General features: G+C 69.1%; 39 protein-coding genes and 1 pseudogene (1 of these 40 running past the window's edge). 22 read left to right on the plus strand and 18 right to left on the minus strand.

Annotation, left to right across the window (positions count from 1 at the left end; translation table 11 throughout):
- The 3 genes from OHA11_RS24200 to OHA11_RS24210 form a co-directional block, all read right to left on the minus strand.
- Nucleotides 1-1,286 carry the 5' portion of a DEAD/DEAH box helicase gene (locus tag OHA11_RS24200; protein ID WP_266499615.1) on the minus strand. 229 nt of this gene lie to the left of the window's left edge, so the window shows 1,286 of its 1,515 coding nt (coding positions 1-1,286); the start codon lies at nt 1,284-1,286; the stop codon falls past the left edge of the window.
- Between the two features lie 332 nt (nt 1,287-1,618).
- A complete protein-coding gene (locus OHA11_RS24205; RefSeq protein WP_055611897.1) occupies nt 1,619-1,822 on the minus strand; it encodes a cold-shock protein in 204 nt (67 codons plus the stop codon).
- 289 nt (nt 1,823-2,111) lie between these two features.
- Nucleotides 2,112-3,698, minus strand: a complete 1,587-nt coding sequence (locus OHA11_RS24210) for an alpha/beta hydrolase (RefSeq protein ID WP_266507410.1) — start codon at nt 3,696-3,698, stop codon at nt 2,112-2,114.
- Between the two features lie 371 nt (nt 3,699-4,069).
- Here OHA11_RS24210 and OHA11_RS24215 point away from each other — a divergent pair, with 371 nt between their 5' ends.
- Nucleotides 4,070-4,684, plus strand: a complete 615-nt coding sequence (locus OHA11_RS24215; RefSeq protein ID WP_266499617.1) for a phosphoribosylanthranilate isomerase — start codon at nt 4,070-4,072, stop codon at nt 4,682-4,684.
- Nucleotides 4,685-4,766: 82 nt separating this feature from the next.
- Here OHA11_RS24215 and OHA11_RS24220 read toward each other — a convergent pair whose 3' ends face one another.
- Nucleotides 4,767-5,078: an antibiotic biosynthesis monooxygenase gene (locus OHA11_RS24220; RefSeq protein ID WP_266499619.1), complete on the minus strand. Its 312-nt coding sequence runs from the start codon at nt 5,076-5,078 to the stop codon at nt 4,767-4,769.
- 55 nt (nt 5,079-5,133) lie between these two features.
- Nucleotides 5,134-6,522 (minus strand): helix-turn-helix transcriptional regulator, encoded by a 1,389-nt coding sequence (locus OHA11_RS24225; protein WP_266499620.1) that lies wholly within the window; start codon nt 6,520-6,522, stop codon nt 5,134-5,136.
- A gap of 218 nt (nt 6,523-6,740) precedes the next feature.
- On the opposite strand from OHA11_RS24225, the gene OHA11_RS24230 reads away from it, so the two are divergent.
- Nucleotides 6,741-7,496 (plus strand): DUF4232 domain-containing protein, encoded by a 756-nt coding sequence (locus tag OHA11_RS24230; RefSeq protein ID WP_266499621.1) that lies wholly within the window; start codon nt 6,741-6,743, stop codon nt 7,494-7,496.
- 135 nt (nt 7,497-7,631) lie between these two features.
- Here OHA11_RS24230 and OHA11_RS24235 read toward each other — a convergent pair whose 3' ends face one another.
- Both OHA11_RS24235 and OHA11_RS24240 read right to left on the minus strand, forming a co-directional pair.
- Nucleotides 7,632-8,336, minus strand: coding sequence for a hypothetical protein (locus tag OHA11_RS24235; protein ID WP_266499623.1), 705 nt, complete (start codon nt 8,334-8,336; stop codon nt 7,632-7,634).
- Between the two features lie 646 nt (nt 8,337-8,982).
- The gene (locus OHA11_RS24240) at nt 8,983-12,312 is read right to left on the minus strand and encodes a S8 family serine peptidase (protein ID WP_266499625.1); all 3,330 of its coding nucleotides are present in this window, start codon (nt 12,310-12,312) and stop codon (nt 8,983-8,985) included.
- Between the two features lie 673 nt (nt 12,313-12,985).
- On the opposite strand from OHA11_RS24240, the gene OHA11_RS24245 reads away from it, so the two are divergent.
- Nucleotides 12,986-13,471 carry a VanZ family protein gene (locus OHA11_RS24245; RefSeq protein ID WP_323186624.1) on the plus strand — a complete coding sequence of 162 codons (486 nt, stop codon included), beginning with the start codon at nt 12,986-12,988 and terminating at the stop codon, nt 13,469-13,471.
- Between the two features lie 637 nt (nt 13,472-14,108).
- Nucleotides 14,109-14,579 (plus strand): VOC family protein, encoded by a 471-nt coding sequence (locus tag OHA11_RS24250; RefSeq protein WP_266499627.1) that lies wholly within the window; start codon nt 14,109-14,111, stop codon nt 14,577-14,579.
- Between the two features lie 467 nt (nt 14,580-15,046).
- Here the strand turns inward: OHA11_RS24250 and OHA11_RS24255 are convergent, their stop codons facing one another.
- Complete coding sequence (locus OHA11_RS24255; RefSeq protein WP_266507412.1) at nt 15,047-16,366, minus strand: UDP-glucose/GDP-mannose dehydrogenase family protein; 1,320 nt, start codon at nt 16,364-16,366, stop codon at nt 15,047-15,049.
- A 539-nt stretch (nt 16,367-16,905) separates the two neighbouring features.
- Between OHA11_RS24255 and OHA11_RS24260 the strand changes: the two genes are divergently transcribed.
- Nucleotides 16,906-18,303, plus strand: coding sequence for a sporulation protein (locus OHA11_RS24260; RefSeq protein ID WP_266499630.1), 1,398 nt, complete (start codon nt 16,906-16,908; stop codon nt 18,301-18,303).
- A 219-nt stretch (nt 18,304-18,522) separates the two neighbouring features.
- On the opposite strand, the gene OHA11_RS24265 is transcribed toward OHA11_RS24260, so the two are convergent.
- From OHA11_RS24265 to OHA11_RS24275, 3 genes are all read right to left on the minus strand, one after another.
- Nucleotides 18,523-19,680, minus strand: a complete 1,158-nt coding sequence (locus OHA11_RS24265) for a sugar ABC transporter permease (protein WP_266507414.1) — start codon at nt 19,678-19,680, stop codon at nt 18,523-18,525.
- Between the two features lie 116 nt (nt 19,681-19,796).
- Nucleotides 19,797-20,576, minus strand: a complete 780-nt coding sequence (locus OHA11_RS24270; RefSeq protein WP_266499633.1) for an ATP-binding cassette domain-containing protein — start codon at nt 20,574-20,576, stop codon at nt 19,797-19,799.
- A 99-nt stretch (nt 20,577-20,675) separates the two neighbouring features.
- Nucleotides 20,676-21,806 (minus strand): sugar ABC transporter substrate-binding protein, encoded by a 1,131-nt coding sequence (locus tag OHA11_RS24275; RefSeq protein WP_266499635.1) that lies wholly within the window; start codon nt 21,804-21,806, stop codon nt 20,676-20,678.
- A 934-nt stretch (nt 21,807-22,740) separates the two neighbouring features.
- On the opposite strand from OHA11_RS24275, the gene OHA11_RS24280 reads away from it, so the two are divergent.
- The 12 genes from OHA11_RS24280 to OHA11_RS24335 all read left to right on the plus strand — a co-directional run bounded on the left by OHA11_RS24280 (nt 22,741) and on the right by OHA11_RS24335 (nt 45,420).
- On the plus strand, nt 22,741-23,463 hold the full coding sequence (locus OHA11_RS24280; protein WP_266499638.1) for a Crp/Fnr family transcriptional regulator: 723 nt from the start codon (nt 22,741-22,743) through the stop codon (nt 23,461-23,463).
- Between the two features lie 216 nt (nt 23,464-23,679).
- A complete protein-coding gene (locus OHA11_RS24285) occupies nt 23,680-24,636 on the plus strand; it encodes a hypothetical protein (RefSeq protein ID WP_266499640.1) in 957 nt (318 codons plus the stop codon).
- Nucleotides 24,633-27,329: a hypothetical protein gene (locus tag OHA11_RS24290; protein ID WP_266499641.1), complete on the plus strand. Its 2,697-nt coding sequence runs from the start codon at nt 24,633-24,635 to the stop codon at nt 27,327-27,329. The genes OHA11_RS24285 and OHA11_RS24290 overlap by 4 nt, the downstream gene beginning before the upstream one ends.
- Nucleotides 27,322-29,154, plus strand: coding sequence for a hypothetical protein (locus tag OHA11_RS24295; RefSeq protein ID WP_266499643.1), 1,833 nt, complete (start codon nt 27,322-27,324; stop codon nt 29,152-29,154). Before OHA11_RS24290 ends, OHA11_RS24295 begins: the two co-directional genes overlap by 8 nt.
- Entirely contained in the window at nt 29,151-29,708 is a 558-nt protein-coding gene (locus OHA11_RS24300; RefSeq protein WP_266499646.1) for a Pycsar system effector family protein, read from the plus strand. The genes OHA11_RS24295 and OHA11_RS24300 overlap by 4 nt, the downstream gene beginning before the upstream one ends.
- A gap of 134 nt (nt 29,709-29,842) precedes the next feature.
- The gene (locus OHA11_RS24305; protein WP_266499647.1) at nt 29,843-32,119 is read left to right on the plus strand and encodes a VWA domain-containing protein; all 2,277 of its coding nucleotides are present in this window, start codon (nt 29,843-29,845) and stop codon (nt 32,117-32,119) included.
- Nucleotides 32,120-32,353: 234 nt separating this feature from the next.
- On the plus strand, nt 32,354-36,172 hold the full coding sequence (locus tag OHA11_RS24310; protein ID WP_266499649.1) for a tubulin-like doman-containing protein: 3,819 nt from the start codon (nt 32,354-32,356) through the stop codon (nt 36,170-36,172).
- The gene (locus tag OHA11_RS24315; RefSeq protein ID WP_266499652.1) at nt 36,169-38,988 is read left to right on the plus strand and encodes a hypothetical protein; all 2,820 of its coding nucleotides are present in this window, start codon (nt 36,169-36,171) and stop codon (nt 38,986-38,988) included. The genes OHA11_RS24310 and OHA11_RS24315 overlap by 4 nt, the downstream gene beginning before the upstream one ends.
- A 70-nt stretch (nt 38,989-39,058) precedes the next feature.
- Nucleotides 39,059-41,236: a hypothetical protein gene (locus OHA11_RS24320; RefSeq protein WP_266499654.1), complete on the plus strand. Its 2,178-nt coding sequence runs from the start codon at nt 39,059-39,061 to the stop codon at nt 41,234-41,236.
- Nucleotides 41,233-43,563: a hypothetical protein gene (locus tag OHA11_RS24325; protein WP_266499655.1), complete on the plus strand. Its 2,331-nt coding sequence runs from the start codon at nt 41,233-41,235 to the stop codon at nt 43,561-43,563. Before OHA11_RS24320 ends, OHA11_RS24325 begins: the two co-directional genes overlap by 4 nt.
- A 265-nt stretch (nt 43,564-43,828) precedes the next feature.
- A complete protein-coding gene (locus OHA11_RS24330; protein ID WP_266499656.1) occupies nt 43,829-44,419 on the plus strand; it encodes a hypothetical protein in 591 nt (196 codons plus the stop codon).
- Between the two features lie 5 nt (nt 44,420-44,424).
- The gene (locus tag OHA11_RS24335) at nt 44,425-45,420 is read left to right on the plus strand and encodes an SgcJ/EcaC family oxidoreductase (RefSeq protein ID WP_266499659.1); all 996 of its coding nucleotides are present in this window, start codon (nt 44,425-44,427) and stop codon (nt 45,418-45,420) included.
- 153 nt (nt 45,421-45,573) lie between these two features.
- Here the strand turns inward: OHA11_RS24335 and OHA11_RS24340 are convergent, their stop codons facing one another.
- The gene (locus tag OHA11_RS24340; RefSeq protein WP_266499661.1) at nt 45,574-46,491 is read right to left on the minus strand and encodes a peptidoglycan-binding protein; all 918 of its coding nucleotides are present in this window, start codon (nt 46,489-46,491) and stop codon (nt 45,574-45,576) included.
- Between the two features lie 709 nt (nt 46,492-47,200).
- On the opposite strand from OHA11_RS24340, the pseudogene OHA11_RS24345 reads away from it, so the two are divergent.
- Nucleotides 47,201-47,353 (plus strand): annotated as a pseudogene (locus OHA11_RS24345) (site-specific integrase); the annotation flags it as partial.
- A 245-nt stretch (nt 47,354-47,598) separates the two neighbouring features.
- On the opposite strand, the gene OHA11_RS24350 reads toward OHA11_RS24345, so the two are convergent.
- Nucleotides 47,599-47,925 carry a hypothetical protein gene (locus OHA11_RS24350; protein WP_266499667.1) on the minus strand — a complete coding sequence of 109 codons (327 nt, stop codon included), beginning with the start codon at nt 47,923-47,925 and terminating at the stop codon, nt 47,599-47,601.
- Between the two features lie 262 nt (nt 47,926-48,187).
- Here OHA11_RS24350 and OHA11_RS24355 point away from each other — a divergent pair, with 262 nt between their 5' ends.
- A complete protein-coding gene (locus OHA11_RS24355; RefSeq protein WP_266499671.1) occupies nt 48,188-48,520 on the plus strand; it encodes a hypothetical protein in 333 nt (110 codons plus the stop codon).
- Nucleotides 48,521-48,714: 194 nt separating this feature from the next.
- The gene (locus tag OHA11_RS24360; RefSeq protein ID WP_266499673.1) at nt 48,715-48,933 is read left to right on the plus strand and encodes a hypothetical protein; all 219 of its coding nucleotides are present in this window, start codon (nt 48,715-48,717) and stop codon (nt 48,931-48,933) included.
- A 69-nt stretch (nt 48,934-49,002) separates the two neighbouring features.
- Here the strand turns inward: OHA11_RS24360 and OHA11_RS24365 are convergent, their stop codons facing one another.
- A complete protein-coding gene (locus OHA11_RS24365; protein WP_266493617.1) occupies nt 49,003-50,121 on the minus strand; it encodes an IS630 family transposase in 1,119 nt (372 codons plus the stop codon).
- Nucleotides 50,122-51,082: 961 nt separating this feature from the next.
- On the opposite strand from OHA11_RS24365, the gene OHA11_RS24370 reads away from it, so the two are divergent.
- Entirely contained in the window at nt 51,083-53,257 is a 2,175-nt protein-coding gene (locus OHA11_RS24370) for an NB-ARC domain-containing protein (protein ID WP_266499675.1), read from the plus strand.
- Between the two features lie 713 nt (nt 53,258-53,970).
- Nucleotides 53,971-54,957 carry a hypothetical protein gene (locus OHA11_RS24375; protein ID WP_266499677.1) on the plus strand — a complete coding sequence of 329 codons (987 nt, stop codon included), beginning with the start codon at nt 53,971-53,973 and terminating at the stop codon, nt 54,955-54,957.
- Between the two features lie 356 nt (nt 54,958-55,313).
- Here OHA11_RS24375 and OHA11_RS24380 read toward each other — a convergent pair whose 3' ends face one another.
- From OHA11_RS24380 to OHA11_RS24395, 4 genes are all read right to left on the minus strand, one after another.
- On the minus strand, nt 55,314-55,703 hold the full coding sequence (locus tag OHA11_RS24380) for a hypothetical protein (RefSeq protein WP_266499678.1): 390 nt from the start codon (nt 55,701-55,703) through the stop codon (nt 55,314-55,316).
- A 97-nt stretch (nt 55,704-55,800) separates the two neighbouring features.
- Entirely contained in the window at nt 55,801-56,646 is an 846-nt protein-coding gene (locus tag OHA11_RS24385; RefSeq protein ID WP_266499682.1) for a helix-turn-helix transcriptional regulator, read from the minus strand.
- A gap of 27 nt (nt 56,647-56,673) precedes the next feature.
- Nucleotides 56,674-57,186, minus strand: a complete 513-nt coding sequence (locus tag OHA11_RS24390) for a DUF6879 family protein (RefSeq protein WP_266507416.1) — start codon at nt 57,184-57,186, stop codon at nt 56,674-56,676.
- Nucleotides 57,164-57,394 (minus strand): hypothetical protein, encoded by a 231-nt coding sequence (locus OHA11_RS24395; protein WP_266499683.1) that lies wholly within the window; start codon nt 57,392-57,394, stop codon nt 57,164-57,166. Before OHA11_RS24395 ends, OHA11_RS24390 begins: the two co-directional genes overlap by 23 nt.
- Nucleotides 57,395-57,671: the final 277 nt, after the last annotated feature.

Raw genomic sequence — 57,671 nt, forward strand, 5'->3', positions numbered from 1 at the left:
GGAGTGATACCGGCGGCGGCCATCAGTCGGCTCATCTCGCGGCGCTGGTTGGGGGTCACCAACGTGACGACGCTGCCGGACTCGCCCGCGCGGGCCGTACGGCCGCCGCGGTGCAGGTAGTCCTTGTGGTCGCTGGGCGGATCGACGTTCACGACCAGGTCGAGGTTGTCGACGTGGATGCCACGGGCCGCGACGTTGGTCGCCACCAGCACTGTGACGTGCCCGGTCTTGAACTGGGTCAGGGTCCGCGTGCGCTGCGGCTGGGACTTGCCGCCGTGCAGGGCCGCGGCCCGGACTCCGCTGTTCAGCAGGTGCTCGGTCAGCCGGTCCACCGCGTGCTTGGTGTCCAGGAACATGAGGACCCGGCCGTCGCGCGCCGCGATCTCGGTGGTCGTCCGGTGCTTGTCCGCGCCGTGCACGTGGAGGACGTGGTGCTCCATCGTGGTGACTGCGCCCTGGGACGGGTCGACGGAGTGGACGACCGGGTCGGAGAGGTAGCGGCGGACCAGCAGGTCGACGTTGCGGTCGAGCGTGGCCGAGAACAGCATCCGCTGTCCCTCGGGCCGCACCTGGTTGAGCAGTTCGGTGACCTGGGGCATGAAGCCCATGTCGGCCATCTGGTCGGCCTCGTCGAGGACGGTGATGGCGACCTGGCCGAGGCGGCAGTCGCCGCGCTCGATGAGATCCTTGAGCCGGCCCGGCGTCGCGACGACGACCTCGGCACCGGCACGCAGCGCGCCGGCCTGCCGGCCGATCGGCATCCCGCCGACCACGGTGGCAAGCCGCAGCGACAGGGAGCGGGCGTACGGGGTGAGCGCGTCGGTGACCTGCTGGGCCAGCTCGCGGGTGGGTACGAGGACGAGGGCCAGCGGCTGCCTCGGCTCGGCGCGCAGGCCCGCCGTACGGGCGAGGAGCGCGAGACCGAAGGCGAGGGTCTTGCCCGATCCGGTGCGGCCACGGCCGAGTACGTCACGGCCCGCGAGAGAGTTCGGCAGGGTCGCCGCCTGGATCGGGAACGGCACGGTCACGCCCTCCCGGCCGAGCGCGGCCAGCAGCTGCGCCGGCATGTCGAGCTCGGCGAACGCCTCGACGGCGGGCAGCGCGGGGGTGGTCGTCACCGGCAGTGCGAACTCGCCCTGCGGCGCGGACCGTTGACGGCTGTAGCCCTCGGAGCGGCGCGAGCCACCGGAGTAGCCGCCGCCCCTTCCGGCGCCCGAACCGCCCATGCGGGTGGATCCTCCCGAACGGGTGCGGGAGAAGCGGTCGTTCGTGCGTGTGCGGTTCATGCGGAACCTTCCTTGATGAGGCGCGTATCAAGGAATTCCCGCAGCAAATGAGCAGCGCAGAGAATTGCAAGAACGAGCCGAAGAGAATGGGGGCCGAATCGGATCGGCGGGGAATGCTCGCGGGATACGTCGCTGAATTGCGAGGCGATATTCCGGCGGTGCGGCCGGGTATTCCGTGTGGGAGGGTCCGGCAGTACGTCAACCGGAGCGTCGGTCCGAGCATTCCCGAGGAGTGGGCGGGAGCGGGTGTTCTGGAATGCAGCGAGCTGGGGCCCGCACCCCAAGGTGCGGGCCCCAGCTGCGACGTCTGTGTTCAGCGTCAGGATTCAGCGTCAGGCGGGAACGATGTTCTCGGCCGTCGGGCCCTTCTGGCCCTGCGCGATGTCGAAGGTGACCTTCTGGCCCTCCTGCAGCTCGCGGAAGCCCTGGGCCGCGATGTTCGAGTAGTGGGCGAAGACGTCAGCGCCGCCGCCGTCCTGCTCGATGAAGCCGAAACCCTTTTCCGCGTTGAACCACTTTACGGTGCCTGCAGCCATGTCAATCTCCTTCAGGGGTGCGACGGAGTCCAACGGTGTGCGGACTCCGAGTCGCTGTGATGATTACCCCGGTCCAGAAGATTTCGGGAACCACAACTGCAACTGACGTCGAGAGTAGCACGGTGCGATCGACCGTGTTCGGTGGACAATTCTGCTGGGCCTGTCGAGCAAGGAATATTCATCGCGCGTCGTGCCCATTTCTTACTTCGCGGGCACAGATTTGGCCCGGATCGGAGCAGCGAACCGGATCACCGCGCTGATCCGGATCAGCGCGGGGAAGCGATCCGGATCAGCGCAGGGAACCGATCCGGCCGATCCGGTCGATGCGCTCGTCGACGCCGTTGCGGAGTTCACCGAGCGTCGTGCCGGGCGGGGCCACCTTGGGCGTGGAGGACGGCGGCTGGGTCTCGTCTGCGCAGGTCGTGCCCGACGCCGGGACCTTCAGGTCCACCAGGTAGTTGATGACCGCCTCCGTCGCGCAGGCACTCCGTCCGAAGGCGGTGTGTCCCTCGGCCTTGAACGTGAGCAGCGAGGCGTTGTCGAGCTGCCGGGACAGGGCCACCGCGTCCTGGTAGGGGGTGTCCGGGTCGCCGGTGGTGCCGAGGACGAGGATCGGCGCGGAGCCCTTCGCACGGTAGGAGCCGTCGTAGCGGCTGACCCGCTCGCCGTTCCACTGGGTGCAGGCCGTGGCGTGCTGGTGGTCGTAGGTCGGCGGGCCGTACGCCATGGCCGGGCCGAGCAGCGGTGCCGCCTTGGCGTAGGCCGTGACCTTCCGCTTCAGCAGGGCCTGGTCACGCGGGTAGTCCCTGTCGACGCACTCGACGACCACGTTCGGGACCAGGAAGTCGAAGCTGGCCGGGGACGGCGGCCGCAGCAGGAAGGACGTGTTGTCGCGCTGCTGGGCCTTGCGCAGGGCCTCGCCGAACGCGGGCCAGATGACCTTGCCCTCGTTGATGTTGAACATCAGCCGGTAGACCAGGGTGTAGCCGTTGGCCTGTCCGCCGTTCGCGGTCGGCACCGGGTTGGCGTCGAGGTCGCTCTTGAGCTTCTCGAACGCGGCACGGGGGTCGCCGTCGCCGAATCCGCAGGTGGCCTGGTCGGCCTGGCACCAGTCGAGGAAACGGCTCATCGCGCCGTCCAGCGCGAGGTACTGGGGCCGGTCATAGGCGTACGGCCGGTTGGCGTAGTTCACCGGGTCGTACGCCCCGTCGAGCGTCAGGGCGCGCACGCGCTTCGGGAACAGGGCGGCGTAGACGGTGCCGATGTAGGCGCCGAACGACCGCCCGTAGTAGGTGAGTTTGTCCTCGCCCAGCGCCTGGCGCAGCAGGTCGATGTCACGGGCGACGTACTCGGTGCCCACGAACGGCAGCAGTTCGCTCGACTTGTCCGTACAGGCCTGGTTGAACTCGGCGGCCTCGCGCAGGGCCGGACCGAAGGCGTCGGGGCCGGGGACGCCCTTCGCGTCGGTGACGGCCTTGGTGTACCGCTGGTCGTCCCAGCATTCGAGCGCCGAACTGCGCGCGACGCCGCGTACGTCGTATCCGAAGACGTCGAACGAGTCGCGCAGGGCGGCCGGCAGGTCGGCGTAGTTGTTGCGGACGAAGTCCACGCCCGAGTTGCCCGGTCCGCCGGGCTGCATGAAGAGCGTGCCCTTGCGCTTCGTCTGGTCGGCGGCCTTCTTGCGGGTCACCGCCAGGGTGATCTTCTTGCCCTCCGGTGCGCGGTAGTCCAGGGGCACTTCGGCGCTCGCGCACTCGAAGCCGCCCCCACAGTCGGTCCAGGCGAGCGACGGCACCGCCGGCGCCTTGTACGAGACCGTCGAGGCCGCCGCTGACCTCGCCGACGCCGCTGACGTCGGGTCCGCCTGGGCGGCCATCGCCTGGGCCCCCGAACCGGCGACGACGAGCGCGGTCACCGCGGCTCCGGCGAGTCTGAGCCGGTGCGTCGGGCGGCCTTCTCGGCCGGACGGGACATGATCGTGCGTTGTCACTGGGTGTTCCCCCTCGTGCTGGTGTGCACCAAGAACCCACTGGTCAATGTGAGTTCGGGGAATTTCTAGCTCACCCGGACGGGAAAGGGCCACAGAAACCGATCATGTCGCCGCCGTTCTGAAGGATCTCCACAACCGGCGGTGGTTGTCCCGCTACTGAGCGGCGCCCGGTCCCGGTCCCGGTCCGGTCCCGGTCCGGTCCCGGTCCCGGTCCGGTCTCAGTCCCAGTTCCGGCCCGGATACGGCAGGCTGAGGGGGTGAGCAGCTCCCTCTTCATCAAGATCTGTGGCCTGAAGACCGAACGGGACGTCGACACGGCCGTCGAGGCGGGTGCCGACGCCATCGGCTTCGTCTTCTCGGACAGCCCGCGCCGCATCGACGCGACCACGGCGGCGCGGCTGTGCGGCCGCGTGCCGGAGCACGTCCTGACGGTCGGTGTCTTCCGCGCCGAGCCCCTGCGGGACGTACGGTCCCTGGCCACCGAGGCGGGAATCCGGGCCGTCCAACTGCACGGACCCGAGGACCGCGGCTACTACGAGGACCTCGCGGCGGGCGGCTGGACGCTGATCCGCGCGGCGGCGTTCGGCGACCCGGCGCCGCGCCACGGGGAGATGGGCGAGGACGTCCTCCTCCTCGACGCCCCCGTACCGGGCTCCGGCGTCGCGTGGGACTGGTCGAGGAAACCGCTGGCGGGCCCCGGTGAGAAGTGGCTCCTCGCCGGCGGCCTCACCCCGGACAACGTGCGCGCCGCCGTCGACGCCACCCACCCCTGGGGCGTCGACGTGTCCAGCGGCGTGGAACGGAGCAGGGGAGTCAAGGACCCGGCCCTGATCACGGCGTTCGTCAGAGCGGCCTGCACCGCCCGCCCCTGAGTTCGGGTCAGGCCCGCGTGGTCCCGGATTGCTTGGGTGAGGCCCGCGTGGTCCCGGACTGCTTGGGTGAGGCCTGTTCGGGTCAGGCCTGCTGAATCACCTCGAAGGTCCACAGCGTCGAGTCCGTCGCGGCGGGCTTCGGTCGCTCGCCCTCCGTGGCCCCGCCGCGGTGTGCGCCCTGTCCACGCCCGGACATCCAGTTCTGGAAGTCCTCCTCGGCACGCCAGCGCGTGTAGACGAGGTAGGTGTCGGTGCCCTCCAGCGGACGCAGCAGCTCGAACCCCTCGAAACCGTCCGAGCCCTCCACCGACCCGGCGCGAGCGGCGAACCGCTTCTCCAGCGTCTCGCGCTGCTCTTCGGGAACCGTGAGTACGTTGATCTTGACGATGCTCATGGCCCCATTCTGCCTTCTCCGGCAGACACCACGGCGATGCATGAGGGGGCCGCGCCTAGCCCGTCGGAGCGCCCGGCTTGCCGTCGGCGACTTCCCACTTGTCGTTGTAGCCCAGTGGGTAGTCGTACGCCGGCCGGCCCAGGTTGCCGCTCGTCCGGAACGGCTTCCCGCGGTCGTCGATCCGCAACTTCCCGTGCCGGTTGCCGCTGGTCCAGTCCATTTCCAGGTACCAGCTCACGTCGTGCGTCTGCGTGCGTGCGGCCACGTAGTAGATCTCGGAGTCGGTGTCGCTCACCTTGTACGGGAAGTCCCGCTGCCCGGCCTTGGGCGCGACCGCGGGCCGCCCGGCGTCGAGGTTCGTGCCGAAGTGCTTCGGCTGCCCGCCGCCGTCGCAGCCGTCGACGCCCATGCGGTAGTCGTTCCAGGCGAGCGGCGCGTCCTTCCCCACCACACGCACATGCAGCCCCTCCAGGACGACCGTGTTCTTCCCGGCCCCCCGTACGGTCAGCCGCACCCACTGCTCGCCGGCGGCGACTCCGCCGAGCGCGGTGACCCACCCGCGCGCCTCGTCACCGTACGGCGGCGGGGGCACCTGGGCCGGATCCCGGTCCATCAGGTAGTGCTGCTTGCACGCGCTGTCCCAGTAGTACGGATCGGTGGCCACGAGGGGCGCGCCGGCACTGCCGCCCACTGTGCCGCCGGACTCGCTCGCGCCGGGGCCGCGGGAGGGGGACGCGGAGGTACTGAGACTCGGGGAGGCGGCTCCGCCGACCCGCTGCTTGACCTGACCGTCGTCGCCATCGTCGTCGCCACTGCCGTCGCCGGTTACGAGATTCAGGACCAGGGCGGCTGCCAGGAGGACCGCGACCGCGCCTGCCCCCGCCAGGACGACGGTGCGCCGATGCCGCCCCGTGAGGAGCGAGAGGAGTGAGAGGAGCGAGCCCTTCGGCTGCGGGACGGTCCCGGCTCCCGGCTGCGGGGCGGGGCCAGGGCCCGGCTCCGGGGCGGGGCCAGGGCCCGGGTCCGGGTCCGGCTGAGTGCCTGGCTCAGGAGCTGGCTCGGGCGTCGGCTCAGAGGCCGGCTCAGTGTTGTTGTCGGCGGCCTCCGCCACCCCCTTGGGCGCCACCCCCTTGGGCGCCACCCCCTCGGGCGCCGAAGCCGCGGGCTCCGAAGAGGTGGCGGAAGCGGCCGCCTCCTTCAGGTCCCGTCGGCGCGCGTCGGCCAGCACCCACCTTCGGTGCAGCTCCACCAGTTCCTCGGGCGTCGCCTTGCACGACCTGGCGAACCGCTCGATCGGCGCGTAGTCCGCCGGAACTGCATCTCCGTTGACGTACCGGTGCAACGTCGACGCACTCATGTGCAGCCGCTTCCCGAGCACCCCGTAACTGAGCCCGGACCGCTCCTTCAACTGCCCGAGAAGCTCCGGAAAGCTGTCCCGCGCCATCGTTCCTCCCGCTCTCCACGTTCCAGGTCCGCGTTCCAGGAGGACCGTATGTCACCAGGTCAGAGTAGTTGCGGGCGTTCCGGCGTTCCTAAGGTCCCGGCAACCGTGGCGGCTGGGACGGATCACCCCACAAGCTTCGGTCATCCAAGCACGCCGCTTCCGGCACCCGGTCGAGCGGCCAGCACTGACCACCCGTACCGAAAACTGGGGAACCACTCATGTCCGCACGCACCACCCGCACCCGTCTGCTCGCCGCCACCACGATCACGCTCGCCGCGCTGTCGCTGACGGCCTGCAACAACGGAGACGACCTCCAGGACAAGGGGTCCTCCAAGGGCGCGGCCACGTCCACTCCCAGCGCTTCCGAAAACTCCGCGGGCAAGGCGAAGGAGGAGGCGGCCACGGGCGGCGGCAAGGCCGACTCCGCGGGCTCCTCCAACGGTTCCACCGGATCCAAGGGTTCGAGCGGCGGGACGGGCTCCACCGGCTCGAAGGACTCCGGCTCGAAGGGCTCGGGCACGACGGGCTCGGGCACGACGGGCTCCGGTTCCGACTCCGCCAAGCTCAACCCGTGCGACGCCTCGAACAGCAAGACCACGGCCACCACGGTCTCCCGCCCGTTGAACCACCTCCTCCTCACCGTCACCAACACCGGCTCGAAGAACTGCGACCTCGTCGGCTACCCGATCGTCCGGTTCACCGACGCCCAGTCGGTCCCGCCGGTCTTCGAGGAGTCCAAGCCGCAGGCGGTGGTCACGCTGGCCCCGGGCGAGTCCGGCTACGCGGGCGTACGGCTGTCGGCCGCCGACGACAGCGGCTCGAACGGCTACATGGCCAAGACCCTGAAGGTCCTCTTCAACAACGACGGCATCAACAGCGCCACCCCGCCGCTCCCCGCGAAGGGCGTCTACATCGACGACAAGCTGACGGTCACGTACTGGCAGCAGCGCATGGACGACGCCCTCACCTGGTGACGACGTCCTGACCTGGTAACCCCGGGCGACGAGGAACCCGTATGACGAGGAACCCGTACGACGGAATGTCTACGGGTTCCTCGGCTTTTGGGCTTCAGGCTTTTTCGCGTTCTTGGGTTTTCCTGGTTTTCTTGCTCAGCCGAGACACAGCACGAGCACGCAGATCTGCGAGGGCGAAGTCGCCGCCGGCGAGGGGTTCGCGGGGTTCTCCGGCGGCGTCGTTCCCGGCTGCGTTCCGCCGGCCGCGTCCGCGGGATCGGACGGCTGAGTCGTCGCCGTGTCGGTGCCGCCGGGGGCTGCTTCATCGGACGACGGGGAGGTGTTCCCCGACGGCGGGGCCGTCGTACCCGTCGGACTGAGAGAGACGGCGCCGTCCGGCCGAGAGCCCGCCCGCCCGGTGCGGGGCGGGGAGGCGAAGGACTGCCGGCGCTGAGGCGTGGTCTCGGGCGACTGAGCGGTACGCGTCTGCTGCGTGCGAGGAGTGGTCGGGGACTCGGGAGTGCCGGGCGCGCCGGGTATGTGGGGTGCGCCGGGTGTGTCGGGGCGTGGCGCCAACTGGGGGCGCTCCGCCGCCTGATCCTCCGAGCCCGGGTCCGCCGGTGCCGTCGACGCCTGTGCCCGGTCGTTGGCGTTCCGGTCCATCGAGGTGACGGTCAGGCCGCCTCCGACGATGGCGACAGCGGTCGCGACCACGGCCCGGCGCTTGTTCTTCTTCCAGCGGGCCAGCTGGCGACGCCTCGCCGCCCGGCCCTGCGGCGCGGGCGTCACACCCTCGATGTCGCCGGAGGGGGAGGTGCGCGGGGCCTCGTTCAGGTCGGCCCCGACCGCGGTCTCGTTCATGGTGGCGGTCTCTGCCGCTGCCTCGTCACGAAGACGGCCACTGTGCCACGAGCCCGAGGCGGTGAACTGCCTCGCAGTCCCTGAGCGCGCAGTCCCTGAGCGCGCGACCCCTGAGCGCGCGGCCTCTGGGTTCGCAGTCCTTGAGCGCGCGGCCTCTGGGTTCGCAGTCCTTGAGTTCGCAGCCGCGGGCATGACGGCGGGGGCCGGGACGAAGCGACCGTCGGCGGTGTACGGAGCGACGTTCGGCGCGTAGGCGCCGCACCCGGGACACACCAGGGCGCCGTTGAGATGCCGACGACACGAGGAGCAGTAGTCCATCTGCGGTCTTCCTGAGTTGACTGCGCGGTCGGCCCGCCTGGTCGAGGCCGGCCGCGTTCGCCCGGTGAACCGAGCAGTCAGCAACGCTAACGAGGCATTCGAAAGCCTGTGTGGAGTCTGTGTGACGCTCCTGTACAGATTCCCGGGCCTCACGCATATACCGCTGCCGCACGTGACGGGGGTCGACGGGGGTGCTTCAGGACGGTGCACACAGAGCGGGGGCCCGGGAGCAACGCTCCCGGACCCCCGCTTACGGCTGCTCACGCCCGCCTACGGCCTGGATCATTCGCCGTACGGCGCGCTGCCTGCAACGCGTGCTATTTGCCGCCTACTTGCCGTAGTACGCGTTGTAGATCGACAGCGTCGACTTGTTGCCCTTCTTGTCGGTGACCTCGGCGCGGAACGAGATGGCCTTGCCCTTCGCCGGGTTCTTCACGCTGATCTTCCCGTTCGTGACCTTGACCTTCTTCCAGTTCTTCCCGCCGTCGTAGGAGGTCCACACCGACTGCGACTTGAGGTTGCGGCCCGCGGCGGCGCCTTCCACGACGAGGGGGACCGTCGTCGTCCTGCCGGCCGCGACCGTGCTGTCCAGGGCCGTCTTGGCGTTGAAGCGGACGGTGGAGGCGGGCAGTTGGACCTTGTCGGCGGCCGTCTTGGAGCGGAACGTCCAACTCGCGTCGATCCGGGTGGAGCCCCCCGCGATCTTGCTGCTGCGCTTCGCCGACGTGGTCAGCTTGTACGCGGCATCGCCCGCCGGGACCGCGTAGCGCTCGTCACCCAGCAGCGGGTCCTCCTTGGAGGCGACCTTGGTGCCGTTGCGGTACAGCTTCGTGGTGACCGAGGTGAGGTTGGAGATGCCCACGTTCCTGCTGCTGTCGGCGAACAGCGGCAGGCTGCCGTAGATCTCGTCGCCCTCGCGGAACAGGCCGTAGTCCTTGGTCAGGTGCGGGCCGAAGACCGCGGTGTTGAAGGTCCTCGTGTAGGTCTTGCCGGCCGCGAACCTCTCGGGCCGGTCCGTTGTGTACGTCGCCTCGCGGACCGTCGTCTCGCCCCCCGAGTCGACCCCTCTTTGAGTGAACACCAGGGTCCACTTCGTGTCGCGCAGTGCGGACAGGTACAGCGTGCGGGTGCCCGGGATGGACTGGGGCTCGTTGATGGAGGTCTGGTTGTTGAGCTCGCCGACCTGGCCCTCCGCACGGACCGTGCCCACCTTACCGCCGGGCACCGCGCCCATCCTGGCCTTCACCGTGGCCAGGTCGCGCGCCTTGAAGTGCCTGGTGTAGCCGGTGGCAAGCTGCTTGCCCCGGGCGCCGTCGACGGTGTTGTACTCCGCGGCGGCGCCGCTGATCCAGTGCCCGTCCCACTGCTGGAAGACCGAACCGCGGGTCATCTTCGGGCCGATGCCGGCGCTGCGGAAGTTCTCGTATGAGTCCAGCACCAGGTCGAAGCCGTAGGTACGATCGGGCGTCTTGACTGTGAACCACGGCGAGACGGAGACTGGCTTGGCGCGCGCGTCGGGAACTGTGATGTTCACCGGCTTGGCCTTCCGGGCGTCCAGGACGACCGTCTGCTTCTTGTCGACGGTCAGCTGCGGCTGGACCAGCCAGTCGAGGCCCTTGGCGGCGTCCTCCCGGTCCACCATGATTTCCGAGTCGAGGACGTAGTCGCCCTTGGGCAGCCGCACCACCTGGCCGGCGGCGGGGACGTCGCTCACCGCGCCCTCCTTCTCCAGCGCGAGGCCGCCCACACCCATCAGAAGGGCCTGGTTGTACGGGGCGGGCTTGCCGTCCCGGCCGATGAACTTGAACGTGACGTCGTACGACTCGACTTCGCGCTGCACGGCGGCGGCTGTGCGGACGGTCTGGCCGCCGCCGGTCGCGGTCACGTACGAGGAGTAGGCGCCGTCGACGGTGCCGCCCAGCCTGGTGTCGACGGTGAAGTCGACCGAGGCCTTGCCGCCCGCGGGGACGGTCACCGAGGTCTTGGCGAGTTTGAAGAAGCCTTCCGGGGCCGCTTGGCCCTTGGGGTCCATGGTGGTGGCGGCCAGGCTGAGCGTGACGTCGGCCGTGCCCAGGTTGCGGTAGGTCAGCTGCTTGGTGACCGGTGTGTCGTCGGTGTGCGGCCACAGCTGGGTGCCGAAGCTCACCGACACCGGGTCGGCTATCACGGTCTGCTTGATGGCCTGGTCGACCTGGATTCGGCCCGAACCCTGCTCGAACGGCGTGTAGTTGCCGCCCTTGGCGGAGCCGGTCAGGGCGCCCTTCAGCTCGGCGTAGCCCCAGTTGGGGTGCTGCTGCTTGAGGAGCGCGGCCGCACCGGCGACATGCGGGGTCGCCATCGACGTACCGGAGATGGTCGTGTAGCCCTCGGGCTTCTCCCCCATCTCCTGGGCGATGACGCTGCCCTTGGCCGAGGCGGCGGTGATGTCCACGCCGGGCGCGGTGACGTCCGGCTTGATGCCGACATCGCCGAGGCGCGGGCCGGTGGAGGAGAAGTCGGCCAGCTTGTCGTTGTCGTCGACGGCGCCCACGGCGAGCGCGGCGTCCGCGCTCGCAGGCGAACCGACCGTCTGGGGGCCCGAGTTGCCGGCGGCGACGGCGAAGAGGACGCCCTTCTCGGCGGAGAGCTTGTTGACCTCGGCTTCCACCGGGTCGATCCCGGGGAAGTCTTCGCTGCCCAGGCTCATGTTGACGATGTCGGCGCCCTGTGCCGCCGCCCACTCCATGCCCGCGAGGATGCCGGAGTCCTCGCCTACCCCTTCGTCGTCGAGGATCTTGCCGTCGAGGATCTTCGCGCCGGGCGCGACACCCTTGTACGTGCCGCCCGACTTGGCCCCGGTGCCCGCCGCGGTCGACGCGACGTGCGTGCCGTGGCCGCCCCTGTCCTTGACGTCGGGGGAACTGGAGAAGTTCTTGGACGCGATCACCTTGTCCTTGAGGTCCGGGTGGGTCGCGTCCACGCCCGTGTCCAGGACGGCGATCTTCACGCCCGTGCCGTCATAGCCGGCCGACCACGCCGTGGGGGCGCCGATCTGCGCCACGGACTTGTCGAGGCTGACCTTGCGAACGCCGTCCAGCCAGACGTTCGCGATGCCGGAGGCGGCCTTGCCCCCGTTGGTGAGGGCGGCCCACAGGTCGGGTGTCTCCTGGAGGGGGGTCTGTACGGCGTCCGCGTTGAGGGACTTGAGGCTGCGGCGCAGGGTACCGGTGTCCCGGACGTCCGCCTTGGTGGCCGTGGCGGCGCCCTTGTAGCCCACGATGACCTTCAGGCCCCTCTTCTGGGACGTGCGGGTCGCGGCCTTGTTCAACTGGGTTACGTCGAACAGCCGTTGGTCCACCTTGCCGGAGGCGAGCAGCCCGGCCGCGTCGGAGGGAACGACCAGCGTGTGCCCCTTCGACTTGTGAACCCGGAACATGATGTTCTCGCGTCCCTTGGCCTTCTTCACGCCGACGGCGTTGCCCTTGGCATCGACGGTGACCCGGTCACCGGTGATGAGGGCGACTTCGTGGCTGGGGGTGAGGGGGGAGGAGAGGGTGGAGGTGGAGGTGCCGGCTGAGGTGGCTTGCTGCTCGGGTCTGGCCGACGCCGGGCTGGTCATGCCCGCGGCGAGGACGACGGCCGCGGCGGCGGCAACGGTCGCCGCGGCGGATCCCTTCACGTGTCTGCGCAAAACTTCTTCCTAGGGTCGATGCCGGGTGAATTACCGGGCGTTGAGGCTCCGGTCGAAGCGATCTCGTCCGAACGAGCGTCGGCCCGTCGGCCAGATGCGGTCGGCGGCGGATGATCAGCCAGCAGCCACCAGGAAGGGATTTCGAACTGAGCGTTGCCCATGGAATGGCTCGCTTTTCGTCGGTGGCGGCGGACCGCAGTGGAAGGAGCACGGCGCGGCCCCACTCTCCCGCGCCGCTCAAGGCTGGTGGATCTCCCACAAGACAGAACCCTCGCCCTCCCTCTACAACCTTCGGCCTACAACCTTCGGCAGATCTGGCGGCCGTCCGCCGGGTGCGAAGTGGCCAACGGCGAGCAGGCGGTCGTCGTACAGCCAATGGATCTTCGACAAGAAGACCCACGTCTACCTCGGCGAACGCATCGTCCAGGTGCGCGAGAACGGCGGCGACAACGGACTGATCAAGCCCGGCACGGTGCTCTACACCAGCGCCATCACCAACCGCGCCATCGTCGACGACATGAAGCAGACCCCGTCCTCATAGTCATCAGCCATCGCCCAGTTCACGGCCATGGTCCAGCTCACAGCCATCGTGCCAATTCATCGCCATCGGCCTGATTCGCCGATCATCCGCACTCGCTGATCATCCGTCGGCATACCGCGTATGACCGGCGGGCCGACGCCGACGCCGACTCTCCTTCGTACGAGGTGGCATCGACCGGAACCTCAGGTTCCGCTGTGGAATCAGATCCAGTGGGTCCCCCGGCCCGAGCCCGATCCCAGCATCCTGGCCAACGTGGTCATGCTGGTGCCGTTCGGGATGATGCTTCCCCTCCTGCAGCGGAAGGCGTCCTCGCCGGGCCGGGTCACGCTCTGGTCGGCGCTGCTCAGCCTGTCGGTCGAGATCACACAGGCCCTCCTGTACGTCGCGGCCAGCTACGGCCGGCAGATCGATGCCAACGACCTCGTCGCCAACACGCTGGGCGGCATGATCGGTTACGGCATCCTCCGCCTGGCGTGCCGTTTCCTCGCGGTGGTCGGCATCCTGAGCGCCTATGCCCTGCCGGGTTCCGCGCTCGCCCCGGCCGATGCCCGTGATGCTGCCTCGCCGTCCCCGGCGACGACCTTCAACGGGCAGGGAGCGCAATAGGCGCCGCAGGCAGGCCGTCGGCACGGCCCTGGTGGGGAAGTGTCTACTGCAATTGGGAAGGAGTGGCTGTCAGCGGAATTGTCGCGTGAGGGTGCAGATCCACGGGCTGGCTTCGTTTGGTAATGGCAAGTCAGGTAGATCCGAGCTTGATCGCAAGGCGAGCGGCGAGGGTACGGCGGGCGAGGCACGCAGAGCCGCCTCGAACGGGTCTGCCTCTGCGGCAGGCGCGGGCCCCGGCATAGACGTGGAAGCTGTGAAGCCGACCGGCACAGGGGTCGGGCTTGTCAAGGCCTACGGTACGGGGAACCGCACAACAGGCCAGGAACTGGAAAGCATCAACCGAGCCAGAACCGTCAAGGGTTGACTGAACCTAGGCATCGGTCTGCTGGGTCTGCGTCTGTCTCGGTTGATGCTTTGTGCGGTGGCCTCACCTGACGCTTGACCCAGACAGGATGTCTGGGTCAGCCGGGCCAGTGGCTGAGTGCCTTGCCCTGGGGGCAACTCGACGCGGTGGGCGAAGTCATCCCAGCGAAGGCGTCTGCTGTCCGGGAAGTCGGCGACGAGCCACCGATGAGTTCCGTCGGCCGGGACGGTCTACCACGACGTACGCAATCGAGCCACTGACTGGAGACCCACCATGACCGCTTCCGCACACCCCGGCCGCACGCTGTTCGTGAACATCCCCGTAGCGGACCTGGAGCGCAGCAAGGCGTTCTTCGCCAATCTCGGATTCAGCTTCAACCCGAAGTTCACCGACGAGACCGCCGCCTGCATGCTGGTCGGCGAGCATGCCTTCGTCATGCTGCTCAGCCGCGAGAAGTTCGCGGAGTTCGCGAAACTGCCGATGGCCGATCCCACCACGCACACGCTGGCGCTTTACTGCTTCAGCGTGTCATCCCGCGATGAGGTCGACGCGGTCAGCGCCGCCGCACTCAAGGCGGGCGCCTCCGAGGCGGATGGCGCCGAGGACTACGGCTTCATGTACTCACGCAGCTTCTTCGACCTCGACGGCCACGGCTGGCAGGTCATGTGGATGGACCCGGCGGTGCTGGAGCAGGGCCCCGAGGCGTTCGCGGCCTCGGTGCAGGACGCCGACGCACCGTCCTGACCCACTACCGCGTAAGGCACGTCGTGGGTGGTGTGGTGCAGCGCGGGTCGTACATCCGCGTTGGCGAGCAGATGACTGACCGAGACGGATCCTCAGCTGCGACCCACAGGCAATCCCGCCCGTTGTGTGACTGCCAAAGCGGTCGTCGACGGCAGCCCCACCACCTACTGACCTTGAATGCGTGATGTCGTCTGTCCGGTGTCATCGAAGTTAGTCGGTTGCGGCGCCTTGACCTGCGGCGACTAAATGGCCCATGCCCGTACGGTGGTCACCGGCGTGGTCACCGGCGCCACCCTGCACACCCTGGACCACGACCAGGGTTGTCAAGTCCTGATGCTGTTCAGAGCTCTGTTGCTCACTCAGGGACGTTAGTCATGTTGGTGGAGCATGTTGGTGGATAGCTCGTGAATGGCGGAGGCCCTGGCTGCCTCTTGCTGAAGCTGCCAGGGTCTGCTTCCCGGTGTTCCTCAGGGGCGGCCGAGGGTTCGGCAGGTCCATCCGGCGTTGCGCCAGGTGTCGGGGTTGAGGGTGCCGCGCCCGTCGATGACCTTCGGGGTGGTGACGCGGGTGGCGAGGCGGTGGGGGTCGATGTGGCTGAACTGGGGCCACTCGGTCAGGTGGAGCAGCAGGTCCGCGTCCTGGACTGCGGCGATCGGGTCGTCGGCGTAGTCGAGCTCGGGATGCAGCTTGCGGGCGTTGTCGAGGGCCTTGGGGTCGGTGACGGTGACCGTTGCGCCGAGTTCGTGGAGTCTCTGGGCGACGGCGAGGGCGGGTGAGTCGCGGATGTCGTCGGTGTTCGGCTTGAAGGCGGCGCCCCAGATGGTGATCCGCTTGCCGGTGAGGTCGCCGTCGCACTGTTCGCGGGCGAGGTCGATCATGCGCTCGCGGCGCCGGTTGTTGATGGCGTCGACCTCTCGGAGGATGGTCAGGGCCTGGTCCACGCCGAGTTCGCCGGCGCGGGCCATGAAGCCGCGGAGGTCCTTGGGCAGGCAGCCGCCGCCGAAACCGAGGCCGGGCCGCATCCCGCGCCGTCCGATGCGGACGTCGTGGCCGAGGATGTCGGCGAGTTGGCCGACATCGGCGCCGGAGGCTTCGCAGACCTCTGCCATCGCGTTGATGAAGGAGATCTTCGTGGCGAGGAAGGCGTTCGCGGAGGACTTCGCGAGCTCGGCTGTGGCCCAGTCGGTGACGATCGTCGGGGTCCCTGCTTCGATGATCCTGGCGAAGCACTGCCGCAGGATCGCTTCGGCCCAGGAGTGTCCGGAGTTGAAGCCGAGGACGAGCCGGTCGGGGTGGAGGGTGTCCTCGACGGCGGACGATTCGCGCAGGAACTCAGGGTTCCAGGCGACTTCGACGGCGTCCCCGGCGGGGGCGAACTCGTGGAGGAGGTCGCGGACGCGGGGTGCGGTGCCGACCGGGACGGTGGACTTCACCGCGACCACGGCCGGGTTGTGCAGACGTGGTGCGAGCTGGCGTACCGCGCTGAACAAGTGGGTGAGGTCGTAGCCCGTCTCGCCGGGTCGCTGAGGGGTTCCGACGCCGATGAAGTGCAGGTCGCCGAAGGCGGCGGCTTCCGCATAGGAGGCGGTGAACCGCAGCCGCCCCGAGTTGGTGTGCTTGGTCAGCAAGTCGTCGAGGTCGCGTTCGACGAACGGGGCCTTGCCGGAGTTGAGGACGTGGACCTTGTCCAGGTCGGCGTCCATGCCGAGGACGTCGTGGCCGAGTTCGGCCATGCAGGCCGCGTGGGTGGCGCCGAGGTAGCCGCAGCCGATGACGGTGAGCTTCACGAAGGTGTCCTTCCAGGTGGGGCAGCCGCCCGGCGACCCCGTGGAGGACGCGGTCAGGCGGGCCGGGCGGTCAGACAGCGAGTGATCCCGTCCCGGATGAACGGCGGGATCGTGAGGATGCGACTGCGAGACGCCCATCGCGCCGACCGTGCGCTTGTGCCGGGAGGCGTCGCCTCCGGCCAGTCCTGCGATTCCGCACATCTGGTTCACCCCCGAGGGTGGTTGGGACGCCTTGGCGGCGGTCACCACCGGAAGGAGATCTCTCCGGTTCCGGCGGTGGCCCGGACCTTCATCACAGCGGTCGCGAGGAAGACCGGGCAGGGCTCGCAAGGGGGCTCACAACTCGCATGCGTGGTTCACCGCGGGCCCAGAGGCAATACCCTCGGTGACCCAACACGCGGGATGCGTACGGCTCTTCGTACTCGGCAGACATCGCGTACGGACGGACGTGCTCAGCGGCCGTCGCGTGCCACTTCTGGGCTCGATTCGAGTACGGCCTCGCGTGCGCAATGCTCCAGTACCTGGTCAAGGGGGACGTCGTGGCATCGACCGTCCGCCGGCCCCGCCCGCCCAACGCGGACCTGGCCCGGCTCATCGACGCCTGCGGTGCGAGCCACAAGTCCCTGGCTCACCGCGTCAACCAGCTCGCTCGCGAAGCCGGGACGGAGAAGGACTACTCACATACCTCCGTCGCGAACTGGGTCCGGCGCGGCATGACGCCGAAATGGCCGGTGCCGAAGCTGTTGGCCCAGGCCATCGGCGAGAGACTGGGCCGGCCCGTCCATCTCACCGAGATCGGTATGGGCGAGGCGGAGACACCTGACGCGAACATGGGGTTGGATTTCCCGCGGAATCCCGCCGACGCCATCCGCGTCGCCACTTCGTTCTGGAGCTCCGTGAACCGCCGCGACTTCCTCACCACCGGCACCTCCGGCTTCGCCGTGTCCGCGTTCACCACGCCCGTCACCCGATGGCTGGTCAACCCCGCCGACGACACCGCGGACCACCAGGGCGGCCGGCAGGTCGGCCGCACCGACCTCGACGAACTGCGCGAGGCCGCCGACCACGCCCGCCACTGGGACTCCAAATACGGCGGTGGGAACTGGAAAGCCAACTCCGTCACCGACTGCCTCGAACACCGGGCCTCCCCACTCCTGCAAGGCTCTTTCTCCGATGAGATCGGCCGCGAACTCTTCTCCGTCACCGGTGAGTTGTCCCGGCTCGCGGGCTGGACGGCCTTCGACGTCGGCCAGCACGAAGCCGCGCAGCGGCACTTCATCCAGGCCCTCCGCCTCGCCCGCGCGGGCGGCGACGTCCAGCTCGGCTGCTATGTCCTGACCACCATGGCCATGCAGTCACTCCTGCGCGGCTTCGCGAGCGAGGCCGTCGATATGGCCCAGGGCGCCTTCGAGCGGGCCAAGGGCCAGACGGCACCGAGGGTGCTGGCGTTCACCAAACTCATCGAGGCACGGGCTCACGCCCGCGAGAACGCCCCCCGGGCCGCCTCACGGGCGCTGGCTGCCTCCGAGGACCTCCTGGGCCAGGCGAAGGAGGACAGTGGCGACGAGCCCGCGTGGATCGACTTCTATCACCACGCCCGCCTCTCCGCCGACGCCGCCGAGGTCTTCCGCGACCTGAAGAACCCCAAGGCCGCCCTCGCCTGGAACAAGCGGGCCGCCGCCATGCCGACCGGAGCGTTCACCCGCTCCGTCGGCATGCGCCTCGCCATCGTCGGAACGGCCCACCTTCAGGCCCGCGACCTCGACCACGGCCTCGAACTCGGCAACCGGTCCGTCGACATCCTCGCCCGTGTCCAGTCCACCCGAGCCCTGGACTACGTCCGTGAATTCAACACCGCCCTCGCTCCTTGGCGCCGCGAGCCGGCTGTCCGCCAGTTCATCCACCGGACGAGGAAGGAACTCGGCGTCGCAGCCTGATGAATCCAGGATCAGGTCTCACCGGTCCACGGACCCGAACCCCTTGATCCCGGCCGCCGTTGACGCCGTACGCGAGGCGGCATCGGAGTTCGTCCGCTGGACGACCGAAGCATTCGGCGTACGAGTCGACTCCCCACTTGCGACGCTCCCGGCCCGAGCCGGGGCTCGACTTCATGACCAGCTCGGGCCGGGTGACCCGGCATCCCTATCCCTCACCCCTCAAGCCCGCCCCCGCGACTCCCCCGCCCGCCGTGCCAGTGAGTCGAAGACCACCGCGGTGAGCAGCACTCCGCCCGTGATCATGAACTGGACCGCGGGTTCGACTCCCAGTAGGGCCATGCCCGAGGCGATCGACTGGATGATGAGTACGCCCAGCAGGGCGGACCAGGTCGTGCCGTGGCCGCCGAACAGGCTGGTGCCGCCGATTACGGCCGCGGCGATGGCGTTGATCAGGAGCATGCCGGAGCCCGGGACCTGGGTCGCCGAGGAGAGGCGGGACGCCACGAACAGGCCGCCGACCGCGGCCAGGGTGCCCGACACCAGGAACACCGCGATCCGGACGCGTGCCACATCGACGCCGGACCGCCGGGCCGCCTCCGCGCCGCCGCCCAGTGCGAGGACCTGTCGGCCGTAGGTCGTGCGGCGCAGGAAGAGGTCCGAGACGACGATGACGCCGAGGAAGATCAGGAGTGCCAGCGGCAGGCCCTCGAACCGGCCCAGTACGTACACGACGGCGAACGCGATCACCGCGACGAGCGCCGTGCGTGCCCAGATCTCGCCCACCGGCCGGTACGGCATTCCGGCGGCGCCGCGGCGTCTGCGGTCGTGGTACGAGACGAGGAGGTACGCGGCGGTGCCGAGCGCCGCCAGGCCGTAGGTGACCGCAGCGGCGCTGAAGTAGCGGCTGGTCAGCATGGCGACCAGCCCGTCCTCGCTGAAGTTGATGGACGTCTCAGGGCCCAGCAGGTAGAGCATCAGGCCGTTCCAGGCCAGCAGGCCCGCGAGGGTGACGACGAACGCGGGTACGCCGATTCTCGCGAAGAAGAACCCCTGCGTGGCCCCGGTGGCCGTACCGCAGATCACCGCGATGAGCACGGCGAGCCATTCCGGCATGCCGAGGTTCACGTTGAGCGTCGCGAACACCGCGCCCGCCAGGCCGGCGACCGAGCCCACCGACAGGTCGATCTCGCCGATCAGCAGCACGAAGACGATGCCGACGGCGATCATGCCGGTCCCGACGATGTCCACGCTGAGCACGGACAGGTTGCGTGGCGAGAGGAAGTTGTCGTTGAGGCTCTGGAAGACCGTCCAGGTCACGGCGAGAGCGAGCAGGGCCGGGGCCGGGCCGAGCTCACCTCGGTGAAGTCTGCGGCGCACCCAACCGGTGCCCGCTCCGGTCCCACCGGCCTCCGCCCCGGTCCCACCGGCGTCTGCCCCGGTCCCACCGGCGTCCGCCCCGCTCCCACCGGTGCCCGCCCCGGTCCTCTTCCACCTCACGGCCATGCCTCCTCCGGGCGGGTCGGGCGGTGGCCGGCGGCGTTGTCCGACGCGCCGGTGATGGAGGAGATGATCTGTTCCTGGGAGGTGGTGTTCACGTTGAAGAGGCCGTTGTTGCGGCCCAGACGCAGGACGGCGACCCGGTCGGCGACCGCCTTGATGTCACCCATGTTGTGGCTGATCAGGAGCACTCCGGCGCCCCGGTCGCGCACCTGCTCGATGAGGTCGAGGAGCTGATTGGTCTGCGCGATGCCCAGGGAGGCGGTGGGCTCGTCGAGCAGGAGCAGCCTGGGCGCGCTGACGAACGAGCGGGTGATCGCGACGACCTGCCGCTGGCCGCCGGACAGGGTGGCGAGCGGTGCGCGTACGTCGGGGATACGGATGGACAGGGTCTGTAGGAGCTCGCGGGTGCGGCGCTCCATCTCCACCTCGTCGAGGATGCCGAACCGGTGGATCTCCCGGCCGAGGTAGAGGTTGCCGACGACGTCGAGGTTGCCGCACATCGCGAGGTCCTGGTAGACGGTCGCGATCCCGAGGGCCCGGGCGTCCTGGGGACGCTTGATCTGGACGGCACTGCCCTGCCACTCGATGACGCCCTTGTCGGCGGGAGCGACCCCCGAGATCACCTTTACCAGGGTGGACTTTCCGGCGGCGTTGTCGCCGACCAGGGCGACCACCTCCCCGGCCCTGATCTCCAGCTCCACGTCCACCAGCGCCTGGACGGCGGCGAAGCGCTTGGAGACGCCGCGCAACGCCAGCAGGGGCTGAACCGGCACGGGCCACCTCCTTCCACCTTCGGGGAACGCCTGTCCTTCGGGGAAACTCGTCCTTCGGGGAACGCTCTCTTCGCGGAAAGCTCGTCCTTCAGGGACCGCTCATGGGGTGAGTCCGGCCTTGTCGCAGGCGGACCGGAGCTTCGGCGTACATATCTGGTTGATCGTGTACAGACCATCCTTTACCAGCGTGTTCTTGATGTTGCCGACGGTCACCGACACCGACGGGAGCAGGACCGCGGGGATGTCCTTGGTGGTGGCGCTGTCGACGGTGCCGGTGGCGATGGACTCGACCGTCTCCCCGCGCCCCAGGGCGACGGCCATCTCGACGGCGGCGTCGGCCGCGGGCTTGAAGGGTTTGTAGACGGTCATGTACTGCTCGCCCGCGACGATGCGTCGTACGGCCGGGAGGTCGGCGTCCTGGCCGGTGACCGGGGGCAGCGGCCTGACTCCCGTGGCCTCGAAGGCGGAGATCACGGCTCCGGCGAGGCTGTCATTGGCGGCCAGAACGCCGTCGATGTTGCCCGCGCCCAGGGCGGCGATGGCGCCGGTCATGTTCACGTAGGCGTTCTCCGGCCGCCATCCGACGGTGTCGTACGACTTGCCGATCTTCACCTTGCCGTCGAGGACGGAGAGTGCGCCCCGCTTGAACCAGCCGGCATTGGGATCGATCGTGGCGCCGTTCATCATGACGATCTGGCCGCCGTTCGCCTTCGCGCCCATGGCCTTCAGGAGCCCCTCGCCCTGGAGCCTGCCGACCGTCGCTCCGTCGAAGGTGACGTAACCGGAGATCGGGCCCTGCGCGAGCCGGTCATAGGCGACGACCGGGATACCGGCCCGGTGCGCGGCCTCGATCGACGAGCGCAGCGCCGTGGGGTCGACGACGGCGATGATCAGGACGTCCACACCCCTGGCGATCATGGCGTCGAGCTGCTGTCGCTGGACCGTCGGTTCAAGTGTGGCGGCGACGTTCGCTGCCGGGCAGTCCGGGCACAGCTCCTTCAGCCTCTTCTCGATCAGAGGCCTGTCGAACTGCCCGAAGCGCGAGGCTCCGCCACCCGGGAGCAGCAGGCCGACGGTGAGGCTGTCGTCGCCGCCCCCAGAGCCCCCACCGCCCCCGCTGTCCCCGCCGCAGGCCCCGGTCAGGGCCAGACCGGCGGCCACCGTGACCGCCACGGACACACGGATGAGGGACCTGCACTTCACGGCCCGAAGGCTGACACCGAGACCCATTGTCGGTTCCTTAGGAAAATTTGTCCGAGATTACCCCGTAATAGGCTCTTAGTGCCAAGCGTAACCAAGCTGTCTGTGTCGGCCTGGTCGGGTTCGGCCGCCTGCCCGGCCGACCGCCTGTCCAGCAGTCCGCCCGGCCGCCCGCCGGTCCGTCCGCCCGTCCGGCCTCGGCGGCAAGGTCGGCCATCCGTTCGTGCGTCGAGTGGATGGCCGGGGTCGGTTCCCGTAGTCACGGGAAGGTCTTCTGGTGGCGTGCCGTGCCCGCAGTCGCGCCTCGCGGGGCTGCGGTGGGGTGGTGGAGTGCCTGCTCGTGAGCTCATGGCCCGAGTCGTTTCCGCCGTTGCGTCCGTCCGCCCGTACGGCCCTGGCGATGGCTCGCCGCGTCGTAACTCCGGTTCAACTCCGGTATGCGCTCGCGGAGTTGTGTGCTCGGGAAGCGTCAGCTGTTGTCCGTCCGTGCCGAGGGTGGAATTCGGTGGGCGGCGGCCGGGGTGCCGATTCCGACCGCCGGAGGGGGTGGTCCTGGCGGGCCGGTGAGTCGCGCCGGCTCCTCGTCCCGCGGGCCCCTCCCGGCCTGCCGAGCCCCTCACGTCGCCCCCACCTCCTCCTCACCCCCTTCACAGGGCAAACCCGAGTTTTCGCCAACTCACCCGCCGGTGAGCGATGTCCCGTGCCGAGTCGGCTCCTCGTTCGAGTGCCGGGTTCTGACCTCACGATCGTTCGCCCGGATGGGCGCAGCGGGCGTACGACCTGCGATGGGCGTCGGTGGCGGAGTGTGACGGAGATGTGGGCCGGAGGGCGACCTACCTGGCATTCCGCAATTACCGGTCAGTACACCTGGTGTGGCGCAAATCACTCGGTGCAAAACTTCGCTCTGTCACCATCAACACCCACCAAAAATCCAGGTGTCCGGACTGCAGCGGGGGGACCGGTCATGGGGCTGCTCGGCAATGAGCTGGCGTTCGCGCGTGCTCTGACCGCCCAGGAGCGCGAGAGCGTCATGGCCCTCGGCAATCAAAAGCGCTATGAGGCCGATGCCCATCTCCTGACAGAGGGTGACCGGTCCAGTCACGTCTTGATCATAATTCGGGGGTGGGTGACCGTATCCGTGGCAACGGACCGTGGGGCCACCCGGCTGATACTCGGCCTGCGCGGCCCGGGTGAACTGCTCGGTGAGATGGCCGCGTTGGATCCGCATCCGCGCAGCGCCACCGTGCGCGCGCTGGGTCCCATAGAGGCCCAGGTCATATCCGGGGACGCGTTCCGGCGTTTCCTCGCCCTGAATCCCCGGGTCAGCGGACTGGTGATACGCCAGCTCACCTTCCGGCTCCGCAGCGCCGACCAGGAACGTTCCGCGCTCGCCTCCCTCACGGTGTTGCAGCGCCTGGCCAGCCGGCTCACCGAACTGTCGGGGCCCGAAACCGTCGGCCCCTACACCCCGGCCGCGGCGGGCCCTTCGAGAGGCCCCACGACCGCGGGCCCCATCGTCCAGCTGGCCCAGGACGAGCTGGCCGCCACGATAGGGGCCACCAGGGAAGCCGTCGCCAAGGCCCTGCGCCTCCTGCGCACCCAGCACGTCGTGCGCACCGGCAACCGCATGGTCGAGATCCTCGATCCCGCCCTGCTCGCCCTTCTCGCGGACGGCCATCAGGAGTAAACCCCCGCCCCGCCGTGTGTAAACGGCTACAGACGTCCTCCGCCCAGGGCCCGACGCTGAGGGGGGACGGACCTGGCGGGACGCACCGCCTCTTCGACCGGACGGACCGCCCTTTCGACAGGCGGACCGCCTCTTCGGCAGGACGAACGACCTTTTCGGCAGGACGAACGACCTTTTCGGCAAGCGGACAGAAACAGAGCATGCAGGGGGGCATGGGTGAACCACGACGTTCCGGAACTCACCGAAGCGCACTACGAGTTGGTGATCAGCGTCGACGCCAGACGTTCCGGCGCCTATGACGACGCGGACAAGCCGCGGATGCGCGACCGCATCTACCGGGTGCTGGAGACGGCGTTCACCCACGCCAAGGTGGCGCGGGACGCCGTCCACATGGAGGACCGCGGCGACGGCGTGCTGCTGTCGGTCGCGGGCCGGATCGCGGCGAGCCGGCTGCTCGGGCTGTGGCTGATCGAGGCGCACGAGAAGCTGCGGGACGAGAACCGCGGTCTGGCCGTACCGCTCGGGCTGCGCATCGGCATGAACGTCGGTCCGGTCCGGCACGACGGCCGGGGTATCAGCGGTCGCGCCGTCGACCTCGCCTGCCGGCTGGCCGACTCTCCCGTCGCCCGTGAACTCCTCGACGCCGAGAAGGCCGACCTCGTGCTGGTGACCTCCCAGTCCCTGTACGAGGAGGTGGTCAGCAGCGGCGGCAAGTTCATCGAGCCCGCGCACTACTCCTCGGCCCGGCTGGAGCTCAAGGAGGGCGAGGTCACCGCCTGGTTCCACCTGCCCGGACGGCTCGCTCCGGAGATTCCTCAGGCCGCAGCAGCAGGGGCAGCAGCAGAGGCAGCAGCAGGGGCCTCGGCACCGGCCGTGACACCAGCGACGGCAGTGGCACCCGCTTCGCCTTCGCCGTCACCAGCCGCTGCCGACGAGGCCAGCGAGGCCGACGAAGCCGACGACAGCGATGACTTCGAGGACCTCGGCGACACCATGTCCGGCCACCGGCCCGGCCCCGCCGGCGCCCGCGCCCGCTACACCGTCCACGGCGACATGTCCCAGCACCACGACAACGTCTACCGGGCCCCCGTACACATCGGCCGGACCACCGACAAGGGCACTGACAACGGCACCGACCACGGCACCCAGCAGGAGAAGGGCCGAGCCGAGTGAGCGACGACGAGCAGGCGGGCGGCGCGGCCGACGACGCCCCCGAGAAGCCGGCCGAGGGCCGGTCGCCCGACGCCGACCACAAGAGGTCCGGGGACGACAAGAGGCAGGACCGGGACGGCAGGAAGGCCAAGGACGACGACCGGTCCCGCGACGACGAGGGCAAGGGCGGCGACGGGAAGTCGTCCGAGGCCGACGCTGAGGCCGAATCCGAGGCCGCGGAGAAAGAGCGCGAGCAGGAGAAGGAACGGGAGAGGGAGCGGGAGCGCGCCGCCGGGCGGTTCAAGGAACGTACCCGGGATCCCCTCGACGAGCAGGGGGAGGACGGGCCCACCGATCTCGCCGCCGCCGCGCGGACGCGCCGCGCCACCCGGCAGTTGTTCGACGTCCGCCGGGACCTGATCAGCTTCGCCCACTCGCAGCTCCAGAGCGCCCACATCGGCGACAACATCAACCTGCTGCTGGGCTCCCGCCTGCCCGGTGCGGGCATGCGCAGCGGACCCGTGCCCGACGAGGAACTGCGCAGGCTCCGCCGGGTCCACGTGGAGCCACAGGGGTACGTACGACTGCGCAAAGCGCTCCGCTCCCGGCGGCTGCTGGTGCTCGGGGCCGCGCCGGGCACCGGACGTACGAGTACGGCGCTCTCGCTCCTCGACGAGGTCACCACCGCCGCGGCGGACGGGACGGACGCGGAGCCCGCGGCCGGACCCCGCGTGCTGCGGGTCGATCCGGACGGCGGGGTACGGCAGTTGGCCGCGTCGCTGGACGAGCCGCGGGGCGGGGAGGGCGAGGAGGCCCGGCGCGGTACCGGGTATCTGCTGGAGCTGTCCCTCACCCGGCCCGGTGTGCTGCCCCCGGACGAGATGGACCTCGACGAGCTCGCCGCGGCCCTGGCCCGCCGCGAGGCCTTCGCGGTGATCGTCGTGGCGGTGGGCTCGGCGGCGAATCCGCTGCTCGCCGGGCGGTACGGCATGCTATGCCCGCCCGCGCCCACCGGGGAACTGCTCGCCACCCGGCTGCGGGAGCGGCTGGAGGACCGTGCCGCCGAAGCCGAGGCACGGGCGGACGAGGCCGGGGAGGACGAGGCGGGAGAAGGCGAGACCTCGCTGGACGAGCTGCTGGCCCGCGCGGCCGAGCTCGCGGACCGGGCCGAGGTCAAGGACGCGGTCGGGCTGAAGGATCTGCGCCCCGCCGAGGCCGAGTTGCTCGCGTCGCTGCTCGCCGGGCATGTGCTGGGGGACGGCTCGTACGAGGGTCTGCTCGCCAGCTGCCGCAGCCTCGCCGCCGGGCAGGCGCAGGAGTGGTTCGCCGGAGTGGACCGGACGCTGACGGCGCCCCGGACCGAGACGGAGCGGACGGACGGGAAGGCGGGACGGCCGGACACGGCGACGCTGTTCCACCCGGTGGCGTTCCGGATCGCGCTGGCCGTGCTCGGCGGGGCCTCCTACAGTGCCGTGGCCACCGCCGCGCACCTGCTGACCTGGGAACTGTCCGTCCAGTCCGACCCGGACAACACACCGGCCCGCCCGCTGTTCTGCGACGACCCGGAAGCCGATCGGGCGCTCTCGCGCGCCGAGGTGGTCGACGGCAAGGTCGAGGTGGCCGGGCACGACGTACCGGCCCGGCTGATCTGGTACCGGGGTTCCGCCCTGCCGTCCGCGGTGCTGACCGAGCTGTGGGACCGGCACTTCCCGGTCCGGGCGCCGGTGGTGCGCTGGCTGCGGCTGCTGGCGGACGATCCGCGCTCCCAGGTGTGGATGCGTGCTGCGGTCGCCGCCGGGGAGCTGTGCGTACGGGACTTCGACCACGGCTATACGGAGCTGGTGCGGCCGCTCGCCGAGGCGGCCACGGCCCGTCGGCGGATCTTCGCGGCCACCACCATGGACCAGGCCGCCGGTCATGACTCGCACCGCCGGACGGTGCACAAGCTGGTCGGCGACTGGAGCAGGAACGGCACCAAGTCGCTGCGCTGGACGGCGGCGATGGCGCTGGGCTACGGCAGCGCCGCGGCCACGACCGACGACGCCCTGGACGCGCTGGCCCGGATCGGGGTGCGTGACGACGGGGAGCAGCTGGCGGTCGCCTCCTTCAACGTCGTACGGCTGCTGGCGCTGCTGGACGCCGAGGAGGTGCTGGCGCGGATGGGCGAGTGGACCCACCACAAGCGCGAGCCGTACCAGGACCTGGGCCTGGTGACCACCGTCCGGATGGCGCTGACCACCGTGGAGGAGGTGCTGACGGACGACCCAGACTCCCCGTTGGGCGGCCCCGACTCGCCGTTGGGCGACCGCGGTGACTGGCCGCTGCCGCTCGCCCTCGCCGCCGTCCGGCCCGAACTGGCGGGCCCCATGGCCGACTTGATGTGGACCGCGATGAACACGGCGCGGTCGAAGGACGTGGCGATGGACGCGCTGGAGACGCTCCTGCGGTCGGCCGTGCGCAAGGACGGCACCGAGTGGACCCGGCCGGGACTGGCGGCCCTGCTGCCCGCGCTGGCGACCGACGAGCACGACCGGCGGCGGCTGGACTGGCTGCTGCGCCGAATGATGAACGACCCGGAGAAGCCGTTCCCCGACGCGATGGCACGCGACCTGTGGTGGCTCGCCGTCGCGACGGACGAGCGCGCGCGCCTGGAACGGCCGCGCCAGGGGAGGCCGCGCCGGGATGGGACGCGCGAGGAGGAGAGCTATGTCTGAGGACGAGGACGAGGCGGCGGGCGCGGCGGAGGAGGCGCCCGCGGCCTCGGGGCCCGCGGGTCCGTTCCTGAAGGACTACAACACGCTGACGGACGGCCTTCCGCGGGTGAGCCCCCGGTCGGCGCTGGTGCAGTTCTACCGCAACGGCGGCTACAGCGTCATCAAGGCATCCGGCGTCCAGCACGTCGAGAAGCGGGCGCTGGCGAGGCCGCACAGCATCTGCGAGATCGCGCTCGGCACCTATGTGACGCCGCTGCAGATGGAGTTGCCGGCCGCCGGCGGCACCACCTTCTTCAAGGCCGAGGTGGACATCGAGTGGCGCGTGACCGATCCCCATCTGGCCGCCCTTGAGGTGGTGACCGATGTCGCCAACCGGCTCACCTCCCCGGTGCTGGAGCGGCTGTGCGAGGTCACCACGACCTACCGGGTGAACGAGGCCGAGGCGGCCAACCGCGCCATCACGCGTGAGTGCGTCGGCGGTCGCTGGGCCGACCTGGGCTCCGAACTCGGCCTGCGGGTACGGCTGTACGTCCGGCTGCGGGTGGACGACCGGACCATCGAGCACGCCGACGAGGAGCGGGACGCGCACGCCCAGGCCAAGGTGACCCGGCTGCGGCAGGAGTCGTTCCGGCGCATGCTCCAGGGCGGGGAGCTGGAGCAGCTCAGCTTCATGCTGGCCGCCGATCCGGAGGGGGCCAAGGACTTCCTGGAGAAGATCCGCCAGGAGGGCAGGCAGGACGAGAAGGACCGGGTCGCCCGGCTCTTCGCCATGGCCTCCCGGGGTGAACTCGCCACCGTCGACGTGGAGACCCAGGTCCTGAACCTCCTCAACCAGGGCGTCGGCAGGCCGATGGTGGGGCCCATCGGGACGGTGCCCGCCCGTCGGGAGCCCCGGCAGCTGGAGCCGTCCGCCGACCGCCCGTTCAACCCGGACTGGGCATCGGACGAACCGCCCCGGCGACGGCCCCACCGGGCGGAGCCCTCCAGGGGCGAGCCCGACCGCCAAGAGGCCGGCAGCCAGGGGGCCAGCCGCCGGGGGTCTGACGGCCGGGGGTCCGACGGTCGAGGGTCTGACGGCCGGGGGATCGACGGTCGAGGGTCTGACGGCCGGGGGATCGACCGCCAAGAGTCCGACCGGAGGGGGCCGTACCCGGGAGACGACGCCGGATATGACTCCGAATACGACGCCGGGTACGACGCCGGGTACGACGAACCACGCTCCCGCGCGCGACGGCAGGCCTATCGACCGGAGCCTCACCGGCCGGAGTCCCAGCGTTCGGAGTCCCAGCGTTCGGAGTCCCAGCGTTCGGAGTCCCAGCGGTCCGAGTCCCACCGTTCGGACCGCTATCAGCCGGAGCCCTATCGGGCGGATGCCCCGCGCCCAGGAGACGACGCCGCGTACGACGGACCGCGTTCCCGGGACCGGCAGCAGGCCCGCCGGCCCGAGTCGGACTACGGGTACGACGAGCCGCGTTCCCGTGATCGGCGCCCGCCGCAGCGGCCCGAGCTCTACTCGGGAGCGGACTCCGAGGACGACCGGCCACGGTCCCGCACGCGGCGCGAGACCTACCGGCCGGAGCCGTACGAGCCGCGCGACGACCGGCGCGAAGACCGGCGCGACGACCCGCGCGACGGCGCCGCGTACGACGGGTCGCGCGCCCCCGCCCGGCGCGACACCTATCAGCCCGAGCCTCGCCGACCCGAGGCCTACCAGCCCGAGCCCTACTACCCGGACGACCGCCTCGGACAGGCGGAGGAGCCGCCGCGTCGCCGTAGACGTTCCGAGGACGACGGATGGTCCTGGACGGAAGAAGAGGACCGATGACCGCCGACGGTGCGGCGTCGGCACGGACCTCCCCCGACCTCGTCGTGCCCGCGCCGGACGGGGGTCTGCGCGGGCACGACAGGTCGGGGGAGCGCATGGCCGAACGCCTGTTGAGCACGGCCCGGGAGGACCTCGGCCGGGCCGACTCCAAGGCGGCCGTGCTGCTGTCGGGGACGCTCGCGCTGCCCGCGTTCCTGGTCGGGTGGCACGGCAGCCCCGGCTGGGACGGGCTCCGCGACGTGACGCTGGTCCTCGCCGGTGTGCTCTGGGCCGTCGCGGTGACCGCACTGGTCGGGGCGCTGTTGCCGCGTACCGGCACGAACCGCGGCCGGGACGGGGTGACGTACTTCGGTGATCTGGTGGCGCCCCTCGACCTCGCGGGGCTGTCCGCCCGGATGACCGAGGCCGCGCGCGATCCCGCCGAGTGGCTGCTCGTCCAGGCCGTGGACGCCAGCTCGATCCTGTCCGCCAAGTACCGGGCCATCCGCTGGGGAGTGGGCTCGCTCGCCCCGTCGGCGGCACTGGCCCTGGTCTGGGGTCTGACCGCGCGCTGACACACGGCCGGCCGACCCGCACCACACACGAAAACGCAGAGAACGCGAAAACGAACACGAACACGAACACGAACCGAGAATCGGGGGACGCCGTGGGAAGAGTCACGGACAGACGGCAATCAGGAAGGGGCCGGGTGCGCCGCGCCGCGGTCTCGGTGCTGGGCGGCACCGCGGTGTTCGCGTCCCTGCTGGCACCGGCCGGTCAGGATCCGGTGCCCGCGGCGGACTCCGCACCGGCCTTCCCGGCGGTCAACTACGCGGTGGCCGTGGACGAGTCGGCCAGCCTCGCGCCCGAGGACATGAAGGCCGAGAAGGCCGCCGCCGCGCGCATCGCGCTGGGCGACGTCTCCTCGTCGTCCCATGTCACGGTCTTCGGCTTCGCCGCCGCCGAGTCCAGCGACCAGCGCGCGGTGGACCCGGTGTGCCCGCGCACCGCGCTCGACATCGCGGGCCGCGAGACGATCGGCGACTGTGTCGGAAAGCTGCGCAGCCGCAAGAAGAGCGAGGGCACCGGCACCGACTACCCGAGCGCGATCAGGCAGGGCGTGCACGACCTGACCGACGGCACCGACGAGTCGGAGCCCCGGGTGCTGTTCCTGCTGACCGACGGGAAGATGGACGTCACCGACAGCAGCAAGTACGGCGACCCCGACCACCGGGCGGCCGAGGGCGAACGGCAGTTGACGGCGGCGCTGAAGGACGCCGCCGAACAGGGCGTCCAAATTTGGCCGTTGGGCTTCGGCTCCGACCCGGACAAGAGGCAGCTCGACCGGATCGCCGCCGGCGGCTACCAGAAGGGCTGCGTCGAACTGCCCTCCGCCACCCCGAAGGCCCACAAGGTCTCCGGCGCGAAGGACGTCGGCACCACGCTGGAGAAGATCTTCGCCGCCGCCCACTGCCTGCGTCACGAGGAGGGCCCCAGCAAGCGGCCGCCGGCCACCCTGGAGATCGGCATCTCACCGCTGGCGACCGTGGGCAGCATCGTCGTCGACAAGGGCGACCCCGAGGTGAGGATCAGCTACATCGACCCGGCCGGTGACAAGGTCCCGACCTCCGGTACGTACAAGAATTCCCGCTTCGAGCGGGCGGGCGGCAGTGGCACCGTCGAGGCGCTGAAGGTCGTCGACCCGCTGCCCGGCATCTGGAAGGTGAAGGCCGAGGCCCCGGAGGGGCACCGCTCGCTGCCCGTCGCCGTCAGCGTGCTGTGGCAGGGCGAGCTGCGCGGCGCCATCACCATGGACCCGCCCTCGCCGCAGGCCGGCGAGAAGGTCACGGTCACCATGCGGCTGCAGACGCGTGAGGGTTACGAGATCAAGGACCCGCGCGACTACGCGGGGCTGCGCGTGCGCAGCGAGCTGACCGGGGACGGCTTCTCCCCGCTGGCACTGGACCTCGCCGACAACGGCAAGGGGCCCGACCCCGACCCGAGCGACGGCTCCTTCACCGGTACCGCGACGATCCCGGAGGACGCCGACGGGGCACTGAAGGTGAGCGCGACCCTCACGGCCGCGGGGCTGAGCGCCGACACCCGCGGCGAGGGCAGCACGGTCGCGCCCGGCGAGCTGCCCGTCACCACCGCGCTGGACCTGCCCGCCGCGGACACCCACCCCGGCGCCGAGGTCACCGGCAACCTGGCCGTCCACAACACCACCGACACCCCGCACACCCTGCGGCTGTCCGTCGCCGACGTGAAGGACGGGCTGCTCTCCGTCAAGCCCGCGGAGATCACGCTCAAGCCCGGTGAGCAGGGCACCCGCAAGGTGACGGTCGAGGTCGCTCCCAAGGACGTCTTCGGCGACCGCCTCGGCGACGACGGACTGAAGCTCGCCGGCACCGTCACCGTCGTCGACACCACCGACGACGACCGGACGCTCGTACGGACCCCGCTCTCGGTGCGGGTCACGCCGGAGCCCGGGTTCTGGGAGCAGGTCTGGGAGAAGTACTGGTGGGCGTTCGTGTCCGGCGTCGTCCTGATCGCGCTGGCCGTGGTGGCCGTGGTCGCCTGGCTGGGACTGCGCAGGCGCCGCAGGGACCCGTTCGGCCTGGTACTGCGGCTGGTCTCGGACGACGGCACGGTCCTCAACGAGCACCGGGCCGGGCACGGGAACAACAAGCAGTGGTACGAGTTCGCCGTCGCCGAGGCCCACCGCAGTCCGCGTATCGAGCGGCGAAACCACGGTCCGTACGCCGTCCAGCGCCGCCGTGAGGGCGGTGCCGTACTGCGCAAGCCGGGCGTCGGCCGGGTCCCGGTGCCCACCAACGGTCAGGTCCAGCTGACCGACACGCTGAGCCTCGCCCTCGGCGAGACCCACCCCCCGAGGCCCAGTCGGCCGCAGACGGCAACCGCCGGCTCCGGCGGGAACAGGGGCGGCGGGACCAGGGGCGGATACGACGACAACCCGTATCTGTGACGCGAGGCGGGCGGGGCGGACACGTCACCGCCCCGCCCGCCCCACGCACCGCGTCACACCGTGTCCCATCGCACGGCATCACATCGCGTCCCATCGGGTCCCATTGGGTCGCAGCACATCGCAGCACATCGCAGTGAAGCGCGGCCGTCGTGCCGCGCGCTTCCCGGACGTACCGAGCACGGACGTCCGAGCACGAAACCGCGGCCGCGTCGGCCGTCAAGCGGGGAGGAAACCATGAAGATCTTCCAGCCGATGCTCTTCGTCGGCCTGGGCGGCACCGGGGGTCTGGTCGGCGCCGAGCTGGAACGCAGACTGCGCGCCGAGCTGTGCGGTCCCGACGGCATGGCGCTCAACCGGCAGAGCGGTCACCCGCCCTTCCAGCTGCCCGACTGCCTCCAGTTCGTGTACGCGGACTACAGCGAGAGCGACCTCAGGCGGCTGCCGCAGTTCAACGTGGACCCGTCGCTGCGGGCCGCGTACGCCCGTACCTCCCGGGCCACCCACAATCTGCTGCCGAACTTCGACAGTTCGCCGGAAGTGACCAAGATGCTCCGCGCGAGCATGCGCGCCGAGGTGGCCGACTGGCTGCCGCCGCTCATCGGCGAGCCGGAGGTCACCCCGCTGCGCAACGGCGCGGGCCAGCTGCCCACGGTCGGCCGCGCCGCACTGTTCGCCACGCTCCGGTACGGCCTCGCCCCGGTCCTGGAGCCCCTGTTGCAGGCGATCGACGCGATCGCCAAGTCGGCGGGTGAACTCAGCGAGCTCGGCGGCGGCAAGGTCAACGGCTGCGACGTGTTCGTCTCCTTCTCGGTGGCGGGCGGCACCGGCGCCGGGATCTTCCTGGACTACCTGAACCTCATCAACTACGCCTTCCAGCTGCGCCGCTTCGACGGGGTGAAGATCTACCCGCTGGTGGTGATGCCGTCGTCGTTCTCGGCGGCCACGGGCGGCGGCTGGGAGGCGGAACTCAACGCCGCCCGGGCGCTGGTCGACCTGTTCCGGCTGGTGGACCGGCAGAACGCGCCGCGGGAGGGCGCGGAGATCGGCGACCTCGACCACGAGGCCGGCTTCGGCATCCGCTACCCGGGCACGACCCCGGTCAAGCTGCGGACCGGCATCCTGCCCACGGGGTTCCTGTTCAGCCCGACCGCCGGTATCCGCGCGGACGACCTGCGCCGTTCCATCGTCTCCCTGGTGATGTCGCTGATCGGCACCGAGCTGGGCGACGGCCGCTCCCTCGGCCGGAAGATGGCGGCCGAGGACGACTTCCAGACCTTCGCCGCGAGCTTCATCAACCGGGGAGTGGCCCGCAGCGCCCCGTCCCCGACCGGTATCGGCCGGCAGGGCGTCTCCACCAGCCTGGTCGCCTCCATGACCGCGCCGATGGACGAGCTGGCCGACCTGGTGGCCGGGCGGCTGCTGCGGGAGGCGGTCACGGATCTCGTGGAGCGGCCGCGTGCCGTGCTCAAGGACGGCGCGATGCCGATGATCCGGCAGCTGTTCGCCGACTCCCACCTCGAAGAGCTGTGGGAACGCAGGCAGTTGCCGCTGGCCGAGCCCGATCCGCTGCCCCGCGGCGGCAGGAACATCGAGCAGGCGCTCGGCGAGCGGCTCGCGGACATGCAGCGGCTGCTGGCCGACCTGCGGGACGAGGCCGACCGGGACGCCGCCACGATGGCCGACCGGTTCGCGCCGCGCCCCGCCATCGACAAGCTGCTGCAGAGCGTGGACCCCTTCCTCGCCGAACGCGTCGTCCGGGGCGTCCCGGACAGCGACGACGAGATCGCCAAGCGCGGCTTCCTCGGCATGCTGGACAGCCGCGCCCGCGCGCCGCAGCGTCCGCAGGGGGTGACCGAGCAGCCGCCCAAGATCCCGCGGATCAAGGGCCAGTTGGCCGGTCTGGCACCGGCCCGCTGGGGCGACGACGACGTACAGGCGGCCATCCAGGAGCAGGACGCCTGGTACCAGTGGAGCTGCCGGGCGGTCTGGCACGAGGCCTGGCGGGAGCAGCACCAGCACTGGCAGCCCCAGGCGGACGCGGCCGGGGACGACATCGTGCGCCTGGTGAGCGCCTTCCGCCGGCACTGCGACCAGGAGCCCAAGGCCGCCAAGCAGAAGGGCCACGAACTGTACGAGGACCGCACCGGTATCTCGTATCTGCTGCCGCCGCAGCGCACCCTCAACCACTTCTACGAGGACGTGGTCACCCGGCTGATCCGCCGGGAGGGGCTGCGGGAGAACGACTACGAGTCCGCGCTGCTGCTCAAGCTGGTCGACGGCGACACCTGGCGGCAGGTCCTTACGCAGAGCCGCCGCGACCCGGAGGCCTCGGTGGCCAAGGTCAAGGGGCGGCTGGAGGCCCGGATCACGCGGCTGTTCGCCGAGCGGGGCGCGCATCTGGAGGAGCGGCCGCTGCTGCCGTCCATGGGCACGCTGCTGGCCGCCGGGGCGGGCGACGGGGACGCCAAGGACCAGGTCAGCAAGGAGGCCCTCGACCTGTTCGGCCGCAAGCTGGCCGGGCTGCTGCCGGTCGGCTTCACGCCGGAGGGCACCGGGCCGCTGCGGGTGCTGGTCACGTATCCGCGGGTGCAGGCCGTGGAGGAGGTGCAGGAGTACCTCGGCAAGACGCTGCGGCTGCCCACGGACGCGAAGAACTCCGTGGAGTACCGGGGGGTGGAGAGCGACTCGGTCACCGTCGTCCTGTTCCGCAGCGAGATGAGCCTCACCCAGGTGCCCGAGGCCCGCAAGGTGCTGCGCCAGTGGGCCCGGGCGAAGAAGTCCGAGGAGCCCCAGGACGTCCTGCGGTGGCGGCAGCGGCTCGGCTTCCGGGACAGCTGGATGGTGAGCAGCGAGGAGGACCGGCGCAGCATCCTGCACCGGCTGCTGTGCTGCATGTGGAACGGCCAGGTGGACGTGGTGGACGGCGACCCGGCGTCCCCGGAGCGGGTCCGGCTGAAGCTGTTCCCCGAGGCCGGGCCGAACATCCCCGGGGTCCGGCTGATGCTGGAGGACTTTCCCGGCGGCGTGTCGAGCTGGGCCGAGCTGCTGCGCTCGTACGAACGCTGGACGGTCCTCGACGACGAACGGACCGTCGAGGACTACTGCCGTGAGCTGATGCGGGCCCAGCCGCTGGGCCTGTCCCGGTCCGGCAGCGAACCGCACCCCCTCTTCGTCGACCTGGTCGAGAAGATCGCCCCGCGGCAGCTGGAGCTGCTGGCCGACCGCCGGGAGCGGGGCGGCGAGCGGGTCGAGGGCTGGGTCCGGCCGCTGTGGGAGTTCTGGGCGGAGACCCTGCCCGCCGCGCTGGACACCGAGTTCGGCGACCAGCGCGCCGTCCAGCCGACCCTGCGCACCCTGCTGGAACACCTCCGCGGCGGCACACCGACCCGCCCGCGCACCCGCGACGACCTCTCGGTACCCCGCCGCCGCTCCGCACCCGATGACGACGACTGGGGCACCACACCGGTCGGCTCCTTCGAGCGGCCGTCGTACGGCGACGAACGCGGCGCAGGAGAAGGGGATGGGGGAGGAGAAAGGGAAGGCCGGGATGCCCGGGGCCCTCGGGATACTCGGGACACCCATGGCGCCCAGGACACCCGGGACATCCGGGACATTCGGGAGGGCCAGGACACCCGGGACACCTGGGGCGCCCGCCGCGACAGCGAGACCGGCCCCCGTACCGACAACCGCCGGGACGACCGCCGGGACGACCGCTACGACCGGGACGACCGCTACGACCGGGACGACTACGACGGGCCCACCGGCGCCAGGTCTGTCGGCGACCGTCGTCGCGACGGCTACGGCGACTATGAAGAGCCCGTCGGCGGCAACCGTCGGGACGGAAGCGACAACCGTCGAGACGGGAGCGACAACCGTCGGGACGGAGCAGTCCGCGACGAGGCGTACGACGAGGAGTACGGAGGCGGAGGCCGGCTGCCCTCCCGGGAGCGCGACGAGCTGCCTCCGGCGCCCTGGGACACCGACACCGACACCGACACGCACACCGACAGGCACACCGACCCCCGCAGCCCCTGGGGCGGTGACGATCAGTGAGCGTGCCCCAGGACTTCGGTGCCGTCGTTCACCTGGACCTGCGTGCCGGGGCGGCGGCGCTGCACAGCCCGTCGGCCGTGCGGGCCAGGGTCGCCCAGGAGCTGGGCCGCGCCGGGCTGCCGGAACCCGACGACCCGCTGTTCCTGGTGGTCGACACTCCGGCCGGGCTCATCGACCACCAGCCGCAGTACGAACTGCTCGCCGGTTACCGGGCGGTGGGCGAGGTCAGGCTCCTGGTGCTGGTGGTCGGCAGCGCGCCGGGCTCGTTCGCCGGTGCCGAAGGCGGGTTCCAGCCCGACCGGCGGCTGCTGCGCCCCGCGGTGCTGCGGACCTCGGGCACCGCGCTGCTGTGGGTCGGCGACCTGCGCTCCGCCCGCACCGCGCTGGACCAGCCCGCCCCCGACGACCCGGACGCGCTGGCGGTCCTGGCGGACGTGCTGTCGGTACCGGACGTCTACCTCGGCGTACTGCACGGCATCCAGTCGCTGCCCGAGGCCGTCGCCGCGCCCGGCGTACGGCTGCTGGAGCAGGACCTGCCGCCGGAGGTGCACGAGCGGGCCTGGCGCGACGCGCTCACCCGGTTCGCGGGCGAGGACACCGAACTGGCGCAGGACGTGCTGCTGACCGCCTCGTCGGGAGCCGATCTGCCGGAGCCGCTGCGCGGCCTGGTCGCGGGCCGGGGCGGCCGGGACCTGGGGCATCGGGAACCCGGCGGTGTCGCGGACGGCACCTACCGCGCCTGCGCGGACGCCCTCGACCACGCCGAGCACGCGCTGGCCGGGCTGCGGAGCCTGCCCGGACTGGTCAGGGCCTCGCGCCGGGCGGCGTTCGAGGCGGACGTCGACCAGGCGCGCCGGGCGCTCTACGAGTACCGGGACCTCGTCGACACGGCCTTGCGAGGCGGTGGCGTCGGCGCGGCGTCCACCGCCGAGTCGGCGGCCCGGCTCACGGCCCTCGGGCTGCGGGTGCCGTCGGCCGAGGGCACGGGCGAGCGAATCGGCGAGGGGCTGCGGGAGTTCGCCGGGAAACTGCTGGGCCAGGGGCTCACCCTGCGGTCGGTTGCCCAGCGCTTCACCGGTCTGGCCGGGCGGGTGGAGCCGCTGCCGGGTTCGGTACTGCGGTCGAAGCTCACCGAACTCTCCCGCGCCGACGCTCGTGCTCGCGCTCGAACCGACTCGGACGGGGGCACCCCCGCCGGCGTGGGCGCCGCGGTGCCCGGCCTCCCGGTGGCCGGTCCGATGGCGGCGGCCGGGGCGGGGCTGCTCGGGGCGCTGTGGTCGGGGCCGTTCCTGGCGCTGGCGCTCGTCGTGCCGCTGCTGTTCGTCGGCATGGCGATGCTCGGGGCGGCCCGGCTGCGGGGCGCGGGACGTCCCGGCCGCTGGGCCGTGGCCCCGAGGGTCGCGGCGTTCGGCGGCGCCGCGGTCGGGGCGGCGGTGGGGTACACGGCCCAACTCCCGGTCTGGCTGGGCACCATGGGTCTGCTGGTCGGTCTCGGCGTCGCGGTGGAGACGGCCCGTCGGCTCTGGCGGGCGGCGGCCGCGGCCTGGGCGCCCGGCCACGTCACCGCCGCACTGGGCACGGACCTGTACGGGCTCGACAACCTGCTGGCCGAGGCGGTCCGGGAGCACTGGGCCGTCGAGGAGCGCCTGTACTGCGCCGACGCCGCCCGTTCCGTCGCGGGCATGCTGCGGGCGACGGCGGCCGCGGCGGAGGCCGAGGCGGTGCCCGACCGGGAGCGGCTCGTGTCCGCCGGGATGCCCGGCGGGGTGTCGGGCGGCTTCGGTGCGCCCGGTGCCGGGACGACGGCCGAGGACTCCTGGCTCGTCGACGACGCGGACCTGGAGCCGGACGAGGCCCTCCCCGGGCCCGACGACGGGGACAGCGACTGGGCGAGCGTGTACGCCTGGGAGGACGGTCCGTCGTGGGACGAACCCGCGGAGGAGAAGGGGCGGGAGAAGGGCGGCAGGGAACAGGGCAGAGAGCAGGGGCGCGAGCAGGGCCGAAGGCAGGACCGGGAGGTGAGTGCCGCCGGTCCCCGGGAGCGCCGCGCCACGGGAACTCCGCGCTGGCTGGAGCGGGAGAACGGCGAGGGCGGGCCCGAGTTGGTCGCCACCCTGGCCGCCGACCTGACGGACGCGGCCCTGGAGGCGATGAAGGACTACTGGGGTGCCGTCGAACGCGGCCAGACCGGCACCCTCGCCGTCCGGCGCACCGAGGAACGGGTCCGCGAGCTGCTGTCGACGGCCCGCCATCACCTCCGGCTGAACGGAGTTCTGGCCCCGCCTCCGTTCGCCGCCCCCCGCCGCGTCCGCGCCACGTCGGCGAACCTGCTCGGGACCGACCCGTACGGAACGGCCGAACTGGTCGGCGCGGAGGCCGACCGGCGGGCCGTGGTGCAGCTGTCCTCGCCCGAGCAGGGCACGTTGCTCAGCCGCGATCCGGCGGCCGCGGTGTGGCTCAGGTTCGCCCCCAGGGCGGTACGCGACGAGGTCGAGAAGGCCTGGCTGTCGAACGGTTCGGCGCACCCCGAGGAGGTCCTGTGGACGTCGTCGGGACGGTACGCGGGCCTGGTACGCCTCACCCCGCTGCGGATGGGCGTGGTGGACACCATCCGCCCCCGACACGGCTCCGCCCCCGACGGAACGGACCTGGCCGACGGGTCCGACGGCTCCGGCAGGTCTGACAGGTCCGACTCCTACGGCCCGACGGATCCGTACGGCACGACGGACCCGTACGACCGCACGGACCCGTACGACGGGCCGGACGCGGACGGTCGGCCGGGCGCCGCCCACCGAGGGGACGGTGACCGCTGGTGACCCGCACCCCGCATCCGTGCTCCATCAACCCGCACGACCCGGTGCTCACGCACGAACGAAAGGACCGCCGGTGACCAGCACCCCGTATTCCCAGCCGGAGGAACCGGGCGGTCCGCCTCCCGACAAGCTGGCGTTCAGCCTGCCCTCGGGGCGGCGGCGGGTCACTCCGGTCCGCGTCGGCCGGGAGTTCCGCCGCGACCGGCTGCTGCCCCTGCTGATCCGCAAGGCCGTGCTCGACGACGAGGGACAGCAGTGCGTGCAGGTACGCCTGAGCGCCAAGGACGCGGCGAACCCGGCGGCGCGCGCCCTGCTGGACACCGAGGCGGGCACCGCCCTGCACCTGCACCAGACCCTCGGCGACACGGAGTACGCGGCGCTCTTCCCGAGGATCATCGGCTACGAGCTGGACACGGCCGAGCCGGTCCTGCTGTACGAGCCGCCGCGGGGCACGCTCGTCGAGCGGCTCCATGTGATGTCCGCGACCGACCAGGAGCGCTTCACCCGGGATCTGCTGCTGGCCCTGTACCTGCTGGAGGGCCAGGGCCTGGTGCCGCGCGGTGTCTCGCCCGCCACCGTGCGCTGGGACGGCGCCAAGGTCCAGCTCTGGGGCTTGGAGTCGGTGACCCGGACCGGACAGCCGAGGCGTCCGTGGGGCCGGTCGCCCTTCTGCGCGCCCGAGCAGCGCCGGGGCGAGGGGCTCGCCGACCCCCGGGACGCGGTGTGGAGCGCGGCCCAGGTGCTCTACCAGCTGGTGACCGGGCGGCCCGGCCCCGCCGACCGGGCGCCCGCCGATCTCGGCGAACACCGCAAGCTCGACCAGACGTTGCGGGACGCCTTCGCGCCGCGGGCGGCCCGGCGGCCGACGCCCGCCCAGGTGCTCGACGTCGTGGCACCGGACACCGCCCGCCGCGTCCGGCTCGCCGTGCCGGCCGACGAGACGTCCATGGACCAGGAGGCCTTCGACCAGGCACTGCGGCGCAAACGGGAGCACGCTTCCGCCGCCCGGCCGCAGGAGTCCGCAGCGGCGGCCGGGCGCGGCAACGGCGAGGTGCTCTGCCCGTACTGCCTGGAGACCATCCAGCTGGACCTCGCGAAACTGTTCGTCACCGACAGCCGGATGCAGTACAAGCAGCTGGACCTCAAGGGCATCAACAACCCCGTGCGGCGGAACGACATCATGCGCGGCGCCGTCCAGAAGTGCACGGCGGACGCGGACTTCCCCGAGCACTTCATCCCGGTGCCCTATCTGACGTACGGCCGCCCGCTGACCGTCGCCATGGTCGGCCAGTCCTCCACCGGCAAGAGCCATCTGCTGACCCAGATGATCGCGGCGATCACCGACGGCGGCCTGGAGCCGTTCGGGCTGAAGTGGCAGTCCGTCAATCCGGAACAGCACGCGAAGTTCGTACGGGACCGGGTGCAGCCCCTGCGCAACGGCAACGTCCTGGACCACACCGCCGCGCTGGGCCTGGAGGACTTCGCCCGCTTCGTGGAGTCCCTCCTGATCACCGACGCCCGCGGACAGGTGCGCCCGGTCGCCTTCTTCGACCTCGGCGGCGAGGATCTCGTACGGACCGACGCGGCGTTGCGGTTCCTGCTCGGGGTCGACGCCCTGGTCTTCGTCGTCGACCCGGCGCTGGCCCTCCCGCTGCCGCAGCTCAACCATGCCAGGGAACGCTGGGGCGTGGAGGTGAACCCGGACGGCGACCTCGCCTTCGGCACGGTCCTGGACCGGCTGCCGAAGACCGGCGGGTATGTGGACGTGCCGGCCGCGGTGGTGCTCGGCAAGGCCGACCTCCTCAGGTTCCAGCCGCCCGTCGACCGGTGGCTGGGCCGGCCGCCCGCCACCTCGCTGGACCCCGCGCTGATGCGCGAGGAGAGCCGGGACGTGTACGGGCTGCTGCGGCGGCATGCCGGCCCGGCGTGGCTGCGTCCCTTCGACGCGATCCGCCGGTGCACCCTGCACGTCGCGTCCGCCACCGGCGGCCAGGAGGACCGGGGCCGCTATCCGGCGGGGGCGGGACCCCGGCGGGTGCTGGAGCCGCTGCTCGCGCTGCTGACGATGCACGGACTGATCCAAGTGCCGGGCGGCGCCGAGGCGTTGGCCGGGGTGTCGGCCGGGTCGGACGCGCCCGCGGTCGAGTGGCTGCCACCCGGGGAGGGCGGAGCTCCCGGGAGATCCAGGGCGTCCGGGCGGTCCGGGCAGTCCGGGCAGTCCGGCCGATCCGAGGGAGGGGAATTCCAGTGAGCGACTTCCAAGGCCGGAGCCCGGCACGCGGCGGACCGGCGGGCCTGCACGGACCGGCAGGTTTGCGCGGACCGGGCGGTGGTGGTGGCGGTGGTGGCACCGGCGGGGGCTCGGTGCACCAGGTCGTCTTCCGGTGGGACGGAAACCACGGCCGCCAGGGCACCGGCATGAACGCCGTCGCCCACTCCTGCGAGTCCGGGCGCGCCGAGGAACTGGGCCGGGAACTGGGCCCGTTGCTGTGGGTGTCCGGCGCGGCGGCCGCACGGCCGAGTGTCGTACGCACGCTGTCCCGCGACGACGAGGTCCTGCTCGTCCAGCGCTGGCCCACCACCGACCGGGGCGGCAGACCCAGCACGGTCAGTCATGTCCTGATCGGTGACCGTGGAACCCTGTCGCCCGGAGTGTGCCTCGGCCTCGCGTACGGCGACGGCTGGCGCAAGCAGGAGACGGCCGAGCAGGCGTCCGGGCGTCAGCCCAGGCTCGATCGAGCGAAGCTCGACGAACTGTCGCGGAGTCGGCGGCCGGACATGCTGGACCTGCTGCCCAGGGTCGAGCACGCGCTGATCCTCGTCACCGCGGAGTTGCTGCGTGACCCGACGCAGCGGGTGTCGCTGCTCCTGGAGGAGGAGGCGCCGCGCGGCTGGCCGGACGGAGACGAGGTGCCGGTGGTCTATCTGGGGCTGTACCTGCTGTTCGGGAACTGGCTGGGCCGGCCGTGGACCTTCGCCACCCGGGACGCGGTGGACACCCATCACCTGCGGCTGATGGCCGTCCCGCGCTGGGAGCCCGACTCCGGCGGCTCCGGCCCGCTGGCCCGGGTCATGGGCCGCCTGCCGGACACCTCCCAGTTCGAACACCGCGCGGCGGCCCGGCTGGTGAGACACCTCCTCGCCAACCGGGAGGCACCTCCTGGCGTACCGCAGCTGGTCGAGGAGTTCGCCGACGGCGCGTCCCTGGACTGGGAGCGGCGCCGTGCCCACCTCCGGGAGATCCTCGGCACGAACCGCACCACCGGCCCGAGGGCCACCTCGTCGGCGACCGGGTCGGCGACGGGGTCGGCGAGGGGATTGGCGATGGGGGCGCCTCCGCGTGAGTCGGTTCGAGGGAGGGGGAACGCGGCGGATCCGGGCCCGGGCCCGGAATGGGATCGGGAGCGAGAACCGGATCGGGAGCGGAATCAGGAGCGGAATCAGGAGCGGGGCCGGGATGGGGGGCGGGAGAAGGAGAGGGATTGGGAGCAGGACCGGGAGAAGGATTGGGAGAGGGACCGGGAGAGGGAGAGGGACCGGGATCGGGATCGGGCAAGGGGCCAGGAGCGTGACCTGGATCAGGACCGGGGCCCTGACCAGGAGAGGGCCCGCCAACTGGAATGGGACCGGCAACTGGAGTGGGACCGTGACCGGGAAGTGGGCGACCACGACAGGGAAATGAGGGACAGGTCCCGCGAAACGGGGGACAGGGCCCGCGACTTGGACCGGGCCGGGGGAGCGGCCCAAGCCCCAATGGCCTCGATCACCCCGATCACCCCGGCCGACCTGAACGGCCCGATCACCCCGATCACCCCGGTCACCCCGACCGTTTCGATCGCCCCGAACGACCACGACGCGTACGCCCTCCACCAGGACCTGTGCGACTACCGGCGCGGGGGAGGGGACGGCAGTCTGCGCAGCATCCTGATGGCGGACCTGCGCGCGCGGCCCGACCACCTGCTCCTGCACGAGCTGCGCTCCGGTGAACTACCGCCGGATTCAGTCGAGTTGGTGCTGGACGAGCTGGGCAGGCCCGAGCGTGTCCAGGTGCGTGACCTGGAGACGCGGCACGAGCTGTGCACCGAGGTGCTGGCCAAGGGCCTGTACTTCACGCCGAAGGGACCGGGCGCGGCCGACCGGGCGGCCGACCTCTTCACCTGGGCTGTCGTCCCGCTGGCCCGGGAGGAACGTCATCTGCGCGATCTGCAGGAACTGCTGTACACCATGAACCGGGACTCTCACCCCACCATGGGCAACTGGCTCCGGCAGTGCATCATCGAACCGGCGAACGGCCAGGTCCCCGACCTGCATCCGAACCTGTGGAGCCAGCTCCTGCGGGACGCGATGCGCAGGAACGACAGGACGTCCTCCGCTTCTCTGCCGCCCCACCCCGCGCTGGCGCCCTCGCAGTCACCTGCCTTCACGCCGGATCCGCCACCGGCCCCGGCCTTCACACCGGATGCGCGGACCCCCTTGGACCGGCTCTCCGAACTGATCAGCAAGCCGGGTTGCTTCTTCGGGAGCGTGTTCCTCCTGGGCGCCGTGCTCGTGGGGCTCGTGCTGATGCTCATCATCTGACGCGGCCGGCGGCAAGCCTTATATCAAGCCATAGGGAAACACCTGAGTGACGGACGGCAAGCTACCGAGAACGTGAACTCTCAAGTAACGTTTTCGTGTACTGCACATCAACGGCCTCCCCACCCCCCCATCTTTGACGGAGACCACACTCATGTCCCCTGCGACGAACGCATCGGGGTCCGGTTCGCCGAACCCTCGATGTATTTCCCCCGACCGTTCAGCGGCCGGTCGTACCACCCCCATTCCCACCCCTCCCACCGTCCTGATGGACGACCAGGCCCTCGCGGACTTCCTCGACGTGGCCGCCGGTGAGTACCAACTCATCACGCCAGAAGCCCCGTTACCCTGTTTCGCGCTCCTGCTCGGCAGCGCGGAGGCGACGACGTACCACGTGCGGCGCATGGCCTTCGGCCGCAACGCCCGCGCCACCGATCCCGCGGCCCGGCAGGAGTTCCGCGACACGATCGTGCCGCAGTTCGGACCGGCCTACGAGAACGAGCACCGCGGCTGGTGGATGGACTCGCACGACCTCCTCCGGGCGTCCCGCGAGGCCGACGCCCTGGGTCTTGACCTGCTCGGCTCCATCCATATGCACCCGGACTGGCACCGCCTGGGCCCGCCGTCGGAACGGGGCCAACTGCTCAGCGAGCGGCCGACGCTGATGGACCGTCACCTCTTCGGCCGGACCGGGTGGCCGCTCAACATCATCTGCTACCTGGAGCGCCGGGGCGACGAGTTCTACCACGCCCTGGCCGCCTGGGCGCCGCCTCCCCAGCATCCCGCCGAAGGCTCCGAGCGCACCGACTGCCCCGAGGTCGACCTGCGTATCCGTACGAGTTCCCTGACGAAGGCGTGAGAGCGATGCATCAGCCAGAAGGAACGAACGCCCCCGCCCAGCACGGAACCGGGCACGGCAACCAGCACGGCACCCAGCACGGCACCCGGGTCGACAACGATGTCGACGCTCGGGCGATCCGCGCCCTGTGGGCCGAGATGGCCCGTGCGTGGGCGGCGGGCGACGCCACGCTCTTCGCCGCGAGCTTCGCGGAGGACTGCGACTTCACGACCGTACGAGGCGACAAGCCGGACGGCCGGACCGGCATCGCGGCCGGGCACGACGCGCTCTTCCGCGGGCCGTACGCCGGAACCGTCCTCGACGCACGCGTCGTGGCCGTCCGCTTTCTCCGCCCCGACCTGGCCACGGTCGAGGCGGAGTCGACGATCACCGCCCCGGACGGGCGACCGCCCGCCAGTACGCACGCGTTGGCCGTCGTCGAACGCGGGGCGGAGGGCCGCTGGTTGATCTCGGCGTTCCACAACATGATCCCCGCGCCCCGCCCGGCGCCACAGTCCCGCGCCCCCAAGGAAGCGACCGTGAAGGAGGCCACCGTGCAGGAAGTTGGCGAGCAGAAAGCTGGCGGGCAGAAAGCCGGCGAGCAGGAGGTCGGCGTGGACGAACCCACCGCCGCCCGGCCCAAGCTCCGCCACCTGGCCATCGTGGCCCGCGATCCGGAGAAGCTGGCCGAGTTCTACGCCTCGGTCTTCGCGATGGAGCTCTTCCACCGTGATCCGGACGGCAGTTGCTTCCTCTCCGACGGCTATCTGTCCCTCGCCCTGATCAAGCATCAGCTCGACGGTGACACCCCGGTCGGCTTCAACCACTTCGGTTTCCACATCGAGGACACGGCGGCCACCGCCGAGGCCCTGGCGGCGGCCGGTACCCCGAAGCCTGCCGAACGCTTCACCAACCGCCCGTTCGCCGAGTACCGGGCCATGGATCCGGAGGGCAACTGGTTCGACCTCTCGGAACACGGCTTCGGCGGCCCACGCCCGCCGTCCGAGGCGACGGGGTCCTGATCCGCGGCAGGCACTGAACCCCACCGGGTCCTGAACCGTGGCGGGGTGCCGAGCCTCCGTCGGGCGAACGCCTGACAGAGGCCCGGCGCCTCGTGGTTTCAGCTCGTCGTGTCAGCCTCGTGATGTCAGCTTCGTGGTGTCAGCCCCGTGCTGTCAGGCGAACAGCAGACGCCAGGTCAGCGGGCCGGGGTTGCCGTCGGCGTCGCCGCGCAGTTCCTTGCGCGACTTCTGGAAGTCCCGCACGTTCAGCCGGTCCGCCTCGCCCCAGGTCCTGCTCGGGCCGACCTTGTAGTGGTCGCCGAAGCCGCGCTTCACCAACTGCTTGCCGAGCTGCAGGACGTACGCGTTCGAGGCCCCGGCCACGAAGTGCTTGCGTCCCGGGAACGCCGGGACCTGCGGCCTGGCCGGTGTGGGCGTGCCCGGGGTGCCGTCGTCCACGTCCAGGTCGGCCTTCGCGTACTTGACGATCCTGGCGAAGTCGATCGCGCCGGGGTCGCCGTGGACGTTCTCGGGCACGTGCATGTGCCCGCAGACTCCCTTGAAGTCCGTCCACTTCGCGCCCGACATCCGCTGGCCGCCGCCGTTCGCGTACGACGAGGGGTACGCGGGCCACGACTTCGGGCCGGACAGCGGTACGCCGTGTTCCTCGTGCATCCAGGACAGGAAGCGGGCGACGCCCTGGAGTGCCCAGTCGGGGGCATCCGGCCAGTAGACGTGCGCGCGGCCCGCGGTCTTCCACTTCCCGTGGGTCTTCGGGTCGCAGGTGCCGACCAGTTCGACCTGGCACACGTTCATCGTGTTCGTGTCGACGCCGCCCCGCAGATTGACCAGCGCTCTGGAGGACGTCTCTATGTCGAAGTGCTGGTACCACTTCAGCTTCTTGGCGGCGAGGTCGGGGACCGCCGTCAGGTTCGGGGCGGAGGCGCCGCCGCCGTAACCGGGCAGGGTGGGCCCCTCCGTGGTGTGCAGGACGACGACGTTGACCTGCATCGGGTCGCCGCCGAAGTCGTCCTGGTACCAGTTCGCCCGGCTCGCGCCGGGGTATCGCTGAGGTCCCGTCTTGGTGCTCATCACAGACTCCTGAGTTGGGTGTGTCCTCGTTCGGGTGAGGCGACCAACACCGTGAAGGCCAGCAGTAGTTGGCTGTCGGTAGACGCGCGGGCGTGTCAGGGACGGAGGGTTTCCTCCGAAGTGGCTTTCGGCAGCGGCTTTCGGCGGTTGTCGATCAGTACGCGTACATCCTCCAAGAACGGGAATCACGGCACATCGACTCAAAACCTGATCTCCGAACCGCCGCCTGCAACCAGAGATAGAGGGCGGACTGCAACCGCAGGCGCAGTCCAGCCGAGTGGCCGACAGCCCCAACCGCTCGTCTCAACTGTGCGAGGGCGCCGCCGCTTCCCCGCGTACGGTCCAGAAGCCGTCGGGTGACCCCCGGGTCGCCGACGGACTGGCAGACCACCACGACCCGGATCCAGCGCGCCCCGCGCAGCGCGAAGAGTGTCGGCGGCAGGGAGAACGCGGCCGAGCGCAATACCGGGTCTTCGAAGTTGAGCGGTGCGCAGCGGCGAGGCCGCTGGTCCGTACCTGCCGCCCAGGGCGACGTTTGGAAGGTTCGGGACAGTTATGACGGCTGCCACCAGGCCTTACGGAGGCCGCGAGTGTCCCAAATCTTCCAGTTACCCGACGGGCCCACCGCTCAACTTCGAAGACCCGCCATACCGCCACGGTCACCCAGCCCGCGACGCACTCGCGGAGGCTGGCGGGACGAGCCGACGGCCTGATGGTCCACCTCGGTGCGTACGGCCCGATGCGGCCGAAAGAGTCGGCCGGGCTCCGGCGGCGGGACGTCGACCTCGACAACCCCAGCATCGGTGTTCGCCTCACCGAGCCGGAGCGAATGAACGGGCGACGTGCCCGGTGCGACACCAAGGAAGCAAAAGGCCCGGCTGATGACCTGGGCCTCACGTGTGAATCGTGGAACGGGCGACAGAATCCAACTCGCGCTCACAGCTTGGGAAGCTGCGATCATCCGCGGTTGTTTCGGTCGCTGACCTTGGCGAAGCCCGCGGTGCGGCCACGTCGGGCTTGCGGCCTTCACCGTGTTTCCCCGCTGTTCCCCGCCCCAACTGGTGCGCTTGTGGTGCGTTCGCACACGCCTCGGGTTACTCGGCAGAGCTAGAGGTCGACACGTGTTTCGTTGTCGCCTCGCCGGAGAAGGACGTGCGCTGGCCGGAACGGCAGACTGCGCAGAGTCGGCTCCAGGACCTTGAACAGAGCATCGGCATCGGGTCCGTAGGCGTACACGACGGCTTCGCCTCCTCCGAACTCGTTCCCGTCGACCTCCCCGACGTTGGCTGCCCTGGTGGCTGCTTCCATCACCTGCTCAGCGTCATAGATCCGCTTGCGCTGGTCGACATCGCCGAAGCCGTCACGGGCAAGCCGGAAGTGCGCGATGACTGCGTGCTCCTCATCCCCGTTGTCAGGGGCAGTGGGTGTCTCCATGCCGCACACCCTGTCATCGAGGTCTGACACCCTCCCCGCTGTGTCCGCCAGGGATCCGCTTCACCAACACGCTTTCCAACTGTGTTGGTGGGGTGCTGGGCTTGGTTCGGGGGCATTCACCTGCGTTCATGGGCGGTTGGTCCGTGAGGCGAGCTCGGCGCGCGGTCCTCGATGAACGGCCGTGAACGGGGCTGAATAAGACGGAAACTGAGACGCCCAGGCGGGCTGGACTGGCTAGCATCCTCCGTGTCGAGGAGGAGCCATGGCACTGGGCGGCAAGGGATCGCGACGCATCGTCGTCGACAGTACGGCCTACCGCTGGCGGTTGCGATGCAGGCCGACCTACTTTCAGGGGCTGTGCTGGACGCCGTGTAGCTTTGCGGTCGAGCATGCAGTAGACGCCGTCGGGACAACGCTCGTGGTCACCACCAACCAGCCGCATGCGAGCAACTGGATCGGACGTGAGGCCCCGCCTGTACTGCCATCCGACGTTGCCCAAGCCATCGAACGTGCCCATCGTGAGGGCTGGAGCCCAACGGCTCCAGGCTCCCCCTTCCACCTCGACCTGTCCGCCGGCTTCACGCCCTCGCCCTGAGCTGAGGGTGAGCACCGCTTTAGGAGTTCGATCGAGCAGTCTCCATGGAGCCCTTCCGCGGGTACGGCTGCGCCATGCAGGACTGCCCAAGGTCGCCTGTGTACGCCCTCGTTGATGTCAGCTGGTGATGTCAGGTTGGATGGCCCGATGGAGCGCGTTGAGGCAGAGCTGTTCACTGACGGCGGGACGATGCTGTGGTTCGCCTGCCCGGTCGTCGCTTCCCCGGTGTGCTGGTCCAGGGCGACTCACTGCACATCCTTCGCAGCGACGTGGCCGAGTTGGCGGAGGCCTGCGAACGTGGCGACCTGGCTGAAGCGGGGGAGTCCGCCGGCCTTCTGCTGGAGCATCTCGATGCATTGCTGATCCGCTACTCCACGGCGTTGGAAGAGCACCAGATTCAGCGGCCGTACTGAGTGGAGGACGCTCAGCTTGGGAGGCTTGGGTTATCTAGTGCGTTGGCCACGAACGTTCGCCGGGTTTGATCAGGCGGCTTTGGGTCGTGGTCGGCCCCAGCGTTGCTGGCGTTCGCTGCGGACCTTGGCGCGTTCGCGGCGCTGGGCGGCCAGGACGTCGGGGTGACGGGCGTTGGCGTTGCGCCAGCGCAGGTAGTCCTGAAGCTTCCAGGACAGGACGGTGTGGTTGGGGTGGTTGGAGTTGCCCATGACGAAGTTGCGCAGGGGCCCGAACTGAGCCTCGATCGGGTTGGCCCACGACGCGCTCGTCGGCGTCAGGCACAACTCGACCTTGTTCTTCCTGGCCCAGGTCCGGATGGCCGGGGTCTTGTTCGCCGACAAATTGTCCATGATCACGTAGACGGGGGCGCCGTCGGGGCGGGCGGCCCGGATCGACTTCAGCGCCGAGAGGCTGTGGTCACCGCCTTTGCGGCGGCGGGTCACGCCCCACAACTGGTCATCGCCGAGGGAATAGCAGCCGTGGAAGTACCGGATACCGTGAGTGCGGTGATAGGTGGCCGGCAGCCGGTCCGGTTTCTTCTCCCCGGCCCAGCCGGAGCCGTGGCAGGGCCGGATCGACAGCGGACCGAACTGGTCGAACGCGAAGCACCGGTCCAGGAAACGGCTGGTCACGTGCTCGATGCGGTCGAGTTTGGCGTCCTTGTCGGGATCCCTGGACTCCTTCCAGGTGCGGGTCCGCTGAAACGAGATCCCGTGCTCGCGCAGGATCTGCCGCAGTCGTTCCCGGCCGACCTTCACCGTCCGGACCCGGTTGCGGGCCAGGTACTCGGTGAGCTTGCGAAGGCTCCAGTGCGTGAACGGGCGTCCCAGCGTGACTGGGCGGGTCCTGGCCGTCGCGATGATGAACTCGCGTTCGTCATCGCTGATCAGGCGGGGACGGCCTCCCGCCCACCGAGGGTCCAGCGCGGCCAGGCCCTTCTCGTTGAACGCATGGATCACGTCCCGGACGGTGTCCTCGTGCGCGGCGGCCAGCCGTGCGATCGCCGCCACGGGAGTGCCCGACGCCGACGCCATGATGATCAGTGCCCGACGGACCCGTACGGACTCATGGCGGCCCCGCCGGACGATCTGCTGCAGTCTCTGGCCCTCTTGATCAGTCAACCGCCGTGCTCTGACCGGCTCTGCCATGCATGACCTCACTCCCCACGACAACCACGTCGCTATCGAGAGTGAGACTGACAGACCCAGGCACCCCGGACATCGACCGGCGTATCACCAGACCCGGCGAACGTTCGTGGCCAACGCACTAGAGTAGCTGCGGTTGCCACGCTGACCTGCGGCGGAGCGGTGTTGGCGCACGATGGACGGTCTCCTGGTTCCCCGGTGTTCCCCATACGATTTGGCACATGTCTGGTACAAGAGTCCATGGCGTTCGCCCCGGCCCTCGTTGCGAGCTGATCACCTGCCTGAACCGGCTGGCCATGAAGCTTGCGATGCCGCTTCCTGATAGCTGGGTCCCACGCCCACCCGCAAGGAGGCGACCTCTGCATGTTCGGGTGACATGAGCACTGGCCAGTGGCAACATCTTAAGTGTGCCGGTGCCAACCTGGGAGACTGAGTGATTCCGCATACTCGCATGACGCGTTCCCGGCTTTATGTTCTGGTGGACTCAGTTGAATCCGATATGCGGAATTTTCTAGTCCGCTATGTCCTTGATCATATGGACGAAGAGTCTGCGCTGGGTCCCAATTATGCGAAGGCTGACTTGCGTCGTGAAGCTGATGGGCTGGGCGAGTCTGTGAGCGCAGTTCAATATCTGGACATGCGTGAAGCTTATGATGTACTGAACAGGCACCGAGAGGTTCTTCCAGCGGATCTTGGTCGAGAACTGCGAGAAAATACACCATCCATGGATTCGCTCGTTCCCATCAGGAACCGAGTAATGCATGGCCGGCCCCTGCAGGCTGGTGATCCTGAGACCGCAGTGAGTGTTTGCAGAAACTTTCAGACACGATACTGGAACACACTCAAAGGTATCGTGGATCACCTAGACGCAGATCCAACCTGGTAGCCAGCCTTTGAGAATCAAGGGCGACGTTCAGATAGGATTCTTCACAACCTACCGCTTTCTGAGTATGACGAGACTGGATTGATCGGTCGGGCCGAAGATTGCAAGAAGATCGTTTCTCACCTCATCAAGCGGAGGGAATCGATGCTGACGATCACCGGTGAGGGGGGTATCGGAAAGACAGCTACTGCCCTGGAAGTTGCTTACTCACTTGTCGACGACGTCGATTCGCCCTATGAATGCATACTTTGGGTATCACTCAAGACGGAACGGCTCACTGCTTCTGGTGTAGTTGGAATTGTAAACTCCATTAGGGATCTGACGGGCGCAGCGAGGAAGCTAGGGCAGGCATTCGATACAGATTTTCGGGGAGGGGTCAACGAGCTGGCAGAGGCTCTAGAAGGAATTGACACTCTTCTAATTATTGACAATCTGGAGACGGTTGACGGCGAAGAGGTCATAGCACTCTATGAGCGACTTCCGGATAGTGTTAATTACCTATTCACGAGCCGGGTTGGAGTAGGGCAATTCGAGCGTCGCATCCCTCTTGGCCCCTTGAAAGAGAAGGACGCGTCGAGTCTATTCCGTCAATTCGCACGCTCTAGGGATGTCTCTCGACTGGTGCGTCTCGTCCCTGATACCGTCAAGGAAGTGGTCAAGAGGCTTAGATTCAGCCCGTTGGCTATTAGGTGGTATGTCCTCTCTGTAGAAGCCGGAGAGCAACCAAACCTTGCGCTGGAGAACCAAGAAGATCTCTTGGATTTCTGCGTGAGGTCAGTATACGAGGGTATGACGCCGAGCACGCAAGGTGTTCTCTTAACGCTTTTTGCGCTCGAAAGGGACGTTACGTTCGATGAATTGGCCATCCTTACGGATGTCTCAATTGATTCGTTGCGTCGCTCGATCCATGAACTTCTAAACGGTTCTATGGTCCGGCTCGACAACGATCCAGATGGATCACTTGTTTCGAGGGTAAGCCTCACGGAAGCAGCGAAGTCCTACTTGAGGCGGGTTAATACACCGAATCCAGTTGCAGTCAACGCCATTCTTGAAAAAGAGCAAGAATTCAGGCGTTCGGCCGAGCATCGACGGAATGATGAAAAGGCGCGAAAGCTCGCGCCTAATGTGGTGCGTACGCGCACAAGCAATGATGAGCCGGTTGCGCACCTGCTTAGGAAAGCACTATCAGAGTCGAAGGACGGTGTCTTCGGGCAGAGCCTTAGCCTGGTTGAGAGGGCGCGATCTATGAGCCCTGACTTTTGGGAAGTGGATCGAGTTCAAGGCTTCATCCTTTCGGCTCAGGGTAACGTTGATACGGCTACCTCTGCCTACCTCGCAGCACTTCGAAAAGCCAGGGCGAGCGACGACAGCCTCGCTGAGGCCGTTGTGTCGTATTTCTTTGCTGGCCATCTCGCGAGGAAAGCTCGCGAAGTTCACAAAGCTGCGGAATATGCTCGGATCGCTCACGGGTACTTCAATAGTCCGGAGACTGCCCAAACGCTCGGTTCGTATCTGACCTGGATGCTAGAGTTCAGCGAGGGACAGCATTTTCTCGAATGGGCCCTGGAGCGAGCTGAAGGTAGAATTAAGCTCATCACCCTGACGGCTTTGGTCGACTCGTGGCGCCGCTGGTCTGAATATCTGCTCGATCACGAGCATCGAGCATTGGAAGCTGCCGACAAGGCTCAAGCTGGGTTTTCTATCGGCGATCAAGAGATCCGAGGCGGGATTTCTGATCTACGCCTTTTTGATGCCGTATTGGAAAGCTTTTCCCACTATATTCGATGTGTTACTTCGCCTGGTGTCGATGGCGCTGCGAGAGACCAGCAGACTGTGCGCATGATAAAGCGTGTCAGCACGCAACTGTTTGCTTTCGAGGTCTGCCGGGCGTGGCGTCATTTCCCGGGTCACGTAGTCAAACTGAGGCGCACATCCAGCAATCCTGAGATTCAGGATTTGTGTGATCGAATCTTGGAATATGCTCGACCTGCAACAGAGTCAGAAGCGGCTACTCATGAGTCGCAGCGGGACGAGATAGCTGAAGGGGTGGTGAAGACGTGGCGTGAGACCTACGGGTTCATCGCTCATCCGCGGTTTCCTGAAAATGTATTTTTTCATGGATCATCTGTGGAGAATCGCCAGGAGGAAGGTTCAGACGACTTGACTGGTCAGATCGTTCGATTCATTCCAAAAATCGAATCCGATGGACGCGTTCGGTCCAATTGGGTGCAAATTGTTCGAGGTGATCCAGAGTGACGGGCTGACGCAACGTAAGTTGCGAGGTCGGTGCAACAGCTTTGGGCCGGAGCCGTTTTGGCGCGAGTGATCACCGCTCCGCAGCTTCCGATGCGTCGGGCAGTCTCTGTGGGCCTGCCCGGTAAAGTCACGACGTGCGCCTTCTCTGGCATCAGGTGGCTCGCGCCGCGGTACGGGCGTCGGCGTGCCGGAGCGGGGCGGAGACAGGAGCGCCGGCCTCAGCTGGGGACCGGGTCGTGCGCGGGGAGCGGAGCGAGCCGCCTTGGCGATCGTTTACGGCGCGGTCGGGCGCTGAGCTGGGCGAACGCCCGTGACGAGGTCTCATCGGCCTTGGCCCCCTGCTTCCCCGGTGGTTCCCCGCTATATCTGGTGCGGTTTGGTGCAGTGGCCGCATCCTCGCTTGGCGTCGTTATGCCGCCGAAGGTCTGAACCTCAGCCAACGACAGTCAGCCACGGCGGTGGGTATGCCGACCGATCAGGCGCGCGTATGTCTCGCTGCACCCCCACCGGCTTCAGCCACGCTTCCGGGTTGGTCTTCGGCCAGACCGCGGTGGCGCACGGCGCAGCCTTCCGTCGTCAGCACTGGCCGAGGAGCGGACCGGGGCACAACATACCATGGGCCGCGTGCACTTGGTATCAACATTTGCGATATACGCCATTGCAGGCACCCCTTCCCCTTACGATACCAATTACTCAAAAGGGGAGGGTGGCGGATGATACTTCGCGAGTTCCTGTATGTCGACACTGACAAAGTAAGGGCAATGCTGGCCCAGCTGGACGGAGGAGTCGCAGAAGAATCTCGGGAGACGGAGCGCAAAGAGAAGAGGACAACTGTCGGTCCGCGAGTCGCTGGGCAATATTTTCAGGGCGCCGGAAGTGAAACGTACACGAATAAGTCTCTGGGTGACGCATTGTTTCCGATGCTCGAACAGTCCCTGGAGTCAGAGCTTCTGCTTCGCGACATATCGCAAGAGGTTTGTGACCCCAATCAATGGACCTCTGGTGAACTGAAAAGAAATCTGCCCCCGGGATCTCTGGTTAGAGTTACCGCCATGGGCTCCTTGTTTGATACTCGCTATGCGGCTTCGGCATTCTCGGCCTTTGGGTCAGTGATGGTCGGACTGAATGACATGGGTCATCTTCCGGTGGTTAAGAAAGCGAATTCGGGAAAAAGCAAGCAGGGGCAACAGCAAGGGCGTCCATCAAAAACGAAACCTGCGACAGGGCCAGTCGAACTGGAAGATTCTATCCCTGACTTTCCCGACATTGGAGGTGCTGACGGGAATACCCTAAGGGCATTCGTGCGTATCTCCAAGGGTGTGTTTGCGCCTGGCCTTCATGTAAACCTTACTCCAACGAAAGGCGTCCTCGTCAACTCGCGCCTTCAGGAAGGGCGTCAGTATTTGGACAGTGAGGCGGATATTCTGTTCGCTCGATACGGGACGGAGCCGCAGGAATGGACTATCGTCGGCAGTGTCGGTAGTTACGGCACAGAGGAAATATCTTTGCCTGACGTGGATTTCTACAATCCAGACGGAAGCGTGAATAGAGCAGAGTTCGCGGAGAGTATGAACGCTCAGATGCGAAACCTGGGTCGTTTGGGATTCATTGACCTTCCACAGTACCCAGGCTTCTCGCTTATCCCGTTTGCTGTGTACCGGTCCATCCCCCGGAGCGGTGCAGCGGTGCTTACTGAGTGACGCGAACACCTCGGTGCCACCGGACGAGGTGCTGCGCTCTGTGTCCCTGCACAGTGTCAATAGAGGTGGAGCGCTCAGCCGTGACGTACCCCCTTCTCTGGCATCAGGTGGCTGATTGCTGTGAGCGCGGCACGGGCGCTGGCCGGGCTGGAGCGGGGCGGAGACAGGAGCGCAGGCCCGGCCGGGGGCCGTGCCGCGCGCGTTGAGCGGAGCGAGCCGCCTTGAACACGTAGAGAAAGTTGTTACTCAGTGGACGTGCGGCACTTCGGCATGTGGATCTTCGTAGTGATGGGAGACCCAGGCGTCAACGATGATCGGCAGTTTTAGACTCCGGATGATCTGGTCCTCCCTGACACTCACGGGGCACGGAGCCCGTGGCGCTGCGTGTAGACCCACAGGAGCCTTCGCGTGAGGTCAGCGGCATCCCGGAGGTAGATGAAGGCGCCGAACGACGGGGTCTCCACGGTCGGGCGGTTCTTCAAATCGAGGAGCCGGTACCCCTTGCGGAACAACTCCCGCACGTCCTCGTCCTCGTCTGCCCCCAGATCCTCACCAAGCAGAAGGTTGAGGTGCCCGATGATCTCCGGCAAGGACACGTCCATGTCCTTGCGGGTCGAGGTGGCCATCTGCAGGGAGAGGACTGCCTTGGTGGTTTCGGAGATTGTCTCGACGTCGACCGGGAGAACTTCGGCTTCAGCGCCGTCGGTTGCTCTCGATTCCTTGTCACTACTTGCCACAGTGATCACCGTTTCGCCCCTTCAGTGCGCGTGTTCCAGCCGTGCCAGTAACGCTAGGAAGACCGACAGGAGAGGCTCTACGAGTGTGCCGGAACTTGCCCGGCGTTCACCCCAGGGATCCGATGGCTGCCGTGATGATCTCGCGTGCCGCCGGGCCGTAGACGGCAAGTTCGGCCAGATCCGTGAACGTCTGGGCATACATGGCAAGTTCGTGCTTCTGCGTGACGGCGAGGTGGGCCGAGACAAGTTCGACGTGGACCGTGTGGTCGTCGTACAGGAAGAAGCCCTCGACAGGCCAGAGGCTTGAACGGTCGGCGTTTTCAGGAATGATGCCGAGGCTCACCGAGGGAAGCGCCATAACGCTGAGCAGATAGCCGAGTTGGCCGGCCATCACGTCCGTTCCGCCTATGCGCTTTCGGAGTGCTCCCTCTTCCAGGAGGATCGCGAACGTGTGGTTGCCGTACACGATCTGCTGCTTCTCGACCCGTACCTTGACTGCCGCCGGCACGTCATCAATGAGGCCGCGACGGTCGCGAATAGAGGTGAGTAGTGCGGTGATGTACGAGGCCGTCTGCACGGGGCCGGGAATGAGCCACGGCGAGTAGATGCGGAAGCGCTGGGTGCGTTCCCAGAGAGGGACGACGGACTCCTGGGCCTGCTTCAGGCCGGTGCGCTCCATCCGGCGCCACTCGACATACATGCCCTCGATGCCGCGGGCCGTCGAGATGAGATCCTCGGCCGTGCTCTCCGCGCCGCAAGCGGTAGCCCACGCGCGAAGGTCGCGCTCCGAGGGCGGACGCGTGCCGCTCTCGAAGCGCGAACACTTCGACTCGTGCCAGCCGAGACTGGTAGCCAACGCTCGCTTGGTGAGCCCGGCTTCGAGCCGGATTTCGCTCAGGCGTTTACCCAGAGCCCTGCGGGCTTCCTGAACGCTCGAAGATGGCGATGTCATGTCGCTGTGATGGTGTCGTTCGAGGTGTCAGGCCGGCTGGAACTGTGCGTGCGGTGTCGCCCGCGCCCATACGGCTTCGAACGCCGACTCGCAGAGCTTTGCGACCTCCGCGTCTTCCGTGAGTTCCATCTCCATGTTCTCGCCGTCGCCATCGAAGTGGTTGATGAGGACGATGCTGGAGTCGAAGAGCCAGAAGTCGTTGCCCGGAAGCGCGATGTCCGTGGCGTTGCGCCGGGAGAGCCAGCGCACGTCTTCGCCGGCAGCTATGTTCAGCCCGTCTGTCACGTCGTACTCGAAGTGGATGTACTCGCTGACGGGAGTCGAGACGACGCGGGCCCGGCGGACATCGACGCCTCGCGAGGTCGCCTCCGTGACGATGGTGTGCCAGTTGCCCCAGCGCTCGGCCGGGTCGAGGGTCATACCGGCCTTCCAGTCGATGAAGGCCGGGTCCGACTTCATGTAGGCGTCGCGCATCTCCAGATGGATGGCCGTCCGCTGGCAGTCGCGGAACAACTCCTCAAACGTCGGGGTCCTCATCAGCCTTCTTCACCTCCAGGAAGAACTGCACCATGCGCCGAGGGATCTCGACCACCGACTCGTGGCCGGGGATGTCCATCTGCCCGAGACGCTCGATGTCCTCCACCTTCCACCCCTGCACGAGGTAGCTGTCCTTCTCCTCGTCCAGGTAGATGGTGGGGGAACCGCCACTGGGACTCTCCGGGTCCTTGCCGAGCTTACGCAGGGCCATGGTGTCCTCCTCGGTTGCCGGTAACGATCTCTGTGCCAGAGCTTGCCCGCGGCTGTGCCGTGAAACGAGGAACTTGCCGAAACCTGCCAGAAGTACGGAAGTTGACCTTGCGCGGCCGGGGTCAGGGCGACGAGCTGTGGGCCAGCCGGAGCACTCCAGGGTGGCCGGAATCGATGCCCGTCGGTCGTTCCTCGAAGGGGCTGTCCCGGAGGGGCGCGGAACGTCGTGCGGAAGTGAGGCTGGGGACCCACCAGTTGGACGAGGCTCACCCACCTTC

Source organism: Streptomyces sp. NBC_00878 (assembly GCF_026341515.1).
In the GTDB taxonomy this organism is placed as follows: domain Bacteria; phylum Actinomycetota; class Actinomycetes; order Streptomycetales; family Streptomycetaceae; genus Streptomyces.

Bases quoted from the DNA above. Each gene is read 5' to 3' on its own strand.
- OHA11_RS24310 (WP_266499649.1), top strand. From the start codon at position 32,354: ATGAAGATCTTCCAGCCGATGCTCTTCGTCGGCCTGGGCGGCACCGGG.
- OHA11_RS24210 (WP_266507410.1), bottom strand. From the start codon at position 3,698: ATGGCCGCCCAGGCGGACCCGACGTCAGCGGCGTCGGCGAGGTCAGCG.
- OHA11_RS24235 (WP_266499623.1), bottom strand. From the start codon at position 8,336: ATGAACGAGACCGCGGTCGGGGCCGACCTGAACGAGGCCCCGCGCACC.
- OHA11_RS24330 (WP_266499656.1), top strand. From the start codon at position 43,829: ATGGACGACCAGGCCCTCGCGGACTTCCTCGACGTGGCCGCCGGTGAG.
- OHA11_RS24385 (WP_266499682.1), bottom strand. From the start codon at position 56,646: ATGACATCGCCATCTTCGAGCGTTCAGGAAGCCCGCAGGGCTCTGGGT.
- OHA11_RS24295 (WP_266499643.1), top strand. From the start codon at position 27,322: ATGTCTGAGGACGAGGACGAGGCGGCGGGCGCGGCGGAGGAGGCGCCC.
- OHA11_RS24245 (WP_323186624.1), top strand. From the start codon at position 12,986: ATGACCGGCGGGCCGACGCCGACGCCGACTCTCCTTCGTACGAGGTGG.
- OHA11_RS24205 (WP_055611897.1), bottom strand. From the start codon at position 1,822: ATGGCTGCAGGCACCGTAAAGTGGTTCAACGCGGAAAAGGGTTTCGGC.
- OHA11_RS24335 (WP_266499659.1), top strand. From the start codon at position 44,425: ATGCATCAGCCAGAAGGAACGAACGCCCCCGCCCAGCACGGAACCGGG.
- OHA11_RS24300 (WP_266499646.1), top strand. From the start codon at position 29,151: ATGACCGCCGACGGTGCGGCGTCGGCACGGACCTCCCCCGACCTCGTC.
- OHA11_RS24280 (WP_266499638.1), top strand. From the start codon at position 22,741: ATGGGGCTGCTCGGCAATGAGCTGGCGTTCGCGCGTGCTCTGACCGCC.
- OHA11_RS24220 (WP_266499619.1), bottom strand. From the start codon at position 5,078: ATGAGCATCGTCAAGATCAACGTACTCACGGTTCCCGAAGAGCAGCGC.
- OHA11_RS24350 (WP_266499667.1), bottom strand. From the start codon at position 47,925: ATGGAGACACCCACTGCCCCTGACAACGGGGATGAGGAGCACGCAGTC.
- OHA11_RS24275 (WP_266499635.1), bottom strand. From the start codon at position 21,806: ATGGGTCTCGGTGTCAGCCTTCGGGCCGTGAAGTGCAGGTCCCTCATC.
- OHA11_RS24355 (WP_266499671.1), top strand. From the start codon at position 48,188: ATGGCACTGGGCGGCAAGGGATCGCGACGCATCGTCGTCGACAGTACG.
- OHA11_RS24365 (WP_266493617.1), bottom strand. From the start codon at position 50,121: ATGGCAGAGCCGGTCAGAGCACGGCGGTTGACTGATCAAGAGGGCCAG.
- OHA11_RS24230 (WP_266499621.1), top strand. From the start codon at position 6,741: ATGTCCGCACGCACCACCCGCACCCGTCTGCTCGCCGCCACCACGATC.
- OHA11_RS24340 (WP_266499661.1), bottom strand. From the start codon at position 46,491: ATGAGCACCAAGACGGGACCTCAGCGATACCCCGGCGCGAGCCGGGCG.
- OHA11_RS24395 (WP_266499683.1), bottom strand. From the start codon at position 57,394: ATGGCCCTGCGTAAGCTCGGCAAGGACCCGGAGAGTCCCAGTGGCGGT.
- OHA11_RS24225 (WP_266499620.1), bottom strand. From the start codon at position 6,522: ATGGCGCGGGACAGCTTTCCGGAGCTTCTCGGGCAGTTGAAGGAGCGG.
- OHA11_RS24375 (WP_266499677.1), top strand. From the start codon at position 53,971: ATGATACTTCGCGAGTTCCTGTATGTCGACACTGACAAAGTAAGGGCA.
- OHA11_RS24250 (WP_266499627.1), top strand. From the start codon at position 14,109: ATGACCGCTTCCGCACACCCCGGCCGCACGCTGTTCGTGAACATCCCC.